27 protein-coding genes, 1 tRNA gene and 3 pseudogenes (1 of these 31 running past the window's edge) are annotated in these 57,671 nt (G+C 67.0%); 11 read left to right on the top strand and 20 right to left on the bottom strand.

The features are described from left to right. The 3 genes from BGM09_RS35360 to BGM09_RS35350 all read left to right on the top strand — a co-directional run. Window positions 1-771, top strand: partial view of an ABC transporter ATP-binding protein gene (locus BGM09_RS35360; protein ID WP_223188051.1) — the 3' portion only. The gene continues 9 nt to the left of window position 1, outside the view; only the last 771 of its 780 coding nucleotides appear in the window; the start codon falls outside the window, past its left edge; it ends in the stop codon at window positions 769-771. Window positions 772-983: 212 nt separating this feature from the next. Next, entirely contained in the window at window positions 984-2,525 is a 1,542-nt protein-coding gene (locus BGM09_RS35355) for a glycosyltransferase family 39 protein (RefSeq protein WP_188285840.1), read from the top strand. A gap of 374 nt (window positions 2,526-2,899) precedes the next feature. Beyond that, entirely contained in the window at window positions 2,900-3,325 is a 426-nt protein-coding gene (locus tag BGM09_RS35350) for an SH3 domain-containing protein (RefSeq protein WP_223188050.1), read from the top strand. A 160-nt stretch (window positions 3,326-3,485) separates the two neighbouring features. Here BGM09_RS35350 and BGM09_RS35345 read toward each other — a convergent pair whose 3' ends face one another. From BGM09_RS35345 to BGM09_RS35330, 4 genes are all read right to left on the bottom strand, one after another. After that, complete coding sequence (locus BGM09_RS35345) at window positions 3,486-3,875, bottom strand: PPOX class F420-dependent oxidoreductase (protein WP_188285839.1); 390 nt, start codon at window positions 3,873-3,875, stop codon at window positions 3,486-3,488. A gap of 77 nt (window positions 3,876-3,952) precedes the next feature. Then, window positions 3,953-5,488 carry an ABC transporter substrate-binding protein gene (locus BGM09_RS35340; RefSeq protein WP_188285838.1) on the bottom strand — a complete coding sequence of 512 codons (1,536 nt, stop codon included), beginning with the start codon at window positions 5,486-5,488 and terminating at the stop codon, window positions 3,953-3,955. A 22-nt stretch (window positions 5,489-5,510) separates the two neighbouring features. Continuing rightward, window positions 5,511-7,610: a hypothetical protein gene (locus BGM09_RS35335; protein ID WP_188285837.1), complete on the bottom strand. Its 2,100-nt coding sequence runs from the start codon at window positions 7,608-7,610 to the stop codon at window positions 5,511-5,513. Between the two features lie 1,501 nt (window positions 7,611-9,111). Continuing rightward, a complete protein-coding gene (locus BGM09_RS35330) occupies window positions 9,112-9,642 on the bottom strand; it encodes a hypothetical protein (RefSeq protein WP_188285836.1) in 531 nt (176 codons plus the stop codon). Window positions 9,643-9,798: 156 nt separating this feature from the next. Here BGM09_RS35330 and BGM09_RS35325 point away from each other — a divergent pair. Then, window positions 9,799-10,134: pseudogene (locus BGM09_RS35325) on the top strand (tyrosine-type recombinase/integrase); the annotation flags it as partial. Window positions 10,135-10,876: 742 nt separating this feature from the next. On the opposite strand, the gene BGM09_RS35320 reads toward BGM09_RS35325, so the two are convergent. Continuing rightward, on the bottom strand, window positions 10,877-11,842 hold the full coding sequence (locus BGM09_RS35320) for a WD40 repeat domain-containing protein (protein WP_188285835.1): 966 nt from the start codon (window positions 11,840-11,842) through the stop codon (window positions 10,877-10,879). 106 nt (window positions 11,843-11,948) lie between these two features. On the opposite strand from BGM09_RS35320, the gene BGM09_RS35315 reads away from it, so the two are divergent. Both BGM09_RS35315 and BGM09_RS35310 read left to right on the top strand, forming a co-directional pair. Next, window positions 11,949-12,479: a hypothetical protein gene (locus tag BGM09_RS35315; RefSeq protein WP_188285834.1), complete on the top strand. Its 531-nt coding sequence runs from the start codon at window positions 11,949-11,951 to the stop codon at window positions 12,477-12,479. A 677-nt stretch (window positions 12,480-13,156) separates the two neighbouring features. After that, window positions 13,157-13,751 (top strand): annotated as a pseudogene (locus tag BGM09_RS35310) (transposase family protein). Between the two features lie 73 nt (window positions 13,752-13,824). On the opposite strand, the gene BGM09_RS35305 reads toward BGM09_RS35310, so the two are convergent. The 4 genes from BGM09_RS35305 to BGM09_RS35290 all read right to left on the bottom strand — a co-directional run bounded on the left by BGM09_RS35305 (window position 13,825) and on the right by BGM09_RS35290 (window position 23,604). After that, window positions 13,825-14,970 carry an SMI1/KNR4 family protein gene (locus tag BGM09_RS35305; protein WP_188285833.1) on the bottom strand — a complete coding sequence of 382 codons (1,146 nt, stop codon included), beginning with the start codon at window positions 14,968-14,970 and terminating at the stop codon, window positions 13,825-13,827. A gap of 266 nt (window positions 14,971-15,236) precedes the next feature. Beyond that, entirely contained in the window at window positions 15,237-15,707 is a 471-nt protein-coding gene (locus BGM09_RS35300; RefSeq protein ID WP_188285832.1) for a hypothetical protein, read from the bottom strand. Window positions 15,708-16,255: 548 nt separating this feature from the next. Continuing rightward, the gene (locus BGM09_RS35295; RefSeq protein WP_188285831.1) at window positions 16,256-16,999 is read right to left on the bottom strand and encodes a HEAT repeat domain-containing protein; all 744 of its coding nucleotides are present in this window, start codon (window positions 16,997-16,999) and stop codon (window positions 16,256-16,258) included. Beyond that, window positions 16,996-23,604: a putative toxin gene (locus BGM09_RS35290; RefSeq protein ID WP_188285830.1), complete on the bottom strand. Its 6,609-nt coding sequence runs from the start codon at window positions 23,602-23,604 to the stop codon at window positions 16,996-16,998. Before BGM09_RS35290 ends, BGM09_RS35295 begins: the two co-directional genes overlap by 4 nt. 711 nt (window positions 23,605-24,315) lie before the next feature. Here BGM09_RS35290 and BGM09_RS35285 point away from each other — a divergent pair. Then, window positions 24,316-28,095: an FG-GAP-like repeat-containing protein gene (locus BGM09_RS35285; RefSeq protein ID WP_188285829.1), complete on the top strand. Its 3,780-nt coding sequence runs from the start codon at window positions 24,316-24,318 to the stop codon at window positions 28,093-28,095. A gap of 103 nt (window positions 28,096-28,198) precedes the next feature. Next, on the top strand, window positions 28,199-29,950 hold the full coding sequence (locus tag BGM09_RS38350; protein WP_223188049.1) for an FG-GAP repeat domain-containing protein: 1,752 nt from the start codon (window positions 28,199-28,201) through the stop codon (window positions 29,948-29,950). Window positions 29,951-30,512: 562 nt separating this feature from the next. Here the strand turns inward: BGM09_RS38350 and BGM09_RS35275 are convergent. Continuing rightward, a complete protein-coding gene (locus BGM09_RS35275) occupies window positions 30,513-31,496 on the bottom strand; it encodes a hypothetical protein (protein WP_188285828.1) in 984 nt (327 codons plus the stop codon). A gap of 373 nt (window positions 31,497-31,869) precedes the next feature. Here BGM09_RS35275 and BGM09_RS35270 point away from each other — a divergent pair, with 373 nt between their 5' ends. Next, window positions 31,870-32,307: an SUKH-4 family immunity protein gene (locus tag BGM09_RS35270; RefSeq protein WP_188285827.1), complete on the top strand. Its 438-nt coding sequence runs from the start codon at window positions 31,870-31,872 to the stop codon at window positions 32,305-32,307. 124 nt (window positions 32,308-32,431) lie between these two features. On the opposite strand, the gene BGM09_RS35265 is transcribed toward BGM09_RS35270, so the two are convergent. The 5 genes from BGM09_RS35265 to BGM09_RS35245 form a co-directional block, all read right to left on the bottom strand. After that, window positions 32,432-39,106: an RHS repeat-associated core domain-containing protein gene (locus BGM09_RS35265; RefSeq protein WP_188285826.1), complete on the bottom strand. Its 6,675-nt coding sequence runs from the start codon at window positions 39,104-39,106 to the stop codon at window positions 32,432-32,434. Window positions 39,107-39,196: 90 nt separating this feature from the next. Next, window positions 39,197-42,970, bottom strand: coding sequence for a LamG domain-containing protein (locus BGM09_RS35260; protein ID WP_223188053.1), 3,774 nt, complete (start codon window positions 42,968-42,970; stop codon window positions 39,197-39,199). Window positions 42,971-44,201: 1,231 nt separating this feature from the next. Beyond that, window positions 44,202-44,501, bottom strand: coding sequence for a hypothetical protein (locus BGM09_RS35255; protein WP_188285825.1), 300 nt, complete (start codon window positions 44,499-44,501; stop codon window positions 44,202-44,204). A gap of 202 nt (window positions 44,502-44,703) precedes the next feature. Beyond that, window positions 44,704-47,733, bottom strand: a complete 3,030-nt coding sequence (locus BGM09_RS38675; protein ID WP_188285824.1) for a DNA/RNA non-specific endonuclease — start codon at window positions 47,731-47,733, stop codon at window positions 44,704-44,706. After that, window positions 47,699-48,820, bottom strand: coding sequence for a hypothetical protein (locus BGM09_RS35245; protein WP_188285823.1), 1,122 nt, complete (start codon window positions 48,818-48,820; stop codon window positions 47,699-47,701). The genes BGM09_RS38675 and BGM09_RS35245 overlap by 35 nt, the downstream gene beginning before the upstream one ends. Before the next feature lie 291 nt (window positions 48,821-49,111). Here BGM09_RS35245 and BGM09_RS35240 point away from each other — a divergent pair, with 291 nt between their 5' ends. Then, complete coding sequence (locus tag BGM09_RS35240; RefSeq protein ID WP_188285822.1) at window positions 49,112-49,615, top strand: hypothetical protein; 504 nt, start codon at window positions 49,112-49,114, stop codon at window positions 49,613-49,615. A 581-nt stretch (window positions 49,616-50,196) separates the two neighbouring features. On the opposite strand, the gene BGM09_RS35235 is transcribed toward BGM09_RS35240, so the two are convergent. The 5 genes from BGM09_RS35235 to BGM09_RS35215 all read right to left on the bottom strand — a co-directional run bounded on the left by BGM09_RS35235 (window position 50,197) and on the right by BGM09_RS35215 (window position 57,534). Beyond that, window positions 50,197-50,270 (bottom strand) — tRNA-Thr (locus BGM09_RS35235). A 107-nt stretch (window positions 50,271-50,377) separates the two neighbouring features. Beyond that, a complete protein-coding gene (locus BGM09_RS35230) occupies window positions 50,378-51,943 on the bottom strand; it encodes an alpha/beta hydrolase (RefSeq protein WP_188285821.1) in 1,566 nt (521 codons plus the stop codon). A 96-nt stretch (window positions 51,944-52,039) separates the two neighbouring features. After that, window positions 52,040-53,131, bottom strand: a complete 1,092-nt coding sequence (locus BGM09_RS35225; RefSeq protein ID WP_188285820.1) for a hypothetical protein — start codon at window positions 53,129-53,131, stop codon at window positions 52,040-52,042. A gap of 324 nt (window positions 53,132-53,455) precedes the next feature. Further along, the gene (locus BGM09_RS35220; protein ID WP_188283632.1) at window positions 53,456-54,667 is read right to left on the bottom strand and encodes a DNA polymerase III subunit delta'; all 1,212 of its coding nucleotides are present in this window, start codon (window positions 54,665-54,667) and stop codon (window positions 53,456-53,458) included. A gap of 1,001 nt (window positions 54,668-55,668) precedes the next feature. Continuing rightward, window positions 55,669-57,534: an asparagine synthase-related protein gene (locus tag BGM09_RS35215; RefSeq protein WP_188285896.1), complete on the bottom strand. Its 1,866-nt coding sequence runs from the start codon at window positions 57,532-57,534 to the stop codon at window positions 55,669-55,671. On the opposite strand from BGM09_RS35215, the pseudogene BGM09_RS35210 reads away from it, so the two are divergent. Continuing rightward, a pseudogene (locus tag BGM09_RS35210) lies at window positions 57,535-57,671 on the top strand (hypothetical protein); the annotation flags it as partial.

The raw sequence follows: 57,671 nt of genomic DNA, 5'->3' as shown, positions 1-57,671 counted from the left end.
ATGATCGAGATCGAGAGCCTTTCGAAGTCCTATGGTTCCCGCACGTTGTGGGACAACGTCAACCTCACCGTGGAGCGCGGCGAGATGCTGGCTCTCGTCGGGCCCAGCGGATCGGGAAAGTCGACCCTCCTCAACTGCCTCGGTCTGCTCGACCGCCCGGCATCCGGCGTCATCCGGTACGAGGGGAAGGACATCACACGTTTCGGCCGCCGTGACATCCGGCGATTCCGCCGCGACACCCTCGGATATCTCTTTCAGCACTACGCGCTCATCGAGAGCGAGACCGTCGAGCAGAATCTCGAAGTCGCGGCCAGGCCGAGGCCGTCGCTGCGCGGCAGGTCCGGGCCCGCGATCGCCGAGGCCCTGGAGCGGGTCGGCCTCGCGGGGCGCGGCAAGGAGACGGTCCACCACCTCAGCGGCGGTGAGCAGCAGCGGGTCGCGCTGGCGCGCGTGCTCGTCCAGCGCTCGGCGCTGGTGCTCGCGGACGAGCCGACGGGCGCGCTCGACGACGCCAACTCGGCTGTCGTGGTGGACATTCTGCGGGAGCTGAGCCGGTCGGGGTGCGCGGTGGTGATCGCCACGCACGACGCGGGCGTGCGGGACCGCTGCGACAACGTGTTCGCGGTGGGGAGGGGCGCGGGGGCCGCACCAGGGGCGGGAGCCGCACCCCGGACAGGGGCCGTACCAGGGGCAGGGGCCGCACCAGGCGGGGGAGCCGCACCGGCCACCGTAGCGACGGCCATTTCGAGCGGTGCGCGCGCGGAGAAATGACGTTCCGAAAGTCCGCCGCGAGCGCCGGAGTAGGATGCGTGTCACCGCCATCAGGGGGTGTCGATCACACTTCCTCCAGGCGGTTCATAATTCAACAAACTGCCTCGGGTGCCTCTTTGACGTCCACCGACAGCAAATCCCGTTCGATACAAAGCCGTTCGGGATTCAAAGCAACCATCACGGCCTCTCGGGCATCTTTACCAAGTCGGGCGATGCTGATCTGGCTGATTCCGCCGCTGTGGACTCTCGCCCTCGGCCTCTGGGGACTCTCCCGGCAGCACACCGTCTGGCGTGACGAGGCGGCCACGTGGCAGGTGGCCGGGCGGTCGACCCCCGAGATCCTGCGCATGCTGCACCACGTGGACGTCGTACACGGCCTCTACTACCTGCTGATGCACGCCCTGTTCAGCGTGTTCGGGCCCCACACGACCACACTGCGGCTGCCTTCGGTGCTGGCCGGCGCGGTGGCGGCGACCTGCGTCGCGCTCATCGGGCGGCGGCTCGCCGGTCCCGCCGCGGGCCTCGCGGGCGGGCTGGCCTTCGGGCTGCTGCCCGCCGCGCAGTTCTACCTCCAGGAGGGGCGGCCGTACGCGCTGGTCGCCGCCGGGGCCGGGGTGGCGACCCTGCTGCTGGTCGCCGCGCTCCAGGACGACACCGGACCGCGCCGCCGGGCATGGCACTGGGCGGGATACAGCGGCGCCGTCCTCGTCTGCGGGCTGCTGAACTGGTTCTCGCTCCTGATCCTCCCCGCGCACCTGGCCACCCTGCTCTGGTCCCGGGCCGCCGACCGCCGTACGTGGGCCGCCTGGACGGCCGCCTCCGCCGTCGCCGTCCTGGCCGTCACTCCGCTGGCCCTCTTCAGCCGGGGCCAGTCGGCGCAGGTGTCCTGGATTCCGCCGCTGACCTGGCACATGCTGATCGGACCCGGGGTGCTGGTGCTGATCGGCGGCCTCTGCGCGGCGGTGTCCGGCAGCCGTATCGCGGGCCGGTCCCGTAGGGACGTATTACGTACCGCCCCGCCTCGTACGGACGCGCCTCGTACCGCCCCGCCTCGTACCGCCCCGCCTCGTACGGACCGGCTGTCCGCCGCCGCCGTGGGGCTGCCGTTGCTCGCGGTGCCGCAACTCGGCCTGGCCTGCGCATCGTTGTTCCAGCCGCTGTTCCTCGACCGCTACGTACTCTTCAGCATGCTGGGCCTCGCGCTGCTCATCGGCGCGGCGATCGGCGCGGCGGTGCGCGCCGCCCGGCCCCGCTTCCCGCGCGCGTCCGCGTGGATCGTCCCCGTGGCGGTGGCCCTCGCGGCGGTCGCCCTGCTCCCCCAGTCGCTCGCCGAGCGCTCCCCGAAGAGCCGGGTCGACGACGTCATGGCCGTGGCCTCCGACGTCCAGCGGCTCAAGCACCCCGGCAACGCCGTCCTCTTCATCCCCTCCGCCCGCCGCGACGCGGAATCCGTCTCCCCCACCGCCTTCTCCGGCCTGCACGACATAGCGCTGACCGAGACCCCGGAGCGCTCCGGAACGCTCAAGGGCCTGGAGGCGTCCCCCGACCGCATCCGTACGGCGATGCTCGCGCGCGACCGCATCCTGCTGGTCACCGACGTCCCCCGGATCGCCCGCCCCCTGACGGCCGCGCAGGACCGGATGAAGATGCGCGTCCTGCTGACGTATTTCACGCCGGTGGCCGATGTCCGCGTCCACGGGCGGCGGTTGACGGTGTACGAACGCCTTCCCCGCCCCGCGCGCGCCGCCCGCTGAACCATCCGGCCGCCCGGCCCTCACCGGCTACACGCTCGACCGGGCCCCTTCCACCTCACCCGGGAGCTGACCGGCACCCTCGCCCAGGCCGGCGGCGAGGCCGGGGCCGTCCGGGTGCGAGCCGGTGCCCGTACAGCCGGAGAGCGTGGTGCCGCCGAGGTCCGCGCCGCGCCCTGTCCGCGCGCCCGGCCGCGTAGGCTCACCCGGCCCTCGGCGCGCAGACCGCCGTCCGGGTGGCGGCGGCACCCGCAGACGGGTGAGGACTGCGCACGTTCGGCCCAACGTGGCGATTTATCCTAGTTGTTGGGCATTGTCCGGCGTACTTTCAGCGGTGCCCATGCGTGTCACTGCACATCAGGAACAGGAGAAGTCCCTTGGCGACATTCGCTGCTCTTCCTTCCCTCCGAGGCCGCATCATCACCGGCGCCAGCGCGCTGACCACCGCCGTCGTACTCGGCACCACCCTCCTCGGCGCGACGGCCGCCCAGGCCGCCCCGACCGCCGCCCCGGCCCGTCCGTACGGCACGGTCGTCGCCGGTGACGGAGTGGTCCAGCGCCAGTTCCCGAGCACGGACTCGTCCGTCAAGGGCTCGCTGCGCTACCACCAGCAGGTCGGCCTGCGCTGCAAGGTCCGCGCCCAGAACATCGCGGGCAACGACGTCTGGTACCTGCTGCGCGACAACTCGAACTGGGTCTCGGCGAAGTACGTCGACAACACCGGCAACGTCTCCTACTGCAAGGACGTCCTGCGCAGCGACCTCTCCACCCTGAAGGCGGTCCCCAAGGGCGCCAAGGGCTGACCCCCTCCCCCGCCACGAGCCATCCCGGAGTCGCCAAAGTCCCCACCCGCGACTCCGGGCCGGCCCTTCGGCAGCCTGCGGAGCCAATCGCGTCCGCCGTGTTGTCCCGGTTCCGGACGGACCGACCTCTACGGGCTCTACGGGTTGCCTGACCGCACGATCAGTCGAGGGTGATCCGGATGCCGACGGTACCGTCCACGCCCCGGCGCAGACGGCTGCCCAGGAGCGTGAGTCTTCCGGTCAACCCGTACTTGCGGACCAGGAGACGCCGGTAATGCCGGGTCTGCTCGCCGTTGAGGATCGCTGCCCGTCCTGGGACGACCTCGCCCGAGGGGTTGCCGCGTATGTCACAGGCGGACACCAGGACGTCGGCGCGGTTGCGGATCCGCTTGACCTTGCCGGAATCGGCGACCGTCCAGACGCCGAGGGCATCACCGTCCTGAATCACCCAGACCGGCGTCGGAACCTCTGTGCCGTCCCGCCGGAAGGTAGTGACCCGGACGTACTTACCCGACGTCAAGCGCTCAAGGTCCGTCTGACCATCTGTCATGCCGGAAGGCTACGGCACGGCGGCTGAGCCCTGGGGTTCTTCGGAGCCGCAGGGCGGTCGTCGAGGAGCGTCCGGGCTCAGAGCGCGGACCAGGGGCGGCCGGCGGGCCAGATGACCTGGTTGAAGCTGTAGTCGCCCTTGCCGGTCACCGAGAGCAGGGCCATGGGTTTGTTGAGGGGGTTGCGGTTCCGCTGGAGATCGATGGGACCGCTCGCCCCCTGCACGGCGTTGGTCGACTGAAGGCTGACCAACTGCTGCCCGACCGTGTTGGTGGTGACCGGGTCGGTACCGTCGTGGCCCTCGGCGAAACGGATGGCCTTGACCGCGGTGAAGGTCGCGTCGTAGGCCATGATCATGTGGCCGTCCTGAAACATTGAGTCGGTAGCGTCGCGAAATACCGTGACCACCGCCTTGTGGAACTCGGCGTATGCCTGCCGTTCGACGCTGTAGTCGTCGCCCTTTTCCTTTTCCCACTCGTTGGGAGCAGTGAGCGCGGTGAAAAGGAGCGTGACGCCGCCTGTCTGCAGGGCGTGCCGGAATTCCTGGTCGGGGCGCATACTTGAGGTGTCATCACCGCTGACGACGGTGATGACACCCTGCGCGGTCCGGCACTGGCGATTGGCCAGCGCGGAGACGAAGGTATCGAGATCCTTGCCACGGCCGGCGAAGTACACCGCGGAGGCGTGCGCCTGGCAGACGCTGTTGAGCATGTTGCTGAAATCGAACCCGGTCTGCGCGCTGCCGGACCGGTAGTTCAAAGTGGCGTCGCTCAGTTGGAGCTTCTCCGCCTTCGCCGCGCTGACGAAGCCATTGTAGAGGGAGACGTTGTAGGAGTCGCCGTCGTCGGTGTCGGTGACGACGAGGACTTTGCCGCGGGGCGTCCGCTGGGCCAGATAGTGTGCGGCGGCCTGGCCCTCGTCGCTGTTACGGGGGCTGATACGGAAGAAGTCCGGCGCCGTCGTCGCGTCGGTGAGGTCGTCCGCGGTGACGGTGGCGCCAATGGCCGGTATCCGGTGGGCGTTGGCCAATTCCTGAATGGCCTGTTTGGTGGTGGCACGGCTCTGGCCGAAGCCGAGGACGGCCACAAGGCGCTCGCTGTCGACCATGCCTACGAGCTGCCTGGTGACGCCTTGCCACTGCTCGGAGCGGCTGCCGGAGTTGGCGAGCAGAAGCCGGATCCCGTTTTGCCCCTTGAGCCTGGGGAGAGTGTTCGCGCTGTGCTGTTCGGCGTAGGCGCCTTCGAGTTCCTCCCGCACCGCCTCGATAGTGCCGGTGTCCGTCGGGCCCAGGGTCATCGGCAGCATATAGGCGACGCTCACGTAGTTGCCGGAGGCGACTACGGTACGGTTCTCTTTGCGGATCATGCCCTCGATCTCGACCAGTTCCGGGGCGAACGCGTAGGACCCGTCGGTGACTCCGACGCACTGCGCGGGCGTCCCCTGCCGGGACACCCCCGCACCACAACTGGTGTCGGTGGCGGCCCTGTACGCGAACAGGCCGCCCACGGCAAGGGCCGCCGCCACCAGCACGGCCAGCCCGCTCCGTATCCAGGGCCGTGATCTGCGGGGAGGCGGTGCGGGGACGCTGATGAGGCCGTTGCTGCCGATGGTCATGTCGTTCGTCTCCTGCGCTTGGTCAGGCCCACGGCCTGTCGGGATACCTTGCCAGCAGGTCCTGCCAGACGTGCCGGTCGGATTCGCGGGTCGTACGTACCCTGAATTCGGCGAATGCGTGGCGGACGTTGGCATGCATTTCCGCTCGCGGGTCGCACAGCGGGTCCGTGGCCAACCAGCCTCCGATCAGAGCGCGGGCGATAGCGGAGTCGATCTGCCGGTCCGGGTCCGGGTTGGCCGCGTTCACCAGCCGTTGAAAGTGGATGTGTGACGGGTCGGACTGCCCGCCCGGAGGTACCGGGTGCTCGTACCAGAGCCGATTCGGCGCCGTGCAGATCACGCGGTAGATCTGGTGCCAGGTATTCGCGTCATGCTCGTCGAAGACCTGACGGAGGTAACGCACCACATCGGTGAAGTGGTGCAGCGCCATCTTGTGACGGTGTTCCAGGCGCCGGTCTCCGGCGCGAACGGCATGGTCGAGCAGACGGATATGTGTCTGCTCCCACTGGTCGCGGTCGGACCTGTCTCGTCCCTGGGCCAGGCGTCGTAACAGCGCGTACCGGGCGAGCGGTTGCAGCACCGACGCGCTGCCGTCGGCGGCGTACCAATTCTCCCGTGGGACGGCGGCGAGGGCGTCCTCATAGGCTCCGCGGATGCCTTGCGGGTCGAGCCACAGTTCCTCCGTGGCCTCGGCTTCGTCCAGGGTGGTGGCGGCCGAGAGCTGCGGCAGAAACGCGACTATTTGGGGAGGCACGGCCCCGTTCGGCAGCATCTGCCCGAGCAGTTCGTCGACGATACTGTGGTTCGGTATGGGTTGACGCTGCGCCGGGCTGAACAGCTGGTTCAGTCGGACAGGCCAATCGGTCTCGGGCCCGAACAGGGCCAGCTCGTCGAAGATTCGACGTGTGGCACCGGGGTGACCGCCCGTGAGCCGGTGCACGATCCAGCCGAGCCACTGGCCGGGGAGCGGATCGTCTGGCAGCGACTGCGGTTGGTTGTCATCAAGGAAGCGTCCGGCTTGTTGCATCGTCTCGTCGCTGGTCAGACCGCGCAGCATGATCGGGTAGTACGGTGCCTGCCGTACGTTGCCCAACCGGGCCCGGAGGTTGTTCCAGTCCTGCGGGGACGCCGCGGGGCGCCGCGCATCGGGATCGCCTGACACCGTGCGCATCGTTTGCGAGTCGTGCAGAGCAAGGGGCGGCCGTCCCGCGGCGGCTGCGATCAGCAGCGGGTCAGCGACTCCAGTCGGGGCACCGACCATCCGAGCCCGCGAGTCCACCAGCATCGGCAGTAGCCGTCGGCCCAGCTCGGAGTCGGCGTTGTCGAGCAGCAGGACACACCCGGCCGTCCGTCGGCGTCCGTCGCGCGCGGTAACGTAAGCGTGGCGCAGGTCCGACAACAGGGTGTCGACCAAGATCTTTTCGGCTTCTCGGCGGTCGTTCGCGGACCCCTGGTAGAGGCTGTGGATGCCTTCGGCGATGTTCCGGAAGTTGGGGGCCGGTATACGCCTCAGCAGGCCGTTCGCCATGTGCTCGCGCCGCGAATGCTGAAGCGTGCGCAGAAGTTGGGGGAGCAGGTTGACCAGTGCGCTGCCTGGCGAAGCCAGGGTCCACTCCCCGATGATGTTCAGGGCCTCCTGAAGTAGCTGCTCGCGAGACCCGGAGCCGCGGTCAGGGCCGGCTACAGCGCTACGGATCCGCTCCAGAGCCGGTTGGCGCTGCGTATCCTTGACCTCTGCGGCGGTCGCCAGCAGCGCGATCCTGAAGGCGTCCAGCTTCAGCGGCGGCTGCTCCGTCTGATGCTGGTAAAGCTGTTCGACGAGACTGCTGAGGACCTCTGCCAGGGGGTCCGCGGTGGGGCCGGTGTCATTGAGGTCGGCATAGGCGTGCGGAACCGCGCTCAATGACGACCCCAACTGCTTGAGCAGCTCGGTCTTGCCGCTCTTCGCCGGCCCCAGCAGAAGAAGGACCGGCGGGATCGCCGCCTGCGAGCCCTGCGGCCATACGACGTATTGGCTCACCAATTCGGTCAGCCGCCTGTCCCTGTCGGACTGCGGCGAAAGGACAGCAGGCAAGACGTGCTCCAGGAGACGAAGCTGCGCGATCAGAACTTGACCTTTCAAGACTCCAATGATGCATCATCCGACTTACGAGAAAGTCCAGTTGGTGCATTTTATGGTTCCCGGATGATCCATCCGGCCATTCGGGGCAAGGAGGCCCCGAATGGCCGGATGGACATGCCGGGGGGTCACAGCATGGGAGGGAGGCGACGTCCTCTTGGAGGACGCACCTGCCTGGCGAGCAGATGCTCGCCGTCGTGGCCCTGGGGGGCCTGGGGGGCCTGGGGGCCGCCGCGGCCGATGATCTCGTGCATGCCGCGGTGGAGGCACTCCCCCAGCGCCCGGACGCCGAGTTCGCCCGCGGCTTCCCGGGCCTCGGCGTCAGCTTCCAGCTCGGCGCCCGGGTGCTCACCGAGGTCGGAGACGCACCCGCCGGCATCACTCGCCGCTGGACTTCTCCGCCGTCCGCCCTCCGCCATCCGACCTCGGCGCCTCATCCGGAGCCATGGCCCACTACCGCCGCCGCCGGGGGCCGCGGGCGTCGCAGACCAGGTGGCTATGCGGTTGTGGAGCACGTACAAGACGCCCTGCATGCACAGCGAGCCGTCCACCACCACCGCCCCGTTCCGGCCCTCCCCTCACGCACCGTCACACTCACCACGACTCAACTCCCCAAAACCGTAATCAACCCACGGGATCCGGACCCCACGGATCCTCACCCCGGGCGCGCATCCGGTGCTCATCACGGAAACGCAGAAACCGGCTGCCCCGGTACGGCCGCTCCGTCCGGGACACCCCGAAGCCCGGAATGCCATCGCCCGCCCAGCGGCACAACGGCTCCGCCATCCCGCAGTCCAAGTCCACCCATGAAGCGGGTGGTGTCAGCCCACGGCGCCAGATGACCGAAGTCCACCGGTCAGGGTCAGCACCATTCACGCGCCAGCACAAAAGGTCCCCCTCCACCGTGTCTCCCCAGCCAACCAACAGCTCCGGCGCATCGTATTCGTGCTCCTCGCCGGTCAGCCGGGCATTCTCCGTGGTGCCACGGACACACGAAGACGGGTCCTTCGGATAGGCATCAGGAAAACACACCCTCGCCGTACACATCCATGAACTCCACATAGCCCCGAGGAAACCCGTGGTCGTGGCCGTATTCACGCGCAGCCCGACCCCAATCCACCCTCGTCCCACCCGACGCGGGCGGCTCGACCAACCCGATGAGCTCGCTCAGCACAGGACTGCGACTCAGCTCCTCCAGAGTTCGCTCACCCGTTCTCGTGTTCAGGCAATCCGGCTGACACTCAGTTGACAACATCGCCCAGGTTCACACCATTCGGGCCCGTCGATTCCGAAACGAGAGAAACGGAACTTGCCACCCTCTCAGTCCAATGCGACGTAGCCACCATGCACACTCAAGGGAAGTCCCGGAATTTCGAGATCTCCGGCTGCCTGCCGCGCCAGCCAGACAGGAACGTCCTCAGCGTACTCTTCCCATTCTGCCCACTGCCTATACCAGACGCCGATTCTCCTAATCGGCACCCGCACTCCCGACGCCATCCCTCGCTCAGTCAGCCTCGACCACCGGCACAGGACTCGGAAAATCGGGCGGCAGCCCATCGGGAGGAACGGTGCCGCGCATCTTGGCCGCGAGGTAGGACGTCAGGTCTCCCGGATAACTGACCCAGTCGTCGTTGTGACCGCTGACGAGGACGGTCCACGAGTCGGGGTCCTCTCCAGCCGTACGCCAGTAGAAGGTGTCGCTTTCACAGGAGGACCCCCACGGAAGAAGGCCGCCAGACGCAGGAAACGCGGCGTACCCGTGTGACATTTCAGAATCCGCCAGGTCCGCCAGATCTGCGAGAAGACGCCGCACGCCCGAGACGAAATACTTCTCCTCCCCGGGAGACGGGATAAGCAACCCCAGGAAATCGTCCACGCTGAACGAGGGATATGCCTCGGCCAATTCGACGAAGTCCGCAGGGAACGATACGCCGACTTCCCTGGTGATGAACTCCCAGTCGATGCGTCGAGTTTCTACCGACCGGATGGCCAGCAGAGCAGGAAGGGCTTCCTCCAGGTCTCGCAGACTCAACACGTCACCTGCTTTCCGGGAACGTTCTTTATGGTCACGTTGAAGAGCGGACCCTGTGGGGTGATGGCCGTCATCCTGATGGCCGTCGGGATGTTGTTCCGCCCATTGCCATACTGGAGCTGGCCACTATAGGCAACGGCCTGATTGCGGTGTTCAGGCGGCCGGACGCTGGACCCTCGACAGGACTGGGAGGAGTTCAAGGAAATCCTTGCCGAGGCGGGGATCGATGACCGGCGGCTGTACGACGGCAGCAGGCACACCGCGGGCACGATCCTGAACGAGCTGGGCGTGGACATCGTGACCATCATGGAGATTCTGCGGCACACGCAGATCAGCCAGACCCGCCGCTACGTCAAGGGCCGCTCACACCTCAGCAAGGCCGCGATGGGCAGGATGGGGGACACCTTCCTGCCACAGGCTCAGGCCCCAACTGAGACTAGAACTGAGACTACGGACAGTCGGTCGGACCGCGCCCGCCGCCTTCGCCGTTTCTGACTGATGCCAGCGGATGCCGTTCTGCCTGGTCAGGAGTGTCGCCGCCGGATCAATGGTGCCGCCTCGTGCCGCCCCGTCCGAAGGCGTCCGCGCTCCCCTTGCGCTCCCCAAGCACAGGGGGCAACCTCTGTGCGAGGCAATGTGAGACGTCTGGCTCTCCCGCGAACCGGGTCGTGGCAGATCTCGACGGGTCAACCCATCGCCCCCAAGCGCACCGCCCCGAATCAGCTCCCCTCCGCACAGGGCAACGATGCAGGCGCTTGTCGCTATCCCACACCCCGCATCCGTCACCCCCCCGTGCCGCCGCCGGTCCCCGCGGAGAGTACCCGAGTGCCCCCGCTACCCGCGCCTTCAGACACTGTCCAATTCCCGGCCGTGCCGTCGACCGGATCATCGCTGATGAAGCGGCCGAGGCGCCGTGGCAGTTGTCGCCGCTGATCGAACAGGCACTCAGACCGCGGCCACGAGCAGGATGGCGACCGGCCAGCAGCGTGGCGGTCCGGGCGGAGACGTGGGCGAGGGTGAAGGTGATTCCTCTGGGATGCGTATGGGACGACGGGTGCGAGCCCCGCGAGGGAGAGACCTGACCTGACCTGATCTCGCGGTTCGGTTCAGCGCGGGATCCGTGGGCTGTCTCCACTCCCAGAGGTATCCGGCCAGGAAGGGGGCACCAACCACGGTGTAGAGGTACGGGAACAGCACTCCTCGGTTCACGAAGGCACCAGGTCTCCGAACCCCGTCGCTACGAGCTACGGGGCGGCGTGTCCAGCCGGTACACATGAACGGCGCCTCGGGGCACGCTTCCCGTGGCGAGGAGCGTAGAACCGTCGGGGCACGTCAGGACGGAGGCGTTGACGCCGGGCAGTTCCGCGTCGGTCTCGTCGCCGGTGAGGGCGTCACGGACCTGGATGCCACCGCCGACCGTCGAGATGAGCAGCCGCCCGCCACCCTCCCAACACGCTCCGGCCAGTGTGGTGGCGTCCGGCCCCATTGGCAGGGGCGTGCCGATCGCCTCGCCGGTGACCGCGTCCCAGCGCGACAGGGTGCCGTTCATGTCCATCGAGGCCAGCAGGGCGCGTCCGTCGGGCAGAGTCAGTGCGATCATCTGCATGTTGTAGGTGCCGGGGCCGTGGACGGGTGCGCCGAGCCGCTGCCCCGTGGCCGCGTTCCATCGGAGGATGACGCCGGCTTCGTCCTCCGACGCGATGACTGCCGTGCCGTCCTGGAGCGTCAATGACGTGATGGTCTTGACCGGACGGTCCCGACCGGCCAGTGGCGGACCCAGAGGTTCGCCCGTCGCCGCGTCCCAGTAGTGAACAAGGCCATCGACGTGGCCGGCGCCCGCGATGAACGCCCGCCCGTCGGGCAAGGTGCCGCTGGTGATGTCCCAGATGGTGTCGATTTCCGCAAGATCCTCATCGGGCACAACCGAGCCGGTCACGGCGTTGACCCGCACCACGCCCATGTCTGTGGCCACGGCAACGAGCGGGTCGCCTCCCGGCGGATACGCCACGGTGATCTCGGACACCAGGTCCTCGCCGGGAAAGTGCCACATCAACTCACCGGTGTGAATATCCCATCGCCGCACGTCGTAGTCGTCGGCGCTGGTGAGCAGCATGGCCTCGCCTGCTCCGTCATCCGCCAGCTTCGGCACGGCCAGGCGTGCAGGATCCGTGGCGATCGTCGACACGGGGACCAGCCTCAGCATGGATCCTCCGTAGGTGAGTCGGTTCCGAGACCCGCACTCGTGCGTACGGGCCGGCAACGGGGCAGTTTAGGCGTTCCCAGAGTTCAGCCAGACCAACGTCCGCACCGTGCTCATCTCCTCCGGCTCCAGCGACCTGCTCACCTGCACCAGCAGCGACAGCAACACCTGCGCCACCACAGTCGAGAACCAACTCAGCGCGACAGCATCTCAGTTGCGCGCCTACTACACCGACGACAGCACCAACTACAACGTCAGCATCGGCAACGCATCCGGCCAACTGACCGTGTACGTGGCCACCATCCCCCCGTTCGCCGGCACCCACACCGCAACCCAGGAGACAGCGCGCGAGGCAGTCAACGCCTACATCCTGGACAGCGCCAACCAGCTCTACCTGGGCGGTGCCGCCGACGGTGCCATCGACTTCGCCAAAGCCGTCTCCACCGCAGGCAACGACACCTCCGACACCGTCAAAGCCGCCGACATCTACACCAGCGGCACCAACACCTACCCCAACAACACCTACTACCAAGACCTCGCCCAGCAATACCTCACCGACAGCGCCCCCAGCGACGGCAACGTCGGCATCCAGCCCAACTTCGTCGGAGCCATGGTCGCCACCCAGCGAGCCAGTAGCTGACTCATCTGGGCGAAGGGGTGCGGTGACCACCGGTCCCGGCCGATCACCGCACCCCTCTTCGAAGCAACACCTTGTCGGGAGCCGACGCCGCGAGGTCGCAACTGACGAGAAATCAATTCCAATGCGCTCCCCTGGCCTGCCGACAACCCACCCGCCGCGCATCCACAGCCGAGCCTCTATGAAGAAAGACCAGCTCAAGCGACTTTTCTGCGTACGAACATCCTCAGCCGCTACGTAGAGCGAACAGCCGACCAACGCATCGGAATGCGTGGGTCAAAATGCCCTCGCTGGCGCACATTCCATGGTCAGAAATCAGGAAAAACCCCAGGTCACGGCGAGTGAGTCCTGGGGTTTCCCGGAGCCGCCTTCGGGATTCGAACCCGAGACCTACGCATTACGAGACCGTGAGGGATCGTGGTGCACGGTGCCCCGTCGTGCTGGCTGATGCTGTCCTGCCTGATCAGAGCACGCGCGGCTTGTTGGCCTGCGCTGCCTCGTGTTACGTCGTCCAAAGGCGTCCGGCCACCGGCCGACCACCGGAGGCGCCGAAGTCCTCGCTCATTGAGCTTCTTCGAGTTGGCCACCGATCGGGTGATGGTCGTGAAGCGCAACGAACGAGGCCCCCGAGCTGTTGATCGAGATGTCTGACGTCTCAATCACGTTGCCCGGGGGTCTCGTTGGTCATCCATCCTGCCGCACTTGACCTGCCGCATGCCCTCGTGGAGTGGGTCACCATGCTGGTTGCCACTCGTGAGGGCGACCGGCGCTGCAAGCTCCGTCCGTCCCAGCGGGCGATGGTGGCACTGGTGTACCTGCGAGAGCACACCACTCTGGCGAAGATCGCCGCCGGGTTCGGGATCAGCGAGTCCACCGCCCACGCCTACACCCGCGCGGTCGTCGACCTGCTCGCCGAACGAGCACCGGGCCTGCTCAAGACGCTGCGCGAGCACGATCCCGACTTCATCCTGCTCGACGGCACCATTGCAGAGTGCGACCGGGTCGGCGACGGCCAGGCCGACTACTCCCACAAACACCGGCGCCACGGAGTGAACGTGCAGGTCGTCACCGACCCCTACGGCCGGCTGCTGTGGCTCTCGCCCGCCCTGCCGGGCCGCACACACGACTTGACCGCCGCCCGCACCCACCAGATCATCAGGATCCGCGAGCGCCAGGGCGTTCCCATCCTGGCGGATCTTCCGCAGGTGCCGGTGCAGCCCCAACCGCATGACGTCAATCGTCAAGGCCATCCTCACGCTGGAGCGGCAGCGCTGAAGATCCTTAGTGAGCGCTTCGTCTGGCGATAACCGCCACATGAAGGGCTCACCCGCCACCGAAACCCCTGGGGTCAGTCCTGATCTTGGCTGTACTGGGCCGCGTACCAACTGGAGTCTATGGCGGGGTTGCGCAGCGTCCCCCAGAATCGGTCGTCAGGTATCGGTGGCAGGGGCTGATTGCCCAGGTCCGCATGCAGGTCCGCACGCCAGTCGAGAGTAAAGTGACTCCGGGTCTCCGCGCTCTCGCACACGGACCTGTACGGGGACCCCCAGATCCCGAGGGCTATCTTCTCCGCGGCCCACCTGCGTGTGTGATCTCGGCCGGTGTCGGCCTGTGCGAGCACCGCGCGGAGTCGCAAGGCGAGCGGGCCGGTCTGGTCCGGCTGTGGCGGGGCCACACCGCGCTCCCACGCGTCCAGGGCTGTCTTGACCTCCGGGTAGTGGTTCAGGCCCGTTTCGACCGCCAGTCTGCGCAGCTGCTTCCGCGCGGCCTCAACCACCCGCTCATACGGCAGTGTCGCGATCAGCACACCGAGTTCCTCATGCCCGTCCAGGTGGCTCACGTGGAGGAGGTCGGTGGGACTGTAGGACAGGTCCAGCTCCGGCAGCTGCTCATCTGGTGCGGGAAGGGGCTCGTCGGCACTGTACTGCGGCCTGGCAGGCGGATGCCCCTCCCAGAACAGCCGGCCGTTGAAGGTGACGACACCGGCGTCCTGGCCGCGCTCAAGCGTGCCGGCCAGTTCGGCCAGATACTCACCCAGCGAGTCGGCCTGCCCGAAACTGGTGCCGGTCTCGTCGAAGAACCGTCCGATCGCACCGAAGGAGTCCCGCCCGGTACGGCAATCCATCACAAGACCGTCCGACGTCACGTCGTAAGAACCGAACTTCACGTAATCGTGAAGCCAGTAGCCCTCAGTCTCCCCGCCGAGAGCCTGGTCGATGCCGCGCATGAACCCGGTGTCCCCGAGGATTCCACTCACTCCGAGCAGCCGGTCGCCCGTACTGAAGCGAAAAGCCTCAGGTCCCTCCAGCGCCCCGTTGTGCCGGAGGAGTGAAGCGACCAGGTCCGGAGGAAAAGTGACCCCCAGTTCCTGTTGCGCTGCTGCGATCTCCTCGTCTCCTGCGGGCGGCCGAAGCGTGGCAAACGTGCGGGGCGCGTGCTCGCGCAGCCACGCGTCGATGCGAGTCCATGAGTCCTGGACCAGGTCTGTTGTCATAGGGCCGACCTTAGAACCAGCGGCTGACAACAGCTTGATCGTCGCTCACCGGCCTTGCCGCCGGGTTGGCGTTCAGGCCGGCAAGATTCGAGTGGCCCCTTGTCCCGGCCCACCAAGCTGCTGGCACCGGACGCTGCAGCCACCCACTCGACGCTGCAGCACTCAGTCGCAATCACCCGATCGGTGGCCAACTCGAAGAGGCTCAGTGAGACTGTCGTACTCCGACAACCGACGGCCGTGCCGCCGCGCCCTGCACGTTGTATTCGCTACGAGCGCTGGAGCAGCCGCCCGAGTTTGGCGATCTGGGACTTCACCACGTCCATCGGCACGTCGGTGGTGCCGTGCCCACCGGGGAAAGTCATGGTGTAGAACGACACGATCGTTGCCCCGGAACGCACGACCACGAAGTGGAAGGGGACATCGACCGGTTGACCGCCATCCGGATCCCCATTGCCGTCGACACTGGGGACGACCTGCGTGAGGCGGTACGCAATGGCCTCATCGCCGACCTTCGGATCGGTCAGCGCCTGCGGATGGGTGTACTCGTATCCCCCGCCCGGCTGCGAGAAGTCGGAGCACGTCCGTATCGACGTCCGCAGATCGGCGATGACCTCGAGAGCCTCCGCGGGCCGGTACGAGGTCAGCGCCATTTCGGTGATCGGGCCGTCCCCGGAGGCGGGGCTGACCTTCTGCTCCACCACAGCGAAGTACTGGTAGTCGCTGCTCAACGAGGTCATACGGTCCAGCGGTTGACACGCGGCTGGTGACGTACGCGGCCACTTGGAGACATCAAGAATGCGGGGGGCGATCTCGACACCATCGCCGCCGCGACCGGCCACGGTACCGGTCGTCCATCCCGGTATGTCCTTCGCACCTACGACGCCCCGCTGAAGCTCGTCCTGACTCAGCGTCCTCGCCGGCACGGCCGAGTGCACAGACCGCGTCCCCGCCGCACTCGCGCTGCCCAAGGGTCGCTCCCCCGCCTGCTGCACCCCACCCCCACCACACGCACTCACTGCGCCCGACAGCACTACCGCACAGACTGCCAACACAGCCCACGATGCCCCAGATCTCACTGTGTTCCCATTCCTGCTTCAGCACCTGCTCAGATCCAATTCGAGCACACGGACCCCTGGCCCGCGACTATTGCTGGATCACGGTCAGCGAGGTGAGAGATACGAGATGAAATCGGATCATCACACGGCTCGCCGCTGTCGCCTTACCCGCGCCAAGTACACCATCATCTGTCTGAATAGGTGTCCAAAATTTTTTCACCGGCGCCTGATCAACCGCCGAGGCGTTTCAGCGCCTTCTTTGCTTGATCTCGAACATTGATATCCGAATGGTCGAGCAGGCCTTCAATACGCTCACGAGCCTCAAAGAATTTCATCTTTCCTAGGGATTCGACCGCAGAGTCGATAACCGTCGGATCGTCGAGCAGCCCCAACAAAATCTCAGGAACTTCGGCACTTTTCACTTTGGGAAGATTCAAGACGATCTGCGTTCGGGCAACTCCGTACTCTCGACTCGTGGCGAGCGAGATCAATTCGCTAGCAACCGAGGGGTTTGCAAATACGCCGAGGCCATTCCCGATCACCCATCGGATGTGCTCCTCAGCAGGTTGCGAAGCCTTGGGGCGCATCGAATCTTCAACAGCGGGAGGATGGCGAAACAGGGTCAAGAATACAGGCAGAGCCTCAGCCTTAGCGAAATCGACAGACAGCGTTCTAACAATGTCCTCAACCAGCGGAAGATATCTTCCCCTCGGAATCCATCCCAAAAGCAATGGTACTGCAGCTTGGTATTTCACTCCTAGCTGGCGCAACTGCCCAACGCTTTGCACTTCAAATCCACACCCAGCAAGATCAGCAAGAACGCCAGCGGCACTTTCAGAATACAGCTGCCTCCGCCTGGTCACATGAGGATCGCGCGCCTTCGACTCAAGAGAGGAAGAACTATTGATGAACTCTATTTTCTCAGATCTGGTGAGACGTCGTCCTTCACCGGGTAGATTTTCGTCGTGCTTCATGGCAAGTTCCTGATGAGTTTGATTTCGCCGGAGTCCACCCTGGCCTGCAGAGGACCCGAGAGTCGCGTACTACCCCGCACATAGAGGCGCACCTGGTACCCGTTGGCCGCAGCATACTGGAGATCATCTTTAATTTGCGTCGAAAGATGCTGATATTTAACGTTCTTCACCTCGCCAATCACACCGGCAGAATGGTCAAGTTCGTCTGGAATTCGATTACGTCCATTGATGCGAAGCGTTTCGGTATTCTTGGTAATTCCAGCAGAAGCTTCGCCCTGCTGCCCAACGATACACGGCCCTGGACCGCCAGCGTTGTGAACGAGGACCGACGTATCACCCCCCAGCACATAGAACGTGTGCAGCTTGTCGACGGTGAGGTTGTACGTGGTCTCGCTGTGGCGGTAATTGCGGACTGCCGAGACGGTGAGCAAAGTGCCGTCGGGCTGGCGGAGTTTGTCGCCGGGGTGGAGGTCGGCAGCGTTCTTCCACTGGTGGTCGGTGGCGTCCCAGTACGGGTGGTGCTGGGTCGAGGTGATGGTGTGGGAGCCGTCGCCGGTTCCGACCGTGAGGTCGGTGAAGTCATTGTCCGTCGTGGTGACGATGACGTCGGTGACAGGCCGGGCCTGGGTGGTGCCCGTGACCGGGTCCGTCGCGAGGACTTCGTCACCGACCTTGACTGTCGCTATCGGGACGGCTTTACCGTCGGCCTTGAGGACCTTGGTGTCCGCGGTGAAGCTGTTCCGCGCGCAGGCACTCGCCTTGCTCTCGCCGACTTCGGAAAGTTCGGGGACATCGAAGATGAGCAGCGGCAGCTGGGCTTCTGCCTCGATCGTCCAGTCCCACATCTCGGCGTCGTGCTGGCACTCGGACATGTGGTCGATGCAGTAGGTGGCGGCGATCTCCTTCGCGCCGGCGACGTCCTTCGGGTGGTGCAGCAGGTAGTTGTACGCCATGGTGCAACCGGTGCGGCCGTAGCAGACCGCGTGCCCCTTGTATTCCGGGTGCCAGTACCCGCCGGCGCCGGACCCGGTCTTGTTCTTGCCCCCGCCGTAGAGCTGCGATCCGACCGAGCCCGAATCGTTCGAGGTCGGCGAGTTGTCGGTTATTTCCTGCGTACCGCTGTCCCCGAGGTCTCCGCCGCCCTCGCTGCCGTCGGGGTTCCGGTTGGCGCCGTGGGGGCCGCTGGGGCCGTGGGGCTGATCGTCGACGCTGCAGAAGGGCGGGCAGTCGGAAGCGGGGTGGTGGATGCGATTACCGCCTCCGCCGGTGTCGCCCGACTGGAGACCGCTGGGGTCACTGGAGGTGACCGGGCTGTCGCCCGCGTAGGCGTAGCCGCCGACCTGGTTGGGGTCGGTGGCCTCGAAGAGAGGGTCGGCGGAGGTGAAGCGGCCGAGGACCGGATCGTAGTCACGGGCGCCGAGGCGGGTGAGGCCGGTGGTCGGGTCCTGGGTGCCGCCCACGAAGCCCTTGCTACCGGGCCAGTCGGTCGGCTGTGTACCGCGGGGGTTGCCGTACGGATCGAGGAGCCGGAACGTCGGCGTGTGATCGGTGGCGGTCAGCTGCGTGGTGCCGGTCGCCTGGTCGTTGGACGCGATGTAGCTGTAGGCGTCGCCGGGACCGGTACGGGTGCAGGTGACGTCGCCGGGAAGGGCGACGTACCGGGTCGCGGTGACAGCACCGGCGCCGGGCACCGACGGGTCGTACTCCACGTCCTGGTCGGAGAGGAAGAGCGTGGTCTTCCCGTCGGGATCGGTCCGCAGAAGCTGATTGCCGTCGGCGTCGTAGGTGTAGCTGGTGGGGTTGTCCTGGCCGGTGGTCTTGAAGCTCGCGAGCTGTCCCTCGTCGTTCCAGACCAGTGTGTCCGTGCCGGGTGTCGTAGTGCGGGTGGTGGTGTTGCCGGTCGCGTCGTAGGCGTAGGTGCCGCCGGTGACGGTGCCGTCAGGAGCGGTGGTCCGTGTGCCGGTGAGGGTGTCGGGCTGCGTCGCCGGCGCGTCGGCCTTTCCGTAGGTGTACGCCGTGGTCGTGTCGGCACTGATGCCTGAAGTGCCGTGATTCACCTGGGTCTTGCGGTTGCCGTCGACGTCGAAGGTCCAGGACGTCCAGTACGTGGTGGACGGGTCCGCGCCACCGACTGTGGGGTTGGTGCCCGCGACCGTGGGCGCGCCGGCGCAGTTGTCGGTCGCGGTCCACGCGTCGGTGAGACGGTCGAGCCCGTTGTAGGCGAAGCACTGGGTGTCGGTGGCCGAGCCGAGCCGACTGTCGCTGATCTTGGTGATGTTGCCGGCGAGGTCACGCGTGTACGTCGTGTCCTGGAGGTTCTCCGGTGCGGTGGACCGGCTGATGTTCGCGTTGTTCAGCGCGCCGGTGTGCTCGTCGTAGGTATTGGTGAACACCGCGCTGTTGGTCGCCGAAGCCCCGTCGACAGCTTGGGACACCCGTGAGAAGGCGTCGAAGGTCGTATCGCGGGCGTACGTGGACAGGCCGCCCACGGAGTCCACCATGTCCATGGAGTTGTAGCCGTAGGAGACCTTCTCCGACGGAAGATTGCCGACCGCCGGGTAGGTCGTGGACAGCGGTAGTCCCAGGTTGGGCGTGTATCCATAGAAGTAGCCGTAGGAGCCGGCCAGGCCGGTGACATTGCTTGGGACCGTGGTCGTGATCTTGGTCGGGTTGCCCTGGATGTTGTAGCCGTTGACGGCCTGGACGTAGGCGTTGCCTGCGGAGTCGTAGCGTGTCGACGCCGTCATCCGGCCGAGGCCGTGCGGAACCGCGGGATTTTCGTACGTCCAGTCGGCGAGCTTGTGGGACGCGGCGTCGGGACCGTCGTACTGGGCACTCCTGCGGCCCAGTACGTCGTAGGTGGTGAAGATCGTCTTGCCCCGGGCGTCCCTGGTGGATGTCAGACGCCCGTCGGCGTCATACCCCATGGTGCTGGTGCCGGTGTCCGGGTCGGTCTGCGAGATCTTCTCGCCGAGCAGGTTGTAGGTGTACGTGCGCTGGTTGGAACCGGGGTCGGTGATGGCCGAGTTCTGGCCGTGGCTGCCGGTCGCGTCGAAAGTGAACTTGGTCGCGGCCGGACTGCCGCCGGTGATCTGGTCTCCGGTCACGGTGGGCGTCGACTGGTAGGCGTCGGTCTCCGTGGTGCGGCCGCGGGCGTCAGTGACCGTGCTTGTCACGGTGCCGCCGGTCAGCGGAATGGTGGTGACGCGGTCGCCGCCGTAGACGGTCTGGATCCTCTCCTTGACCGTTCCCTTGTCCTGGGATTCGGTCAGCACCGGCCGGGCGAGGCTGTCGTACGTAGTCAGAATCTGGTCGGTGACCTGCGGGTCCGTGGTTCCGACCAGCGTGGCGCCGGGGGTACTGGAGCCGTCCCAGTACGCGTTGTTCGCCTTCCAGACCAGACCGCGGCTGTCGTAGAAGGTGTCGGTCAGCAGCCGTCCGCCCTGGGGAGTCTGGCTCTGGGTCTGACGCGAGCGCAGCAGCCCGTCGTAGATCTCGACGGACGTGGCGTAACTGCCGCCTTCGGTGAGCGCCTTCGTCGTCACGGCAGGCGGCGAGGTCTGCGAAGGCGCGTAGGCGTACGTGTAGTTGGCGGTCTGCGTGGCTTTGGACCGGCCGGGAAGCCAGACCCCTGTTGTGCGGCCCAGAGCGTCGTAGGCGGTTTCGATTGTCGCACTGTTGGGGTCAACGACCTTGGTGGCAAGACCTCGGCTCGGGTCGAGGGTGGTGGTCGTCGCCTGGTCGAGAGGATTGGTGACGGTGAAACCCGTCGTCTGACCGTTGGTGGTGACGTAGTCGGTCTTCGTCAGGTTGCCCAGAGCGTCCCATCCCCGGCTGACACGACCGTAGGAGTCGTAAAAGGCTGCGGACTTCACCTGGTAGCCGAATGCTCCACCGGCCCAGTTCTGCGCCTGGGCCACGAGCGTCGGCTCGCCCAGGGTCGGCGTCGCCTGCGACGCGGGTAGCGAGGGTGGCCAGGACGTCGGGGCGGGGGTTTCGTAGTAGGTATGGGTGTCGGAGATGACATCGGCGGGACGGTTGACCCCCGTGGGCGCGCCGTGGCCGTCGGAAGTGCCGGCCTCACCGGCGCCGCAACTGCCCTGGACCGTCTCCACCTCGCTGACCAGGCCGACCAGATTGAGGTCCGCGTTGACCGGTGCGTACGAGGTCGTGGCACAGGTCTCCTGCGCCGGCTTCGCGATGTCGCCCTGGTCGTCGGTGTAGCGCAGCAAGCCGGTGCTCTTGTCGTAGGCGTACGACACGCGATCGGTGCGCCAGGAAGTCTGCGGAGCGGAAGTCACCGCGGTGGAGTTGGTGATGGCCGCGTTGCGGACCATCTCGGCTTCCAGATCCGGCAGTCCGGTGCGGGAGCGCGTCGCCTTCGCAGCGCTGACCCAGTAGTCGTCGACGACAGCGGTCGCCGCCGGCCCGCTCACGCCCCGATACGTCACGGTCTCGCGGACGTTGCCTGCCAACTCGTCGGCGTCGGCGACCAACGTCGCCTCACCGGGCACGCTGACATCGCCCGACAGGCTGACGTTCGCGGAGCGGGTGGTGCCGCCCGGCAGGGTGTCGCCGTTCATCCCCTGGTAGTAGCGGGTCTCCGAAACGGTCTGTCCTTCGGTGGCCTCGCCGACGAGCGTCCTGACGGCGCTGTATCCACGCCATTGCCCGTACGTACGGTACTTGGCCTTGACCACCTCGTTGTCGTCGTAATGCCAGGCGGCCTTGCCGACGCTGTAGTCGTAGGAGGTGACGGTGCTTTCCGGTGACGCCCTTGTGTTGTCGTTCTGGGTGACCGACGACACGACGTACTTGTTGAACCAGTCGAGGAACTGTGTGGCGAGACCGTCCGGCGTCCAGTACATCGGGAAACAGGCGGTGGTGTTCGTCGAAGGATTGGTCGCCGTGCTGCAGCCGGTCGGCGCCCTGTAGTTGACGCTGATCGATTCGCCGGACTCCGTCGTGATACCGGCAATGCGCATCTTGAAGAGGTCCGGATAACCGTCACGGACGTTGAACCGGTTGGCCAGTCGAATGTACGAGAACTTCACCGGCGGCAGAGGCAGAGTCCCCGCATCGGCGGTGTGAGTGATCGAGTCGAGCCACAGCGCCGGCTTCTGGTTGCCGTCGTTGGGGCTCGGGAAGCTCTGCGCCAGCAAGTACTCGTCGACATCCTTGTACTTCTTCGCCGTCGAGTCGTAGATCTGCGTCGCGATCGACTTCAGACGGAAGGTCGCGAAGAACGCAGGCGAGTGAATGGCGCAGGAGGCACCGCTGTCGCAGTTGAGATCCCACGGGACGTCCGGCCAGTTCGCGGTGTTGGAGCCGATCGGGTCGCACGTGCCGGCGACGCAGCGGTCTCCCACTGTGAACTGGACGCGCTGGGGGGCGGTGGTGCTGCCGTTGCCGAGTCCGTAGTCGATGTGGTCCAGCCAGCCCTCGCGGGTGTACTTCACACCCGTGGTGGCACCGTTCGCACCGTAGTAGTTCGTGTGCTGGTTGTAGTAGTAGACCATCGCATTGCCGTGAGCATCGACGACCTCGTCGAGGTTCCACTGCCATGCCTGCTGGCACGAGGAGGTGGCGAACGTCGACTTGTGGCACGGGTCGCCGTCGTGTGCGCCGTACACCGGCACGGTCCAGGCGGAATGCGTGGTCCCGTAGCTGGGAATGGAATTGCGGCCGTAGTAGTACGTCTTGCCGTCGTCGGTGATCTTCCAGTAGTCGCCGTCATAGGTGTCGTTCTGCGTGGTCGTGCCCGTCGTCTTCAGCTCGACCTTCGCCGTGGGGTCGGCGGAGAGGCTGTAGTTCGTGGGCGTCGAGGCGTCGTAGACGATGTCCTGGGAGCGACCGTTGAAGACGATGTGCAGGATCTCCCCGGCCCAGCAGTTGTCCGAGGTCTTGGGCGCGGTGCCTGCGGGGTCGTCCTTACACGGTATGTACGACCGGGTGACGGCTCCCTGCGAGTAGTCCCAGCCCTCGCCGATCCAGCTCGGCTGGTTGTCGGTGGAAGGAAGTCGGCCGTCCACCGATTGCGAGGAGTAGCTCAATTCCACGTTGGGCGTCAGGTCACCGGGTGTGGGCGGTACGGAGATCGGATACGAGTACGTGAAGTCGCCGCTGTTGCCGCCCGCCGACCAGGAACCCGACGGGGACAGAGGCGTGGCCGAGAAGTCGCCGCCGCCGCTCGCGGTGCTGGACGTCGCAGCGAGCAGGATCGTACCGGTGCCCGCCGGGGCGGAGGCGATCCGTACCGTGCCGGTGATCTGCGAGCCGGTTGCGTCGTTGGTGCTGTTCGCTACCGGCGTCTGCTTCTGACATTCCGGCTTCGTGGGTGTCGTCAGGGCGCACGGCGGAAGTTGTACGAGGCGGAGTCGCGACGACCAATCGCCGCCGTACGCGTCCTTGAACCCCGAATAGTCCACCGCTACGGAGACCGGCCCGCCGTCCGTTCCGGCGGGGACGCTCGCGGTGAACAGCAGGCCGTTGACCCCGGCTTCGGTCGCCGCGCCGTGATCGCGAAGCCGGACCGTGACATGGGCCGGCGCGCCGCCCGTCGAGGCCGCTGACTTTGCGGTCTTCGACGGTGTTCCGGGCTTCACGAGCACAGGGAGGGCGCCTGCTCGTGTCCATGAGACGGCGCCGCCGGCCGTGGCGTCCGTCCTTGCTTTCGCCGACTTGCCCTGGGAGGCGGGCGCCTCAATGTCCGCCGTACCGGAAGCGGCTGCCGGCCAGCGTACGTCCCGGGGTCGCCACGATGCCGCGGGGGACGGCGTTGTCGTTCCGTGCGGCAGGGCGTGCACGGACACGGATTTAGTCAAAGGCGCGTCCGGAAGGTTCGGTTGAGCGGCGGACGCGACAGCCGGAACTCCGAGGAGCGACACCATCAGGCCCAGCACCGCGGTCTGCACCACGCTCGCCGACCGTCTTCCGACCCGTCGCCGAGCACCTGCGGTGCGGCCGACGGACCGGGCCCCCCAAGACGCAGACATAGAACCCCTCCCCAGAGATCGTCAAGCCTGCGAACCGTACGAGTCGTCCCAGGTCAGATGGAAGGGCGCAAAGGATTCTTGACCATTGCGTGAACGTTTCTTGAATAATTCTGAGTGAGGATGCACAAGTTGACAGCCGACTCACCCTGCCCATCTCTCTCCGGAGGGGACCGAGCGAAGAGCGGCACGGAGGCGCTGTCACACCAAGATCACCGGGCGGCCGAACGCGCCGCCAGGAACAAGGGGGGGCTCATGCCCATAGGTAGGCGCCGTGGTGCGCGAAATCATCGTGGCAGCCGGTGGGTTCGTCCTCCGCGTGTCATGCTCAGCGCGGCAATCCTCGCTTCAGGACTGACGATCCCGTTGGGCGCGTCCACGCTCGCGCACGCCGATACCCAGGCGCCGTCCGCTTCGGCAGACATCGGTACGACAGCAGCCGAAGCGGTCGCGCAGGCAAAGAGCTCCGGAGCTGCCGTCGACATACCGTCCCTGACGACGGCCACGGAGACCGTGACCGCCAATCCGTCGGGCACGCTCAGTGTCACGGAGTCCGTCTATCCGACGCGGGTGCGGCGGGCGGACGCCTGGATTCCGGTCGACACCACTCTGCACACGGCCGCGGACGGCGCCCTTCAGCCAAAGGCCGTACCTTCGGGCATCTCCCTCTCCGGTGGCGGCTCGACGCCTTTGGCAACCATGACATCCGTGGGCCGTCGACTGGCTCTGTCCTGGCCCGCTCCCTTGCCGGTGCCGACGGTCTCCGGTTCGACCGCCACGTACGGCGATGTACTTCCCGGAGTCGATCTCCAGGCGACCGTGAGCCCGCTCGGCGGTTTCACCGAAGTCCTGATCGTCAAGGACGCCACCGCGGCGGCGAATCCCGCGCTCTCCACCCTCGTGCTGAACGCCGACGCACCTGATCTGACGGTCAACGGCGACGCCAGCGGCAGCGTTGTCGTTGCCGACCGCGACGGCGTTCCGGTCTTCACTTCTCCCACGGCGGCCATGTGGGATTCCAGCACGCAGACCGCCACGAGTGGTGCGGCAGCTTCACGGCGTGCGGCGGCAGTGGACCGGGAGTCGTCGGCAGCGGCAACTGCCTCGTCCTCCTCAACGGCGCCCGGCTACGGAGCCAAGACCGGCACGGTCGCGACGCACGTCACCAATGGGCATCTCACCCTCACGCCCGACACCACGGTCCTGCGCGGGGCGGACACCCACTACCCGGTCTACATCGACCCGGACTTCAATCCGATGCCGGGCAACGATCCCAAGACCGCGTACGACGAGATCCAGCAGGGCTGCCCGAGCAAGAACGCCCTCAACTCCTCCACCGCTCCGTACAACACCCCCGGCGTGGGACTCAACGACTTCAGCGGCTGTATCGGTGTTGAACGTGCCCTCTACCAATTCAAGACCGATACACACCTGTGGAACGCCGGAGCGCGGGTGATCAGCGCCACGTTCAAAGCGCAGGAGGTCTACTCCGCGTCCTGTTCGGTGACGTCCAACGTCAACGCCTTCTATTTCAAGGGGGCTCTGAGCAGCTCCACCACATGGGACAAAAGGCCACTGGACATCACCCTTCAGGACACTCAGTCCTACGGGAGCGCGTGCAGTTCCGCTCCATCCAAGGGCTTCGATGTGAAGGACGCCTTCACCCGGGCACATGACGGCAAGCTGTCCTCGGTCGGACTGATGCTGAGTGCGACACCCGCTGATGAGGGAAGCGGGCTGAACTTCCGGCGCTTCGCAAACAACCCCACCGTCACCGTTGAATACAACACCGTCCCGACGGTGACATCGGCCGCCACCAGTCCTTCCGCGAGCACTATCGGGCACACGACGGTCTTTCTCAACGCCAGTGTCTACGATGCGGATGCCGGAGCCCCGGTGCAGGCGAAGTTCACGCTCACGGGCAAGGACAGCAGTGGCAAGACGGTCTACCCGGTAGCCGGATCACCGGCGCAGCCGGTGGAGCCCAGCACCACTGTCACCCAACAGGGGACGATCAGTTGGCGTGCGGGTTACCTGCCCACCGGCACGTACACGTGGACCGCCCAGGCCGACGACGGGGACAAGGCGCACGCGGCGTCCGTCGTCACCAAGACCTTCAAGGTCGATGCCACGGCTCCTGGTGCGCCGAGCATCACGTCCCCCGACATCTACCCGGCGGGTGACGACGCCCCGCCGCTGACGCCACCGGCACGGACGCAGTTCGAATTCGACATCACCCCGCCGGCCGGTGTCACCGATATCGCGTACTACGCCTACAACTGGGGCAGCGCGCCGCCGACGGTCAACCCGCCGCACACCGTCAAGCCCGACGCCGGGAAGCAGAGTGCGACGCTGCGCATCGTTCCGATGGGATTCGTCCGCGACCAATTGTTCGTCTACGCAGTGGACAAGGCGGGGAACGAATCGCCTGCGAACAATTTCAGCTTCAACACCGCTCCCCCGACGACTCCGGACGCAACGGGGGACCTGACCGCCGACGGTAAGCCCGACCTCGTCATGCCAGGAGCCGACGGTAACCTCCGGGTCTACCCCGGAACCGGAAACGGCAGTCTGGCCACCCCGGTGAACCTGTGGTCCACAGCTCCGGGCGCCCCGGCAACGGACTTCACCGGCGCGAAGACCGCAGTCGGCGCGTTCAGAGGAGACGTGGAGCAGGACATCTTCGTTCTCAGCGCCGACAAGCAGGCGTACATCTACGAAGGGAACGGTGACGGTGAGCCGGTGCCGTGCTCCACGAGTCCGGACAATTGCGCGGATCTGAAGCAGTCCGCAATCCTTTCACCGGGCCAGGATCCGGAAACCGGCGCTGACATCCCGGCCGTCGAGTGGTCTCATGTAACCCAGATCGCCGCGGACAATTCTCAGTACGCGACGCAGAGCATGCCCGGTCTGTGGCTTGTCACCGATGATGGCGGGCTCTACTGGGCCGCTGGCACGGCCACGTACGGAACCTTCGACACGCCGCGGCTCATCAACAGCTCGTTCCTGAACACCGAGATCACTTATGCGGGTGTTGTGAACGGGCAGGCCTCACTGTGGGCAAGGAGCGCCACCTCTGGCTCGCTCACCCTCTACACGGGAAGTCCCGACTCACCTGCCGGCGCTGACCCAAGTGCCAAGATGGTGACCGCTTCCAGTGGTTGGGGCACTGGCAGTATCAGCAGCATCTCATCGGCCGGAGCAGCCAATACGGGCACTGCGTCACCCGATCTGTGGGCGATCGATGCGCAGGCCGTCCACAACATCTCTTACGCGCCCGCGGGGAGTACGGCCGGAAATCTGGGGACGCGCACGCACGTTCAGACCGTTACTCCATCCGACGACTTCACCGGCGACGGCAAGGCCGACATCATCGCCGGCTGGAATGACGGGACCCTGCACCTGTACACCGGTCAGGGCTCTGGCAAACTGACCAGCGGCAAACAGATCTGGGACTCGGGTTGGAGCATTGTCCGGCTCATGGTCGCCGGAGACTTCACCGGCGACGGCCGGAGCGACATTATCGCTGCCTGGGACGACGGATCTCTGCATCGCTACGACGGCACCGGGACGGGCGGTCTTGAGGGCAACGTCAGGCTCTTCCCCGGCAGCAACAACTGGGGAATCGTAAGGGAGATGACGGCAGGAGATTTCAATGGCGATGGCCTTACCGATCTTGTCGCGGTCTGGAATGATGGAACCCTTCACCTCTACGTCAACAACGGAGACGGCACGCTCAAGCCGCCTGTAGATTTCTGGGGCGACAACTCCTGGAGCGGGATGCGTCTCCTGTCCGGTGGCGACTTCAACGGCGATGGCAACAGCGACCTTTTGGCCATCCACACGTCCGACGGGGTGTTGCGCCTCTACAAGGGCGACGGGAATGGCCATCTCGCTGCCGCCGTGGAATCCGGGAGCCTGGACTGGTCCAATATTCGGGATATCATTCCCGGCGACTTCAGCGGTGACGGCAAGGCAGACCTGGGTGCCATCGCTGGTGACGGATCTCTCCGTCTCTACCAAGGCAATGGCACTGGTGGCTTCATCAACGTCGGTGACATGTGGCCGGACACCTCATGGGGAACTGTGCGGATCACCACCTGAGTCCGGTGCCCGGGTGTGTCCCGCTCCATAGCAGGGGCGGCGCACCCGGGCGCCGGGCCGATCACTCACCTCTCGACAGGCATTGGCTTTGAAAGGACGTACGTTGCGTATCCGCCGTTCTCACCGCATCGCGCTCGCCGTCGCGGTTCTGACCCCGCTGGTCGGTCTCGTACCGGTCGCGTCCGCGAGCGCGGAGGGCTCGGACGTGCCCTCGGTGACGGTCAGCCACAGCCAGGCCATCGACATGTACGGGCCCGCGGGGGACATCGACCTGACGGTGGCCGCGCCGCCGAGCACGGACGCGTTTCTACGGCTCGACCTGTACGCGGGCGCGTCCAACATACGGGTGACCGACGACGCGGGGAACGTACTGCCGGTCGTCGACCGTTCGCCGTCCCCGGACACCGTCGAGATCGGTGCGGCGGACAGCGACGGCAACGGAGTCAAGGGCGCGCCGATGACGGCCGGGACGACGCATCTGCACATCAGCGCCGCGTACCCGGTGTACGGACAGATCATGGTGCAGGCGCAGTTGGTGGACGGTGCGACCGGCAAGGACATCGCGGACTCCTCCACCAACCACTCGACGAGCGACCTGATCGTGTACCAGCCGTATTTCACGCCCAGTTGGGACCTGGTGGACGGGGTCCGGTACAGCGGCGGCCCGCAGGTCGTCACCGGCGGACCGCACGCGATCCCGGAGCGGCTCGACACCCAGATGCGGTGGTCGGCTCCTGCGCCGACGAAGGCCACCAGCACCCGGATGCTGTTCAGTGCGGCGCAGATCGCCGCGGCCGGATACACCGCTGAGCAGCTGGTGAAGGCGGTCACGCTGCGGTTCAGCGCGGACGGTCAGAGCTACGCCGTCATGCCCTGGACGCGCGGCGCCGACGGTTCGCTCAGCATCGACTTCCCGGCAATCGACTGGAGCGCGTCCGCCCACCAGTCGCAGTATGTGAGCTTCAAAGCCGTGTGGGGGCTGCCCGCCGGCGACCTCGCAGGCCGTATCGAGGTCCGCGACCCGCAGGGACGGCAGTACGTAGGCGCGCCGGAGACGCTGCACTTCACGGCGGACGTCCGTCCCGCCGGGATGGTCCCGGTCCTCTACGGGCGGGACGCCAAGGGCGATCTGTGGCTCATCCCCGGCATCCGCTCCACCCACGACTCCGCCTCCTACAGCTCCCGCCACCTGGTCGGCGGCGGCTGGGGCGGCTATACGGCGCTGACCTCGCTGGCCCCGCAGACGTGGGACGCCGCCGGGGACGTCGTCGCCCGCGACAAGTCCGGTGTCCTGTGGCTGTATTCGGGCACCCTCAACCCGTCGGGCGGCTACTTCGGCTCCCGCACCCGCGTCGGTACCGGGTGGAACATCTACACCACGCTGGCCGGAACCGGCGACGTCACCGGCGACGGCAACGCCGACCTCCTCGCCCGCGACGCCACAGGGGAGTTGTGGCTCTACCGGGGTACGGGCGACAGCGCCCGCCCCTTCCAGCCGCGTACCGCCGTCGGCCCCGGCTGGAACACGTACAACGCCCTCACCCACGCGGGCGACGTCACCGGCGACGGCCGCGCCGACCTGATCGCCCGTGACACCACAGGGGAGTTGTGGCTCTACGCCGGTACGGGCAACCCCGCCGCCCCGTACGCGCGCCGCGTCCCGGTCGGCCCCGGCTGGAACGCCTACACCCACCTCCTCGGCGTCGGTGACCTCCACGGCGACGGCCACGACGACCTCATCGCGACCGACCCCACCGGCCTCTGGTACTACGAAGGCACCGGCAACCCCGCCGCCCCGTTCAAGCCCCGCCTCAAGATCAGCGACGGCTGGCAGGCGTACAACACCCTCCTCTGACCACCACAACCATCACTTCTCACATGCGCTTCGGAGCGCTGGTCCGCCAATTCCTTTTTTCGGAGCGCAAAATAGAAGGTTGAAGGCAATAAAACCGCAGCTCAGGGCCCCACGCCGAAAAATGACCGCTGTCGGCCAACTGAATACCTACGCATTGCGATGCGTAGATCACGCCTGTCCGTTTAGCTCGAATTTCAAGGTCAGCGAAAACAAGAAACCCCAGGTCAGAGGCTTGACCTGGGGTTCACCGTGGAGCCGTCTTCGGGATTCGAACCCGAGACCTACGCATTACGAGACCGTGAGCGATCGTGTTGCGCGGTGCCCGGTCGTGCTGTCTGGTGATTTCCTGCCTGATCAGAGCACGTGCAACAGGTTGACCCGTGCCGCCCTGTGATGCACCGTCCAAAGCCGTCTGTCCACCGGCTGTCCACCGACGGAGCCGCAATGTTTGCGCCGGCAGAATGATCACGAAGAGGCCCAACGCCTCCGAAGGGGACCCCACAAATGACCCCGGCTGGCCTTGTCTGGTGTCCACAATCTGCTGACCTCAACAAATGACAGGTTAACCTGCTGGCCGGGTCAAGCGGTGGAGCGTGGCGTGGTCGTCGGCCGTCTGGACCGTGGCCAAAAGGACGGAGCCGTCCGGGCAGGCGAGGGCCGCCGGGTTGCTTCCCGGAACCGGCGGGTGGGCTGTTTCGCCGGTGACGGCGTTGAGAATGAGCGTGGGCCCGGCCCCGATCGACACGAACAGGAGCGCGGCATCGTTCAAGCAGGCTGCGGCGATGGCCCCCACGTCCGAACCCATCGGCAACGGAGGCCCAAGCAGCTCACCACTCACGGCATCGTACCGAGACAGGTTGCCGTTCATGTCGAGCGATGCCAGGACGGCCCGGCCGTCTGGACGCGTGATCGCCGTCATCCTCATGTTGTATTCGCCGTATCCGTCAATCGGCGATCCGAACGGCTCGCCCGTCGCCGCGACCCACCGGTACACGACTCCGGCCTCGTCCTCCGCCGCGATGAGGACCGTGCCGTCCTTGAGTGTCAGTGACGTGATGGTCTTCAGCGGATAGTCAGGACCCGTCAGCGGAGGCTCCAGAGCTACACCGGTGGTCGCGTCCCAATAATGGATGAACGGCTCGCACTGCGCCGCGACAGCAACGAATGCCCGCCCGCCGGGCAGCGCACCCGTGGTGACATCCCACGCCGTGTCGTCGAACCCACCCATCGCCCCCACCGGGACGGGCCTCCCGGTCTCGGCGTCGACACACACCACCCCGATGTCTGTGGCCACCACGACCACAGCACCATGCCCGGCCGGAGTGGCCACGGACATGGTCGACACCAGATCCTCGCCCGCGAACTTCCAACACTCTTCGCCGGTACGCGGATCCCAACGCCATGCGTCATAGCCGGTGCCGTTCGAGAGCAGCAGAGGGGTATCCATAGACCGCTCGCCTCCGCCCCACGCCAGTACAGGAACGACACCATCCGGGGAATACTCCGCGAACGATACCTCCAAGACAACATCCAGCGCATTACGCATATTTCTCCTGAATGTCCACACATTGCGCAACACTAACGGGCACCAAGAGCGAGATTACCGCACCGGCCATCACTCCGTATCTACGGATATTCTTCCGGGACTATTCCGGAATCTCCTCCACAGGGACACCGCCCCTCAAGGATTTCACCTCGGCTGGATCAATGACCCGACCCCTGACAGATCCCCACGTGCCTTTCAGGGATTTTGCAGCCGCCGACGGCGCAAGGCCACCGACGACCCTACGCGGGCCACCACACAGACCCTAGACGCTCAGCACTCAACGACTCCAGAAGTGATCTTCTTGAAAAAAACATCCCACGCCTGCCAACTGGAGTATCCTGACGGTCCAGCCCAGTGCCGCAGCGGAGGGTCTATGAAAATCCAACTGATCAACATCAAAACGCCAGACGGAAAACTCACCATCGAGACCCCTCGCGCTTTCTTCGGATTGACCGCTGCCGATGAACTGACCGTGACCCCCAATGCCGACCATGAGGAATATATCCACTTCGCCGACCTGTCTCCACGCCCGAAATTCTACATCCAGCAGCGGACAGGAAACATTGTCGCCGGAATCGATCTCGATCACCTTGTGTTTGCGAATACATCAATTACACTATTCAACAGCTCAGTACTCGAAGCAGCCTCACAATACCCTTATTACTCTCAAGAATCCGAACCCGAAGAGTGGGAGTTGGCCGCCGAAGCACTGGAACGTGCGCTTTACCGTATCGATCCCCTCGCAGTCGAGCCCGGTACGTACTGGTACGAATTTCGGTGGTCTGTAGCTATCGGCGACTACATGGAATAATGGGGGCGCGCAATACTCGCTTCCGATTTAGATTATAGCCTTCTCGCGGGCGGATCCTCATTTCGGCTGACGAGGCACCTGCTAAGACCTGCCGCTGGAATTCACTTCCAGTAGCCTTACATTGTCATTTCTTTACGCTCGCGAAGAGTTGTCGTATGGCTGCGGTTAGCTCCGCAGTCGCCTTCGCCTGAACCGCCTTGTCGCTATTCCAGTCGTACGACCAACTGACTGCCTTTATTCCCGCCTGCTGAAGTTGTAGTTCGCAATTGTGCGTGCCATTGCACGGCTGGCGCTCGGAGTAGACTGCTACAATTTTCCCTCGGGTCTTCGGACTGTTCAGGAGCGCCTCTTCCGCATGCCTGTCTCTATTTGACCTGGCCACCCATACCGTGCCGTCCGAGAGAAGGGCGGCCGCATAGTTCCCACCATTGTCAGCCTTCATCAGGCGGGCCAAGCGCACAGCTTGGCTGAGGTGCGTCGATCCGTAAGAGACTTTTCCTGAGAACTGCATTGTTTCAGCGATGCGGGCCGAAATCTTTGCGACGTCCTGACTTTTCGTCAGGGCTTCAGAGATCTTCTTCAGCTTGCCCAGAGGAAGGAAGGATGCGGCCAGGAGGGTGCAGGATACCCCGTTGCCGCCTGAGCATGCTTCTCCGTCATCGTATCCCGAGAGGGCGAGGATCGCATTCTTGTACGCTTCCCCGGTTTCCTTGACCCCGCACTTGACATCCCAGAATCCGCAGTCATCGTGCCAGAGTTGATTCCAGCCACACTTGACGTCCCAGAATCCGCAATTTCCGCTGTTGTCGTCCGGGAGCGTTACTTGCTGAGGATCGTCGTCGGCACTGCCGGAGTTACCCGAGCCCGAGTTGGCGGAATGAGGGTGCTGAGTCGGATTGCCGTTCTCGTCCTTGGGGCAGGGAGTGTCTTCACCGTAGCCGCCGCAAGCGAGTCCGCCCATGCCGGAAGGGTCTGACAACGTGACGGGGTTGCTCGCGGCATAACTGTAGCCATTGAGAGACTGGTCATTGTCTGTTTCGAGCAATGGGTCGACGCTGAGAAATTGTCCGGTGACGGGGTCGTATTCGCGGGCACCCACGTGGGTGAGGCCGGTGGAGTCATCGGTGGTTTTACCGAGGAAGCCCTTGTCGTCGGGCCAGGTGGTGGCGGGGGTGCCGCGGGGAGCGCCGTAGGGGGTGCTGTAGCGCTTGGTGATGGCTTGTGTGGACGAGTCCAGTGCGAGGCTGGAGGTTCCGTGGGCGTCGCCGAAGAGGAAGCTCAGTTTTGCTGTTCCGCCTTCGTTGGTGCGGGTGGCGATGTCCGTGGTACCCGAGCTGTAGGCGCGGGTGGCCCATGTTTTCGTGGTGGTGCCAGTGACTTGGTAGTGGAGTTCGGTGTCGCCGATGTAGAGGACGGTCTCGCCGTCGACGACGGCGCGGCGGATGAGGAGGTTGCCGTCCGGGTCGTACAGGTAGGTGGTGTTCTTCGATCCTTCGGTGAGTGAGGCGAGTTTGCCTTCGCTGTTCCACGTCAGGGTCTGACCGGCGGTCTTGTGGGGCCGGGCGGTGGTGTTACCGGTGGCGTCGTAGCCGTAGGCGGCCGGTACGCCGGTGCAACTCGACGCGGAGGTGCTGGTGGCGCTGAGGGCGTGGGGGTGGCCGGTGGTGGTGTAGCAGGAACGGGTGGTGGTGTCGCCGCCGGTGGAGTGCTGCGTCTCGGTGATGCGCTGGCCGGCCGAGCCGTAGGTGTAGCTGCTCCAGTAGGGGGCGGCGCCGCCGAGGTTGGCGGTGGTGCGCTGGCTGGTGGTGCAGTCGGCGCCTGCGGGGGTCCAGGCTTCCGTCATGCGCTGGTAGCCGTCGTAGGTGTAACACTGGGTGTCCGCGTTGCCGGTCCCGCCCATCGTTGCGGGGTCGTCGATCGTGGTGACGTCGCCGGCGTCGTCGTAGCTGTAGTGCAGGTCCTGGGGCGCCCACGGGTGGGTCTGGTCGGTCACGATGGAGCGGGTGAGCCGGCCTGTGCCCGCCTCCCAGTCGTTGCTGAGGAATGCCTTTTTCACTCCGGTGTCGGAGGTGCCCAGGGTGAGCTGCTGGGGCTGACCGAGGGGGGAGTAGCTGGTGTCGAGTACGTAGCCGGTGGTGCCGGCGACGGTGGTGACCTGGCCTGTGGTGGTGTAGTCGTAGTCGACCGACTCTGCAGGCAGGCCGCCGACGGCTGGCTCGTAACTGTTCTGCAGGGTGCCGTCAACGTTGTAGTTGCTCTGGAAGGTATAGCTGGACTGTGCGACTCCGGCGCTGACCAGGGGATCGGATGCCGGTAGGTCCAGTTCCGACTTGATCGCGTTATACGAGTCGTCGTACAAGAGTGTCTTGTTGGTGTAGGCCTTGCCGCCGAGGCCTCCGTCATACCTGGTGGAGTAGTCGGGTTGGCCCTTGGCGAGGGTGTCGTATCCCCATGCGGCGAGTTTGTAGGGGTCAGTTTTCTCGGTCTGCCACAGGCCGGTGGTGCGGCCGAGTGCGTCATATTCGTAGAGCAGCTTGCTCTCGTTGGCGTCCTTGGTCCAGTCAATCTGATCGAGGGAGGTGTAACTGGTGGTGGTGGTGCCCTTGTCGGGGTCGATTTCGGAGACCCGGCGGCCGAACAAGTCGTAGCCGTAAGACCACGTGGCGTTATCAGGGCCCGTGATGGTGGCCTGCTTGCCGTCGCGGGCATAGGTGAACTTTGTGGAGTGGTAAGACGGTGTCGGGCTCTGGCCGCCGTAGTTGGCGTCGGTCGGTGTGGAGGAGGCGTAGGCGCGGCGCTCCACTGTGCGGCCGAGTGCGTCGCTGATGGTGCGGACTGCCGATCCCCCGTTGGGGGTGGTGGTGGCGGTGCTGTCGCCGGTGTAACTGACGCTGGTGGTCCACTTGTTGACGCCGAAGACCGTGAAGGTGTCGGAGCTCTGGCGGCCGGCGCCGTCGAAGGTGAGTTCGTGTTGGGTGGGGGCGCGGCCGGTTTCGGCGCGGGCATAGGTGCCGTTAGGGATAGTGAGGTTGTCGTAGATGTCGCCGTACGTTTCGTAGGCGAGACCGCGCGCGTCGTAGCGGGTGTCGGTGAGAACGCGTCCGCCGACGGGAGTTGGGGACTGCGTCTGCAACGGCCGAAGAAGCGCGTCGTAGATGGTGTAACTGGTGTTGTAGCCGCCGTCACGGCGCAGCGAGCCGGTGGCGACGTACGGGGCGTCACCACGCTTGAGGCGATAGGCGAAAGTGGTGTTGGCGCTCTGGCCGGCGTCCTTGGACCGGTTGGGCAGCCACACACCGGTCATACGGCCAAGTCCGTCGTAGGTCAGTTGGGTCTTCTTGTTGTTGGCGTCGTATGTGCGAAGCGGCACCCCACGCACGCCGTCCAGGAAAGTGGCAGTCGTCTGGGATTTGGGTTTGGTGACGATGGTCTTGGTAAGCGGACCAGTGGCGACCGGGGTGTAGTCAGTCCGCGTCATATGTCCGGCGTCGTCCGTCATCGTTTGCGGGCGGCCGAGCGCGTCGTAGGTGGTGGTGGCGATCTTCTGCCAGTTGCTGGGGGAACGCTCGCCGTCTGTTCCAGCGTTCGCGGGATAGGCCGAAGCGCGGCCGGTCCAGTTGACATCGCCCTTGGTGGGAGTCTGGTTGGCAGTCCACGCGGTCATGGCGGAGTTGTCGTAGACGGTAGCGGTGTCAGTGAGAACGTCGCCTGCGGTGGTGCTGGAGGCGGGCAGGCTGAGGTTCACCTCGGTGACGGAGCAGGGCTGGCCGACCGTGCGGGTGCGTGAGACCAGGCTGTCGATGCCGAGAGGATCGTTGCGGGCGTACCACATGCGGATGCAGGTCTCGTCACCGCCTACAGCGGTGTCACCGGCGTTGTCGACCTTGACGGGCATGCCGTAGGCGTCATAACTGGTCGACGTAGCGGTGGTGCGCCAGGTGCCCGGGATCGTGAGGTAGGTCGAGGTCGCGGTCTTGGCGGCGCGCACGAAGTACGACTCGATGTCCGCATACGATTTGTGCTGGGTCGCGGTCTTCTTCGACCACGGGTCGTTGACCGTCACCGCGATCGGTGTCGCGCCGTCGTAGGTGATCTGCTCACGGCTGAAGCCGGCGTACTGATCGCTGTCCGTGATGTCAGCGACGTTCAAGCCGGTGACGTCGATGCCGGCGGTGGTGGCGGAGCGGGTGGTGCCGTCCTTCTTCTTGTCGCCGTTCATGCCCTGCATGTAGCGGGTGACGGTCTTGGAGCGGGGATTCGCGGTGTCGCCGGTCCAGGTGGTCACTGTGCCGTAGCCGCGCCATTGCGACCAGGTCCGTTCGTCTGTGGGCGTGAACGGTGAATCGTCGTGGTGCCAGGCCGGGGCGGAGTAGTCGTAGGCGTACTCCACCAGCGGGTTGTTGGCCGCCGGGTCGGCGGTGGTCACCGCCGTGACGCGGTATTTGTGGAACCAGTCCAGCGACGCGTCCTCAGCGCCGTTGATGTGCCAGTACACCGGATAGCAGGCGGTCGACGCGCCGGTGTTGTTGTCCTCTGCCGCGGGCATCCTGGAGCCGCGCACGCACTCGTCCTCCGGTGACAGCGTCACCGTGGTGATCGCGCCGGACTCGGAGGTGACGCTGGCGATACGCGGCTTGGTGAGCGGCAGGATGTTGCCGCCACCGGGCTGGGTACCACCGGCGACCCGGTTGGCGCGCATCTGGTAGGTGAAGGACACCGGATCCAGGGTGATATCGCCCCCGCTGCCGCCGCTGGCACCGGTGTGCCCGCGGCGTACGATCGAAGACAGGGCCAGGGACTGGTCCGAGGAATCCCCGATGTCCCCGCCGTCCAGATAGTCCTGGGTCAGCGTCCACGTGTCCACGGGGACCTCCCCTGTACCCGGGTTGACCGAAGTGTCGACCTGGGTGAGGCGCTTGCGGGTGAAGAACGACGGACCGGACGCGTGGCAGTCGGTGGTGGACTGTCCCGAGGTGCACAGCGCGTCGTAGGGGACGTCGGGCCAGTCCTGCGCGGTGGAGTCGGTCAGCGAGGAGCAGTCGTCGGCGGTGCAGCGTTCCTTATAAGTGAAGGCGACCTTGTCGGGGGCCGTGGCGAAGAGGCTTCCCGTGCGCTGCCCGTAGAGAACTTTGGTGAGGTAACCGCCGCGGGTGTAGGCGGCATTCGCGGTGGTGGCGCCGTTCTTCGGGTAGTAGTTGGTTTCCTTGGTGTACCAGTAGGACATCGCGTTGCTGTGGGTGTCCACGACGTAGTCCAGGTTCCAGCGCCACGCCCGCATCGTGGAGCGGTCGGCGAACGTGCTGCCGTTGTCATAGCCAGGCTCACCCGCATCGTCGCCGAAGACCGGCGCGGTCCAAACCGAGTTGGTGACCGGGTCGTCCGCGTCCGCCCCGTGGTCGGACCATCCGGGCAGCTTGTTCTGCCCGAAGTAGTACTGGGTGCCGTCCCCGGTGGTGATCCGCCAGTACTCGCCGGTCGAGTCGCCGTTGCCGAGGCCGGTGTCGTTCAGGTGCTCGACCTTGGAGGCGTCGTCGTCCTTCAGCCGCCACTGACCGCTGGTGTCGTCCTTGACCAGCTCGGTGGCGCTGCCGTTCAGTACCAGGGAGGCGTTGTCGTACTTCCAGCACAGGTCGTTCTTGCCGTCCTGGCCGTCGTCGTCGCAGGAGTCGTACCGCCGCTCGACGTAGGACTGGGCGGACAGCGAAAAGCCCTCACCGACCTGCGAACCCTGGTTGTTGGTGTTCGCCGTCTGCCCGTCGATGCTGCCCGAGTCGTACGACAGTGTCAGCGGCGGGGACATCCCGGCCGCCGGTGCGGGCGCCGCCATCGGGTACGACCAGGTGAACGAACCGGACGACGCTCCGGCCGCCCACGTGGCTGATGAGCTGAGCCCGGTGGCCTTGTAGGTGCCCTGCCCCGAGGCGGATTCACCGGAACCGGACGTCACTCCCAACAGCGTGACCCCGCCCTTGTCCGCGGCGGACGCGGCCGACGTGAGGTCCACGATGGCGCTCAACTGCTGGGCAGCGACGTCGTTCGACGTGGCCAGCGGCGTCTGGGTGCGGCACACGGCTTTCTCGGGCGTGGTCAGTGCGCACGCGGGCAGCCGCACCAGAGTCAGCCGGCCGGCCCAGCCCCCGCCGTAGGCGGAGGCGAACTTGGCATAGTCGACGCTGATCCTCACGCTGCCGCTGTGCTGGGGGGTCAGGCTCAGCAGCACACCCTGCACGTGCGCGGCGTTGGTCTCCGCACGCCCGGCAACGGTGATCTTCGCGGTACCTGCGTCACCGTGTACGCCCGGCGCGGCCACGGTGACCGGCAGCCCGCCGGGTGAGGTCACAGCCGCTTTCGGCGCCAGGGCGACGCTACTGGTGGCGGCCGTCGGCCAGGTGGCGTGCTGCTCGGCACGAGCCTGCGTGGCCTGCGCCGCATTGACCGCCTTCTGATGGACGACCTTCGCGCGCGCCTCCTTCGCGCCCGGACCGGGCACGTAGACCTTGCTCACCTGCGGCTTCGGTACATCCGGCCGACCCAGAGCGTGGGGCCCCTGCGCCTGGGCGGAAGTCGCCGAGGCCAGCGGTACCGTCAACGCCAGTGCCACACCGATCACTGTGTTGCGGCGCCAGGCAGCCATCCGGCGCCGCCGGACCGCGCGGATACGGCCTGCGTCGCGACGGGCGGGTATCCGCCGGAAGGCGGACTCGGGACTCACGATGACAAACCCCCAGGCAAGCGTCGGGTAGAGCGCCCCGGCCACCCGTCCTCGGAAAAGGAGGTGGGCCGACAGGCGGTCGGGCACTTAAAGACGGGCTGAAGCGGTACAGCTGGTGGTGCGGTTCCGGCAGGTGTCCAGGAAGGCATTCGGTCTTCCTGGACACCTCGGGACCTGCTAGTCGCCGATGATTTCCTGCATTTCGTCTGTTCCGGTCATGGCGCCGGCCCAGATGCGGATCTCGCCGATCGTCCCGGGCAGCCATTGGCCCGGGAGGGTGTTGAGATACCCCTTGCCGACGGAGAGGGAGCCTGTTCCGACCGGTGCGGTATACGGCGTGGCGATATTGCTTTGCGCAAGACCGACGTAAAGGCTGGCGGTGCCGGCATCACCGTCCTGGGCGTTGTAAATGCCGGTCAGCCGGACCTTGGCGCCGATCGCGGCAGTGTCGTCGGACTGCACGCCGGTGATGGTGCCGTCGCTGTTCAGCCGACCGAAATACCACAAGCCCACCGGGATGGTGATCTCGTTGAAATCATCATCGAGGGTGGTTTCGGTGCCGGTCTTCTTGAACCACAGCCCCCAGGAGGAACCCGCGGAGGTCTCATGCCCCAAGACCTGCGCGACGTAGCCGTCGGGCTTCGCCAGCAGAGCATCCTTGTCGACACTCACAAGGGTCGTGGCTGTGAATGAGCCGGCGTCGTCCACCGGGCTGCTGGGGGTCGTGGCAGCGCCATCGGTCCCGTTGAGTACCAGGTCTTGCCCGTCAAGCGTTGCACCGCCCTGCAGGGTGAGGTTGTGACCGTAGTTATCCTTGGTGTCGATGAACGTGGTGCCGGTCTGGTCGTTCATGTCCCAGTCGGAGACCATTTCCGTAGCCCCCCAACCACCCGAGTCCAAGGCGCGGGCCTCGTCGGCAACGGTGTCGGACGGCAACGCCATCTGCCACACCTTCACCTCATCGATGCTGCCGCTGACGTAGTCGGTGTAGGTGTCCGACCACTGGGTGCGGCCGAACTGCAGCGGTCCGGTGGCCGACCACGCGGTGGTGTAGGAAGCCTTGCCCTGCCAGACGCCGTTGACGAAGAAGTGGATCTGCTTCGCTGAAGCGTCGTAAACGGCAGCCAGTTGGGTCCATACGCCGACTGTGACCGGATTCACGGAGGACACCTTGGTGTAGTTCCATGTGCCGTTCGCCGGTGCGTCGGTGTCCACCACCCGGAAGGACCACTTCTTGGATGTTGCCTCGTAGCTCAGGTAGAACGGGCTGCGGTGCGTGCCGTTCTCGCTGAGGAAGGTCTCGTTCTTCGAGCCGTCGCCGACGATCCGCACCCACGCCGAGAGTGTGTAGGACGAGCTGGTCTCCACCACCGGGCCCGCGGTGGCCGCGTAGCCGGAGTTCGCACTGTCCAGCGACAGCCCCAGGTCGAGCACCGGAGCCGGTACTCCGGAGGCGTCCACCAGCAGATTCCCGGCATCGTCGTGGTAGACCAGCCCACGTCGGCCCCGCCCGTCCCGCGCCGCACCCAAGGAGGAGAGAGAAGCGTCATGCGCGCTGGAGGAGCCGGACGTGTCCTTGGCAGCACCCGCGTTCTCGCCGAAGTGCCACTGGCCCACCAGACTGTCCTTCGTGGTGTCCTTCACCAGGAAGCGGTACACCTTGGTCGCGCCCCAGCCGTTCAGGGTGTCTTCGGCCTCCGCATAGAGCGTGATGGTTCCGGAGCGGGCGGGGGTGACGTCCGCGTACCACTTGCCGCTGGTGTGTCGGGCGGTCACCGCCGAGCCGCCCTGAGTGGTGCGGAACCGGTACGAGGTATTCGTGGTGTCGCCGTCCGCGGGCTGCAGTTCGAAACTGGCCGCCTGTCCGGGCCCGCCGGCCGCAACACAGTTGTTCGTGGTGCACTCCGTATATGGAGCACCGCCCGCAATCTTCGGCTCCTTCGGAGCCGTTGAATCAACGCGGAAGTAGCACCAGCCAGGTGAGTTGGCGGACGTCGGCCCGGAAAGATACGTCGTGTCGTTGTCGTAATACGAATACGTCCAGGCCCGGTACCGGTAGGTGGCATTGTCCGCCAGCGTCGCCCAGTCGATCGACGTGGCCGTACCGTCCCCGATGAAACCGCTGGTCGGCCGCACGATGCTGGACGGCTCCGGAGCGTCCACCCAGGCTCCGCTGCTGTTCTTCATGTCCAGGTCGAAGCCGACGCGCAACTGCGCGCCGGACTCCCCGCCCGAAGCGGTCTGTGCGGTGGCCACCAGGTGCGGAGTCCTGTCGCCGATGACCTGCGCGCTCGACTCACTTGTCCTGCACACATTGCCGGAACTGCTGGACACCCCGACAGAGGTGGGGATGGCCGGGACGCCGACAAAGTTGACCTTCAGCACAGCGTCGTTCTTGAACCGCTTCCACGCGGAGGTGTCCGTCTCATCGTGCGCCTTGAGCATCAGCGTCAACGTGGAAAAGTTGCCCGCCGCGAACGATTTCACCGTGGGGGTGAGATTCTCGTTGGACTCGGCCGGGTTGTCGTGAAAGTCGATCGCCGCCTCCGGCTCGGAGTTCGCACACGCCGAGCCCCGGCCAGCCGAGACCGACCGGTCGACCATGGTGTCCCACGTACTGGTGGACGGCTGATTCGACCATGTCGTGGAGGAGGAGATGTTCCCGGTACGGATCAGATCCACCGCACGCGGATCACACTGAAACGCCCACGGCTCCGTCACCCAGAACGCCGCCGACAAAACCTGCTTGCCCTTCAGCGCCGACGGCGAGAACTGGAAGAACAACCGCTGCTTGTAACCAGGGCCGCAGTAGTAGCCGTTCCACGAACCGCACATGCCGTCGCCCTTGCCGCGGTCATCGTCACCGTTGCCCCAGCCGTAGTCCTCGTAACCGTCGTTCCGGAGCAGCGTGCGCGTCGACTCCCCCCACGACGTGTTCGGGTCGATGTACAGCGGGAACGCCGACGCATCCGTCTTCGTCAGCAGATCCGCATCAGGAGTCAACGCGACGGAATCCTCGTCGACGTCCAGCCCCAACGGGGCACTGTCATCCCCCGGCGCCGGGCCGTCATTGCCCGCATCCGCGGCCACCGCATCGGCGCCGGTGACCGTCTGGAAGCCCGCGGCCCGTTGCTGCGCCGCCGCCAGGGCGGCGGACCGAGAGTTCCACATCCTGGCCGACGGCGCGGAGAAGATCTCCTTGCCGTTCCCGTCCCGGGCCACCATCCCCCCAGCCGTGGTCTCCGCCAAGTCCAACCCGGCGGTCCTGAGGGAGAAATCCACCTGCGCCAGCGCCGGATTCGCCGCCGCGGCCGGGGTGTTGACCACCAACAACTGCCGGTAACCCTCCACCGTCGCGGTCATCCGCAAGTCCACATCCGGCAACACATCGCGATAGACCGCCGTGTCACCCTCCAGCGTCGGCTTCGGCAACGCCGCCCCGGACCAGCCCAGGCTGAACGACTCCCCCGCACGGCCCATCGTGACCAACGGGGCGGTACTGCCACCATCGGAGAACGCGATCTGAACCGCGGCCGCCTTCGGACCCACCGATCCGTCCGAGCGCACCTCCAACGTTGCGTCCGGATTCACCCAGACCCCACCGGAGGCTCTGACACGCACCGGGGCCGCGGACTCCTCCAAAGTGAAGGTGTACCCATCGGGCTGGGCATAGACGGTGTCGTACTCACTGCGCTGAGACGGCAATTCCACCTGCTGACCCGAGGCCCTCGCCTGCGCCAACGCCCGCTGACCCTCATTCAACGCACCATCGTCCGCCGCAGAAGCGGCCAGAGGCATCACCGAAACCCCTCCGACCAGCAACCCACCCGCCACCGCAGCCACCACCACGCGCCGGACGACACCAGAGTTCACGGGCATACTTCCCCCACCAATGAAGACATCAGACAAGATCAGCACACGAGGCGAGCCATATCCGACCAGCGGATACATGCTCACGTCAACACTTGATCAACACAAAAACTTCACCCAAAAACCGGACTCAGAGCCTCCGCCGACCGCTGATCCGACGAAGCACCCTCTTCCGCTCCGCCTCAAGCCGATCGCCCCGCACCTCAAGCGCGCTACTCGCCTTGCGCCCTCTTCGCCGGGCGAGGCGATCTACTGCCCCCGTACGTATGGCACATCACACGGAGGCCGCGACCTCGCCTCTGACCCGACCTGCACCGCAGTGACGAACCCACCCCCGTGATCACACGGCGTTGTGGGAAATCTCCAATATGTCTCACAACATAGTCAAAGCTCAGAACCATCAGGGTCGGACAATCCCGTGGAGCCAACTCCCCCGATTCTGACGGAGCGTCACGCACGTCTGTCCACCGGTTGTCCACCGAGACCCATTGCGTATGCCCGACCCAACCGCCCCAGATAAGTAAAAGACCAGGTCAGAAGCACGAGTCATCTACACGGTCACGGAAACCAAGCCGACGACCCACGCATTGCGATGCGTAGACCGTAGGTATCCGTTTGGCCCGAATTCCAAGGTCGACGAAAGCAAGGAAAAACCCCAGGTCACGGCGAGTGAGTCCTGGGGCTTTTCGGAGCCGCCTTCGGGATTCGAACCCGAGACCTACGCATTACGAGTACGCCAGCCATCATGACGCGTCATGTCAGGCAGGACCGCTGGATCCCGTTCTCCCTGGTCAGGAGCTGCTTGTCAGGTTCACTCGTGCTGCCTCATATCGGCGCGTCCAAAGGCGTCCGCGCTCCCCTTGCGCCCCCCCTGCCGCGGCCATGCGGAACACTGGCAGTGACAGTGCTGCGGGACGGCGTCGAGCTGCCCGGATTCCGCGACGCTTCCGAGTTGAGGGACGGCTGCTCGCTTCACGAGCAGCCATCGGCCACTGAGTCCGATCCGCCCCCGGAAGACGCCGACTGTGCAGCAGAAAAACCCCGCAACAAAGACCAGCGATTCTGGCCGACCGTATCCCCCGCGCACAGGCCCGCTCTCAACCTGCCCGACGCTCCCGACACCGATCGCCATCCCCGTCTGCACCGCCCTCACACAAAACCTCACTCGCGCTTCTCAGCCGCGACGCCCCCTGGGGCAGGCACCTGGGGCACACAGCTGGGCCAGCACACCAAGTCCACCGTGAGCCCTCAGCAGCGGTTACAACCACAAACAAGCGATTCCGAACCGAATAAAACGGAAATTGACGCCATCTCAGTCCAATGCAACGAATCCGCCGTGTGCGCTCAATGGAAGTCCCGGAATTTCGAGATCCCCGGCCGCCTGCCGCGCCAACCAGACAGGAACGTCCTCGGTGTACTCTTCCCATTCTGCCCACTGTCTGTACCAGACACCGATTCTCCAATCACCATCCACTGAGGGGATCAGAAAGAACGCGTCACTTTCTGCGGACAGCGCCCATAGCACCGCTCCGGAATCAGAAAACGGATAGACATCACAAGGAATCTTCTCAGGATGCAACTCATGATAGAGAGGCGCCATTTCGGATATCACGTCGCACATGTTCGCAACCAGTGATTCCGGGTGCATAACCTTCAAGAACTTCCCGATTACTCCGGGGCCATACGATGCGCAAAATTCCTTGTACGTGGGCGGCAGTGACCCGACCGAGTCCTCCACTGACCGCCACGCCTCGGTTGAGGAGTAGCCTCGGGGCTCACCGAAGCACTCGCGGACGATATTTGACAACAAGGAGTCAGCCTTTCCGACAACTCGATGAGGGGGTCCGGGAATTGACGACATAGCAGTTGTCATCAACATCACCGCGGGCCACGATCGCAATTGAGCTGGGGATCAATGGGTTTTTCCCACCGTACACGGGCCGCACCCAAAGATACACATGACCCCCGGTCTTGAGCGATTTCTCCACTCGCTGCTCTATCGTGTTGTACATGAGCTGATTCGCCGTCTGGTACATGGGAACGAAGTTCTCCGGGAGATGTCCTGCTCCACCGTAGACCGATGCGATCAGATGACCTCTCGCAGGCTCTTGCCCCAGGTCTCCGAATCCATCAGGGTCCACCGACGGATTCACGCGCTTCGACCGGACATCATCTTTGCTCAGCTGAGCCACCGCTCCAGTCGCACGACATCCCTGCCCGCCCGGAGCCTGCTCCAGAGGCATGTACTCAATGTTCGTTCCCAATCCCCGAGGCCCCGTGTTGCAGGGATCTTCCTTGCTTCCTTCGTCGTCTCGGGTGCAACCTCCGGTGGCTACGCAGACTGCTGCTGTCGTGGCTCCTGCGGCGACGGCGAAGGCGGCGTTGGTGAGGACGGTGGCGGCGCCTGCGGTGTTGATCGCCGCGGCCGGAGCCGCGGCGACGGCCGCTGAGGTGGCGGTGAGGGTGGAGTTGCCGATGGAGGCGGTCAGGGCGATGGCGGTCTGTCGGATGGCTGCCGCGCGGGCAGCGGCTTCCGCGGCTGCGCGGGCGGCGGCGCGGGCAGCCGCTGCTGCTCGCTCCGCAGCGCTCGGCCCGTGGTAGGCGGGACTGCCGCCACCGCCGTGGTGGGTGGGGCTGCCACCACCTCCGTGGTGAGCGGGAGCGCCACGGCCGCCGTGACCGGTGGAACCACCGCCGCCGTAGGGGGTGTAGGGCGGGTCCGTGTAGATGGGGTTGTGCGTGACCGCCGGAGAACCCGCTGCGCAGAACAAGGCCCGGTATCCGCTGCAGTCGTCGGCTCCGATGCTGTTCGAGCCCGCTGTCCAGGCGTTCCAGAACACCTCGCTGGCGAGACCGTAGGAGTTCTGCGCCACGACGAACTTCACCACGTCGCCCCAGCCGATGCCGTGTCCCGAGGGATCGGTTCCCATGAGCGGGCTGTCGTTGCCGTAGGTGAACGGATTGGCGTTGACGGACGCACCGACGGCGGGGTTGTCGACCGTGTCGGTGGAGTTGAAGGTGCCGGTGCCGGGGGCGTACCAGCGGGCGTGCATGTTGACCTGGCCGGTGGCGGGGTCGGTGTACTCGCTCTGGTAGCCGACACTGCCGGTGAGGGTGTCGGCGTCGGGCGTGCCCCACGGGTCGTAGGCGGCCGAGCCGGACAGGGCGGTCCCGTCGGGGGCGTACTGGCCGACCACGTCGGTGTGCAGGTCGGTCCAGGCCAAGGCCGCCGGGCTGCTGGCGTCCGCGACCGCGACCGCGGTGACGGCACCGTCCGGGCCGCGCGTGTACGAAGTGGTGCCGTCCGAGGACACCGTGTTGTCCTGGCCGGAATAGGCCAGTGCGGTACTGCCCGCGGAGGTGACGCGGCCGAGGGCGTCGTAGGCGTATGCGGTGGATCCGGCGGTGATCTGCTGGCCGTAGGCGTCGAAGGTGTCGGTGGAGGTCGTGCCCGTGGTGGTGACGGTGGAGCTTCGCATCGTGCCGCGGGCGGTGTAGGCGTAGGTGTGAGAGCTGTCGGAGACGAGTTGGTCGCGCGCGTCGTAGACGGCCGTCGAGGTCCCGGAGGTGAGGCGGTTGCCGTCGTCGTCGTAGGTGTAGGCGGTGGTGGCCGCCGTGCCGGTGGTGGCGGGGGTATCGCTCCAGGAGGTGAGCCGTCCGGCCTGGTCGTAGCCGTAGTTGCTGGTGCCTGCGTCGGCGAAGCCCGCGGTGGTGCGGCTGGTCAGGCTGTCGGCGTTGTCGTAGCCGTAGGTGATGGCGGCGACCTGCGTGCCGGTCGCCGACTTCAAAGTGTCCGAGGTCAGGCGGTGCAACGAGTCGTAGCCGAAGCTGCGGGTGTCGTTGCCGCTGCCCAGCGAAACCGTGGTGGGCTGGGATACGGAGTTGTAGCCGTAGCTGAGGGTGGTACCGGTGGCCGGGTCGGCGTCGGTGGCCAGTCGGCCGTCGGTGTCGTAGGTGTAGGTGCTGGTGCCCGCGGCGTCGGTGCGGGTCAGCGGTGAGCCTTCCTGGTTGTAGGTGAAGCTGCTGGCGCCGGCCTGGCCTGCGGCGCTGAGGAGCTGGCCGAGGGAGTTGGTGGTGTAGGTCTCCTGGTCCGCGTCGGCTGTGGCGGCCATCAGATGCTGGTCGAGGGAGTAGGCGAAGCTGCGACTGCCGGTGGCCGCGTCGCCACCGGTGCCGCTCTGGGTGGTGAGGTCTCCGAGCGCGTCGTAGGCGTTGGTGACGGTGACCCCGCCAGGCAGGGTGACCACGGTCAGGTGACCGAGGGCGTCGTAGGTGTTCGTGGTGGTGCAGTCGACTGTGGCGGTGTACGCGCCGGCGGCGGGCGCCTTCTTGGTCTCGGGCAGCCCCCACGGGGTGTACGTGGAGTAGGTGGTGTTGCCGTTGCCGTTGGTGTAGGCGGTCTGGTCGCCGACGGCGTCGTAGCCGTAGCTGGTGGTGATCGCGTGGCCGGTACTGACCGGTTCGGTCTGGGTGAGAAGGCGGCCGACGGCATCGTAGGTGTACGTCTCGGTGACGCCCATGGCGTTGGTGGTCGTCAACAGATTGCTGTTGGCGTCGTAGCCGGCGCTGGTGGTGCGCAGGACGGTGCCGTTCGCGTCGAGGTCCGCGGTTGCGGTCTTGCGGCCGGCGCCGTCGTATGTCGAGCGCTGGGCGGTGCCGTCGGGCAGGGTCGCCAGGACGGTGTTGTCGTTCAGGCCGTAGGTGTAGTGGGTGGTGTGTCCGGTGGTGTCGGCGGTGGTTATTGTCCGGCCGAGGGCGTCGTAGGTGGCTGATTGCGTGACGCCGGTGGCCGAGGTGGTGGAGGCGATTTCACCGGCGGGGTTGTACGCGGCGGTGGTCTGCACCTTGGTGGTCGCGTCCGGTGACAGGTAGACGTAGCTCCAGGTGCTCTGCGAGCGGCCGAGGTCGTCGTAAGTGGCGTGGGTGACCGCGCCGGTGCTCGCCCGAGACCGGGTCCACGGACGCGTCGAAGGCGTACGCCTTCGGCAGCAGCACCTTGACCGTGCCGGTGCTGTCCACCAGTACGACTGTGCCGTCGGCTGCCGTCGACAGCGACAGACCGGTCAGTGTCATCGGGAAGACCCATGTCGTCGGCGCCTCCGCCGAGGACAGGACGAGGGATTCCTTGACGCCGTCACCGTTCGCCTCCAGAAGGAGGTTGGTGTCGGGCAGAATCCCGTCGTACTCCGCCGTCGAGCCCGACACGGACGCAGTGACGTTGTTCGCGCCGGACAGCGACCACGATACGGAGGCGGGAGCCGGATCGGCCGGTACGACCATGGTCGCCAGCGGACCGTCCGACGCGGTATCGGTCTCGGCGTCAGCCGTTGTGTTTGCGGTCGTGTCAGCGCTCGTGTCAGCAGTCGTGTCAGCAGTCGTGTCAGCCGCGAAGGATGTTGCCTTCGCGGGGCGGCTGGTGTGGCCGGCCGCGGTCGCGAAGGACACTCCGAGCGAGTTCGCACCTTCTCGCAGGCGTCCGTCGCTCGTACGCTCCAATGTCGTGTCGATCGGCTGCCATTGACCGGCGGCGTCCTGGTAGTTCACCACGCCCTGCGACATGCGACGGGTGAACGTACCGTCGGCGTTGTCGAAGTAGTCGAACCGCGCACCGGACTTCGCCGCCGACCGCTTGGACGTGCTCGCCTCAAAGCCGTGCCAGGTCGTACCGGACGGCCCGGTGTCGGCGGAAGTGCGCGGATCCGCGGAGGGAGCGAGTTCATCCCTGCCACGGCCCTTGGCCTTTCCACTCGGGTGCCCTGCGGACTTGGGCGCGCGATGGACGCCGTCAGCCGATCCGGTCGCCGAGCCAGGACCCGAACCGTCAGCCCCGCCAAGCCACTTGAACAGCCGGGACAGCCCCGAACCCACCGAACCCACCTGCTGCGACGCGGCGAAGGCCACACCGTCCTGCGCCCAGAAAGCCAGCGCCACGGACACCACGACAACCCAGCACTGCCAGCGCAAAACCCGCCGCACGACACCCCACCCGTCTTCACGGAACGCACACCAACGGAGCGCCACGCGCAGCCGGACCAGGCGTCAGACGAGGCGTCAGACGAGGCGCTGAAATGTAACGCCCGTTCGAATCCCGTCACAAGATCTTCACATCAGGAAAAATCTGACGGCCCGACAGGAAAGACGGCTCCCCCGATCGACTGTGTTGAACCTGGCGAAATGCGGTTAACATCCCGCAGCAGCCGATCGATCCACGGAAGGCAGTCGATGAGACGACCCACCCGGTGGGCGCTGGGGACAGCCGCGAGCAGCATTGCCGTTGGGGGCGCCATCGCACTCGTGGTCATCACCACCGGCTCCAGCCAAGGTCACCCACAGCCGCCCGAGGCGGTCTCCACCATCGACGTCCAACCGCGCGCATGCCTGCTCACCGGAAGTACCGTCAACACCGAGACAGCCAGCCGCGTGTGGGCGGGCGTGCGCCAAGCCGCGGCTCACAAGCGGGAATTGACGGCCCAACGCTTCGCCCTGCCAACCGGCGTCACAGCCGACGCCTACCTCGGCACACTCGCCCAGATGCGCTGCACCGTCATCATCACCGTCGGCGACGACCTGCACTCGACGGCCCCGACGGCAGCGGCCGGCGAAGGACCCCGCTACATCATCGTTTCCGACCGACCACCGACCGCACCCGGCACCACCGGCCTGACCCCCTCGGTCGCGACGGCGTCCGCCGTGGCGAGCGCGGTCCTCGGCGCCGTTACGTCCTGAGCCCGGAATGCGCCAATGAACTGCCCTCAGCCACGCGGCCGCCCGCCGTCCAAGGGCCACTGCAACGGACGGCCCACCCCACACATGGCAGGCCCCCAAAGGAAACCCGGCATCAGCGACGCCGATCGCACCCCACACCAGCACCGAACAGGACTTCGCCGACGCGGCCTGCCACAAGGAACCGCCTTGTCGAATACGGACAACGCCCACGGGCCACTGCTCTCGCGCCACGAGTCGAACGCCGGGGTTCCGACGACCGCTTCACAGCGACCACCCCGCCCCGCCACCGCCCTTCACGTAGGGCTACTCGCAGCGCCACCCCAAGTCCCCTAACCGGAACCCAGCGCGCTCCCTCTGCCCTGCAGCGTTCCCCTCGCGCACCCATCCCGTGCCCACCGCTCTCCCGAATCGACCGCTCGCGATGAACTCGCAGGTCAAAAGCACTATGGACTGAACACGACGCGAAATCGACAAGGAGTGACCAATGCAAGCCGTCCACCGCCGCCCGAGCGGCCCGACGACTCATGCCCCGGGCAAGGAAAAACCCCAGGTCACGGCGAGTGAGTCCTGGGGTTTTTCGGAGCCGCCTTCGGGATTCGAACCCGAGACCTACGCATTACGAGTGCGTTGCTCTGGCCAACTGAGCTAAGGCGGCGCGCTGCGCCTTGGTGCCAAGGGTGGCAGGCGCAGCGGCGCCAAGTCTACAGGGTTCCGGGGGGTGGTTCGGACCGTTGGGGGATCAAGGGGGGTGCAGGTCAGGGGTCAGGTGCACTTCTGGTCTTTGGGGGGGACGGTGTCGTCGAGGAGGTAGGCGTTGACGGCGGTGTCGATGCAGTCGGAGCCGCGGGCGTAGGCGGTGTGGCCGTCGCCGTCGTAGGTGAGGAGGTGGCCGGAGGAGAGCTGGGAGGCGAGGGAGACGGCCCAGGCGTACGGGGTGGCGGGGTCGCGGATGGTGCCGACGACGAGGATCGGGGCGGCGCCCTTGGCCTCGATGCGCTCGGCGTGGCCGGTGGACGGCAGGGGCCAGTAGCCGCAGATCAGGGAGGACCAGGCCAGGGTCGTGCCGAAGTGCGGGGAGGCGGCGCGGAAGGAGGGGAGGGCGCGTTCGACGTCGGCCGGGGAGGACAGCGCCGGGGGCAGGTCGAGGCAGTTGACGGCGGCGTTGGCGTACATCAGATTGCTGTACTTGCCCTTGTCGTCGCGCTCGTAGTAGCTGTCGGAGAGCTTGAGCAGCGGGCCGCCGTCGTCCTTGAGGGCGCTGGCCAGAGCGCCGCGCAGGGTCGGCCAGGCGCCCTCGTCGTACATCGCGGCGATGACGCCGGTGGTGCCGAGGGCCTCGGTGAGCGGGCGGCTGGTGCCGGTGGAGAGCGGGTGGCTGTCCAGGGAGGCGAAGAACGCGTCGAGGTGCTTGCCCGCGTCGTCGCTGGACGTCGTGCCGAGCGGGCAGTCGGAGCGCTTGACGCAGTCCGCCGCGAACGCCTTGAACGCGACCTCGAAGCCGCCGGCCTGGGCGCGGCTGCTCTCCAGCGCGCCGACGGAGGGGTCCATGGCGCCGTCGAGTACGAGGCGGCCGACGCGCTGCGGGAAGAGCCCGGCGTAGGTGGCGCCGAGGAAGGTGCCGTACGACTTTCCGACGTACGTCAGTTTCTGGTCGCCGAGCAGTGCGCGCAGGATGTCCATGTCGCGGGCCGAGTCGACGGTCGAGACATGGCCGAGGATCTTGGCGGAACGCTTCTCGCAGCCGCCCGTGAAACCCTTGTCGGCGGTGACGAGTTTGTTGACCTCGGCGCTGTCGTCGGGCGTGGTGTCGACGGCCGTGAACGCGTCCATCTGCGGGTCGCTGAGGCATTCGACGGGCTCGCTGCGGGCGACGCCGCGCGGGTCGACGGCGGCCATGTCGTACCGCGAGGTGACCGCGGTCGGGTAGCCGAGGGCCGCGTACTGGAGGTAGTCGATCGCCGAGCCGCCGGGGCCGCCGGGGTTGACCAGCAGCGAGCCGAGCCGTTTGCCGGGGCCCGTCGCCTTCTTACGGGCGACGGCGAGCTTGAGGTCGTCGGCGGTGACGGGGTGCGCGTAGTCCAGCGGGGCCTTCATGGTCGCGCACTGGAAGCCGGGGACGCCGCAGTCGTGCCACGACAGCTTCTGCCCGTAGTACGGCGCCAGGTCCGCGGGGCTCTCGGACGGCAGCGGTTTGAGCGAGGTGGTGGCGGGGACCGGCGACGACGCCGCGGCCTTGTGCCCGCCCCCCTCTGAGGTGCATGCGGACAGCAGCAGTCCGGTCACCGCGATCACGGTGGCCGGGATGCGGAGCAGGCGCTTGGAGTGCATCGGCGGCTCGGGTCCTCCCGTCGGGTGTTTGCGAGCGTATCGGCCGGGGGGCGGGGACAGACGCTCCGGCTGTCCCCTTACGAGTGATACGCACGATTATGAGTGTTTGAGGGAGGTGGGGGCGGGCGCCGCCCCGGTCGCGGCTTTCGATCCGGGCGAGGCGGGGGACTCTGATCCGGCCGAGGTGCCGTGCGCCTTCGATACGGCCGAGGTGCCGCGCGCCTTCGATACGGCCGACGGGGCGGCTTTACGGCTCGGCCCCTCCAACTTCTCCGTCAGATACCCCGCGACCAGCGCGTACATCTCGCGCCGCACCCGTACGCCGTCGATGATCCGGACCTGGTCGCCGCGCGGGCGCAGGGCGGCGCGCAGGCGCAACGCGGAGGCGCGCGGGGCCAGTTCGGCGGTGGTGGCGGCCAGCAGGAGGGCCGGGTGCGGGCCCGCCGCCGGGGCGGGCGGCGGATACGTACCGGAGATCCCGGCGGCGGCGCGGTACCGGCCAGGGTGGGCCAGCGCCTCGTGCACCGCGCACGGCGCCTGCGCGCCGAGGCCGATGACGGCGTGCGCGCCACTCGCCGGCAGCGCGCGGAAGTGGCGGGCGGCCTCCGCCAGGACGGCGACCGGGTCCTGACCGCAGTCGCGCGGCATGACCAGCAGGAACGGATTGGCCAGGCCGCGTTTGGCCTGTACGGCGAAGCCCTCGAAGAGGTCGGGGGCGCCGCTGGCGGGCAGGTGCGCGAGGACGACGGGGTACACGAGGCTCGCCGCGCCCGCCGACGCGTAACGCGGCGGCAGCCAGACGCGGATGCCGTCGCGCAGCTCCATCAGGGTGCCGCCCGCCGGGTGGCCGACCGTACGCATCTCGGGCGCCGGCGGGGCGGGGGCGGGGGTACGGCTGGGGGCGGGCGGCACGGTGGCCGCGGCCTCGGCCGACGACTCTCCGGCGGGGGCCAGGTCGGCGCGGCCGGTGTCGCGGGAGTCGCTGAGCAGCGGCACGGCGAGCGCCAGGGCGGTGAGCGCCGCGACCCCTGCCGCACCCGCGCGCAGGGCGGTGCCGAGGCGGTCGGCGGGGAGTTCGTACGGCCGCCCGGCGCGCTCTGACCACCAGTGCCGCAGGGCGCGGTGAGCCAGCAGTACGGCGGCGGCGGTCGCCGCGAGCAGCAGGACGGACAGGACGACGTCGGCCACGGCGGAACCCCTCGGGTGCGGGTGCGCTCCCGCTGGGACGGTGCGGCCGGGTACGGGGGCTGGTCCTTGGGCCGGGTCGGGCCGGGTCGGGCCAGGCCGGGTCGGGTCGGGTCCTCGGGGTGGGATGCCCCCCAAGGCGGTGGGTGATTCCGTACGGCGGCGGAAGCGCGGGAACGCTGTCTGCACCTTGCAACGGCTGCGGGCCGTGGGGTGGGAGACGTTACGGGGGCGGGGGCGGGATCACCCGAACGCACCAACGTGGTGACGTGGTGACGTGGTCGGGGGTGCCCTTCCGGGAGCGTGCCCCGAGGCGGGGCCCGGCCCTCAGCCCGCTCGTAGCGCCAGGGTCATGGCCTCCACCGCGAGCAGCGGGGCGACGTTACGGTCCAGGGCGTCGCGGCAGGCGAGCACGGCCTCGATCCTGCGCAGGCTGTTCTCCGGCCGGGACGACGACGCGATCTGCTCGATGCCCTCGCGGACCTCGGTGTTCGCGATGCCGACCGCCGAGCCGAGCTGCACCGACAGCACGTCGCGGTAGAACCCGGCGAGGTCGGTGAGCGCGAGGTCGAGGGTGTCGCGCTGCGTACGCGTCGAACGCCGCTTCTGCCGGTCCGCCAGCTCCTTCATCGCGCCCGCCGTGCCGCGCGGCATCCGGCTGCCCGCGCCCGCCGCCGCGCCGAGGGCCGCCCGCATCTCCTCGGTCTCCTTGCCGTCGACCTCCTCCGCGACCGCCTTGGCGTCCTCCTGCGCCGCGTCCACCAACTCCTGCGCCGCGCGCAGGCACCCGCCGATGTCCGCGACCCGCAGCGGTACGCGCAGGACCGCCGTGCGGCGGGACCGTGCCGACTCGTCCGTCGCCAGCCGTCTCGCACGCCCTATGTGGCCCTGCGTCGCCCGCGCGACCCGCTCCGCCAGCGCCGGGTCGATGCCGTCGCGCCGCATCAGTACGTCCGCGACCGCCTCGGCCGACGGCGTACGCAGGCTCAGCAGCCTGCACCGCGAACGGATCGTCGGCAGCGCGTCCTCCACCGACGGCGCGCACAGCAGCCACACCGTGCGGGGGGCGGGCTCCTCGACGGCCTTCAGCAGTACGTTGCCCGCGCCTTCCGTCAGGCGGTCCGCGTCCTCCATGACGATGACCTGCCAGCGGCCTCCGGCCGGGGACAGCGCGGCGCGGCGCACCAGGTCACGGGTTTCTTTGACGCCGATGGAGAGGAGGTCCGTGCGGACGAATTCCACGTCGGCGTGGGTGCCGAGGGCTGTGGTGTGGCAGCCGTCGCAGAAGCCGCAGCCGGGGGGGGCGCCGAGGGCTCGGTCGGGGCTGACGCACTGGAGTGCGGCGGCGAAGGCTCTGGCGGCGGTGGATCGGCCCGATCCCGGGGGGCCGGTGAAGAGCCAGGCGTGCGTCATTCTGGACGCCGCGGGTTGTGGGCGGCCTTCTTCGTGGGCCGTCACCAAGGCGTTTGCGTCTGCCGCCGCCGCGGACAGCTCCGCGACTACGCGGTGCTGGCCGACGACGTCGTCCCATACCGTCATGTCGACCTCCCTTCTCCCGGGGACCATTCTGCGTCACCCCACTGACAGGGCTGGCCGCCCTTGCTGTGTCTTGTCTTGTCTTGTCTTGTCTTGCCCGCCCGCCCACCCGTGCGAGTGCTTTCTCCGTCTGCGGGTGCCGCTTGTGCCTGGTCGGTCCCGGCCCGGGGTACCTCCTCGAAATCCGTAACACCTGGCCCCTCGCATCCAGTGCCGTTCCTGTCAACGTATTTCTGCGGGGGCACCCCGGCCCGTCCCCTCCGGGTACGTCGGCGTCCGCCTGTCCGGTGGGGGCTGAGGGGGGAGGGGGTGGGTGGGCTCGGGTACGGCGGCGTCCGACGGTCCGGTGGGGTGGGCGGGAGCGGGTGGGCGGGTTTGGGGTACGGCGGCGTCCGCCTGTCCGGTGGGAGGAGGTGGGGGGGTGGGGTACGGCGGCGGGTGCCTGTCCGGCGGGAGGGGGTGGGCGGGAGGAGGGGGTGGGCTCGGGTACGTCGGCGGGTGCCTGTCCGCTGAGGGGGAGGGGGTGGGGGGTTGGGGTACGGCGGCGGGTGCCTGTCCGGCGGGAGGGGGTGGGCGGGCTCTCGGGTACGGCGGCGTCCGACGGTCCGGTGGGGGTGGGCGGGTTTGGGGTACGGCGGCGGGTGCCTGTCCGCTGTGGCTGAGGGGGTCGGGGGTTCCTTTCGGCGGACCGTCCTGCGCCGGTGCCCCCGCCCGGTGACTCGGAAAGCTCGGGCCCTTCCCCAAGCACCCCCCCCACCCCCCACCCCGGCAACCCCCACCGGACATGCGGACGCCGACGTACCGGAAGGGGACGGGCCGGGGTGCCCCCGCAGAAATACGTTGACAGGAACGGCACCGGATACGCAGGGCCAGGTGATACGGATTTCGAGGAGGTACCCCGGACCGGCACCGACCAGGCACAAGCGGCACCCGCAGACGAACAAAGCACCCGCACGGGTGGGCGGGCGGGAAAGAAAACAGGAAAAGAAGAAGAGAAGGCGAGGTCAGAGAGAGAGCCGCTGGACCCCGGAGGAGAGGGCGCGAGGATCGGTGGGGGTGGCGGGATCGGTCCAGCACGACCCCCGCCGCGCGAGCAGCCGCCGCAGCCAGACCTCGGTGGCGACAAGGTCCCCCAATCCGTCGAGGTCCGCCGCCACCCCACTCCCGTCCGCGACAGCGACCAGCGCGGAGCGCACCACGCGGGCGTCAATGAGCCCGGCATCAGCGAGCAGCGGCGCGTCAAAAAGGTCCAGAAGGTCGTCCAGCGCGGAGCGCAACCCGGTGCGGGCCGCCGCCGCAGCGGTGGAGTGGGAGTTGGCGCCCCACCCCGGCGGCAGGTCGCGGACCCCGGCGCCTTCGAGGACGTCGCGCAGGACGTCGGCCCGAGCGCCGGGCCGTACGCGCAGGGCGCCAGGCAGCGCCCGGCAGGCCCGGACGACCTGGTTGTCGAGGAAGGGCGCGTGCAGCCGCTGGCTGGGGACGGCCGCGGCCTGCTCGAAGGCGCGGAAGTCCCCGGCGGTACGGGCCAGCACGGCGCGGGCGCGCCGCTCCCCCGGCCGGTCCATCGGCCACGGCCGCCGCGCGGCGTCCTGGAGGCGGACCGACACCTCGGCCAGCGCCTCCCCGGTGAGCCAGCGGGCGGCCGGCCCTGGCCGTACCCAGGTCATCGCGGCGAGGGACGCGGCCAGCGGCCCACTGCCCGCGGAGCCGAACTCGTAGCGCTGGAGCCGCGCCGCCGCGTCCTCCACACCCTGTTGATAAGGGGTCCGGGCGAGCCGCCGGGCGGCCCGGTAGACGGTGACCGGCACGGTGAAGGGCACGAGCGCGGGGTGCCCGAGCACCCCGTCGGCCCGGGTGAGCGCGGCCACCGGCCGTACGAGGTGGCGGCGACGCCGGTCCATCAGGAGGTCGGCGAGCCGCGCGGGATGCGCGTCGAGGACCTGCCGGGCGCCGTATCCGATGAGGTGGTCGGCGCCGCCGGCGGCGAGCCGCCGCCGGTTGCGTTCGGCGTCGATGAGGGAGGGGGCGGGCTCGTCGGTGAGCGCGCCGCCGCCGAGGTCGGCGTACGGCAGTGCCTCGGGGCCGCCGGGGACGACGACGTGCCGCAGCCGCGGGTCGGCGCCCATGATCCGCGCCCGTTCCAACTGCGCTTCCCTGGAGTGGAGTCCGCCGCCCGAAGACCCGCCGCCCGAAGACCCGGCACCCCAGGGCCCGCCGCCGGAGGACCCCGGCGGTCCGCCGCCCGCGAGGTCGTTGAAGGTGACCGCGAGCAGCCGCTCTCCCGCCAGCGAGCCCGGTGCGCCGGGCAGCATGCCGGGGTTGCCCGGCAGTCCCGCGGCGAGCAGCGCGAGCGTGGCCGAGGCGCTGCCGCCGGAGAGGTCGGCGCCGATGCCGGGCGCGGGCCCGTCCCCGGGGTCGGGGACGAAGCGGGCCTGGGAGAGCCGGGCGCGTACGGCGTCGACGAGCGCGTCCCGTATGCCCTCGACGGCCGCGGTGGCGTCGGCGCTGTTGGTGGGCTGGTGACCGACGGCCAGCGAGGCGGTCTGTTCGTAGCCGCTGATCTCCGGGGCGCCGTCGCGCAGGATGAGCGCGTGGCCGGGCGGGACGCGGCGGACGCCGAGGTACGGGGTGCCGTCGCCGAGCGCTTCGGGCGAGTCGGGGCAGGCGAGGAGCGCGGCGAGGTGGGTGACGTCGAGCCCGGCCTCGATGAGGTCGGCGAGCGGGAGGGCGGCGGTCGCGTACGCCGTACCGCCCGCCCAGTGGGTGTGGAAGACCGGCCTGGCCCCGGCGAGGTCGCCCAACACGGTGATGCGGCGGCCGAGTTGGAGTACGGCGGTGTAACTGCCCGACCAGGCCGTCAGATGGCGCAGCGCGCCGCCGCGCGCGGCGACGGCAGGACCGGCGAGGACATCACGCCCAACGTACGGACGATCGCCGACATCCCCGACCGGCTAGCGGGCGACCGCGTGCCCGAACTGGTGGAGATCCGCGGCGAGGTGTACTTCCC

This window comes from Streptomyces sp. CBMA29, from assembly GCF_014596445.1.
Taxonomy (GTDB): domain Bacteria; phylum Actinomycetota; class Actinomycetes; order Streptomycetales; family Streptomycetaceae; genus Actinacidiphila.
Note: the sequence above shows the minus strand (reverse complement) of the source record. Positions and strands in the feature narration are given on the sequence as shown.

Bases quoted from the DNA above. Each gene is read 5' to 3' on its own strand.
- BGM09_RS35340 (WP_188285838.1), bottom strand. From the start codon at position 5,488: ATGACCATCGGCAGCAACGGCCTCATCAGCGTCCCCGCACCGCCTCCC.
- BGM09_RS35355 (WP_188285840.1), top strand. From the start codon at position 984: ATGCTGATCTGGCTGATTCCGCCGCTGTGGACTCTCGCCCTCGGCCTC.
- BGM09_RS35230 (WP_188285821.1), bottom strand. From the start codon at position 51,943: ATGCACTCCAAGCGCCTGCTCCGCATCCCGGCCACCGTGATCGCGGTG.
- BGM09_RS35275 (WP_188285828.1), bottom strand. From the start codon at position 31,496: ATGCGTAATGCGCTGGATGTTGTCTTGGAGGTATCGTTCGCGGAGTAT.
- BGM09_RS35285 (WP_188285829.1), top strand. From the start codon at position 24,316: ATGCTCAGCGCGGCAATCCTCGCTTCAGGACTGACGATCCCGTTGGGC.
- BGM09_RS35240 (WP_188285822.1), top strand. From the start codon at position 49,112: ATGAGACGACCCACCCGGTGGGCGCTGGGGACAGCCGCGAGCAGCATT.
- BGM09_RS35345 (WP_188285839.1), bottom strand. From the start codon at position 3,875: ATGACAGATGGTCAGACGGACCTTGAGCGCTTGACGTCGGGTAAGTAC.
- BGM09_RS35260 (WP_223188053.1), bottom strand. From the start codon at position 42,970: ATGTATCCGCTGGTCGGATATGGCTCGCCTCGTGTGCTGATCTTGTCT.
- BGM09_RS35305 (WP_188285833.1), bottom strand. From the start codon at position 14,970: ATGACAACAGACCTGGTCCAGGACTCATGGACTCGCATCGACGCGTGG.
- BGM09_RS35300 (WP_188285832.1), bottom strand. From the start codon at position 15,707: ATGACCTCGTTGAGCAGCGACTACCAGTACTTCGCTGTGGTGGAGCAG.
- BGM09_RS35320 (WP_188285835.1), bottom strand. From the start codon at position 11,842: ATGCTGAGGCTGGTCCCCGTGTCGACGATCGCCACGGATCCTGCACGC.
- BGM09_RS35220 (WP_188283632.1), bottom strand. From the start codon at position 54,667: ATGACGGTATGGGACGACGTCGTCGGCCAGCACCGCGTAGTCGCGGAG.
- BGM09_RS35295 (WP_188285831.1), bottom strand. From the start codon at position 16,999: ATGAAGCACGACGAAAATCTACCCGGTGAAGGACGACGTCTCACCAGA.
- BGM09_RS35270 (WP_188285827.1), top strand. From the start codon at position 31,870: ATGAAAATCCAACTGATCAACATCAAAACGCCAGACGGAAAACTCACC.